This window comes from Microbacterium sp. bgisy203, from assembly GCF_057706945.1.
Genome location: NZ_JBYIPF010000009.1, coordinates 1 through 56,252, shown reverse-complemented (window position 1 = coordinate 56,252; position 56,252 = coordinate 1). Strand labels below are relative to the sequence as shown.

At 69.6% G+C, this 56,252-nt stretch carries 52 protein-coding genes, 1 tRNA gene and 1 pseudogene (1 of these 54 running past the window's edge); 37 read left to right on the top strand and 17 right to left on the bottom strand.

What is annotated here, in order from left to right; genetic code table 11:
• The 4 genes from glgA to AC3ENQ_RS12415 form a co-directional block, all read left to right on the top strand.
• Positions 1 to 950, top strand: partial view of a glycogen synthase gene (gene glgA, locus AC3ENQ_RS12430; RefSeq protein ID WP_431805042.1) — the 3' portion only. The gene continues 244 nt to the left of window position 1, outside the view; 950 of the gene's 1,194 nt are visible here — the last part of the coding sequence; the start codon falls outside the window, past its left edge; it ends in the stop codon at positions 948 to 950.
• A gap of 9 nt (positions 951 to 959) precedes the next feature.
• Entirely contained in the window at positions 960 to 1,745 is a 786-nt protein-coding gene (locus tag AC3ENQ_RS12425) for an ABC transporter ATP-binding protein (protein WP_431805040.1), read from the top strand.
• A 95-nt stretch (positions 1,746 to 1,840) separates the two neighbouring features.
• Positions 1,841 to 2,092 carry a type B 50S ribosomal protein L31 gene (locus AC3ENQ_RS12420; protein ID WP_431805038.1) on the top strand — a complete coding sequence of 84 codons (252 nt, stop codon included), beginning with the start codon at positions 1,841 to 1,843 and terminating at the stop codon, positions 2,090 to 2,092.
• Between the two features lie 226 nt (positions 2,093 to 2,318).
• Complete coding sequence (locus tag AC3ENQ_RS12415; protein WP_431805036.1) at positions 2,319 to 3,074, top strand: hypothetical protein; 756 nt, start codon at positions 2,319 to 2,321, stop codon at positions 3,072 to 3,074.
• 33 nt (positions 3,075 to 3,107) lie between these two features.
• On the opposite strand, the gene AC3ENQ_RS12410 is transcribed toward AC3ENQ_RS12415, so the two are convergent.
• Positions 3,108 to 3,878 carry an exonuclease domain-containing protein gene (locus AC3ENQ_RS12410; protein ID WP_431805034.1) on the bottom strand — a complete coding sequence of 257 codons (771 nt, stop codon included), beginning with the start codon at positions 3,876 to 3,878 and terminating at the stop codon, positions 3,108 to 3,110.
• Between the two features lie 180 nt (positions 3,879 to 4,058).
• Between AC3ENQ_RS12410 and AC3ENQ_RS12405 the strand changes: the two genes are divergently transcribed.
• Complete coding sequence (locus AC3ENQ_RS12405; protein ID WP_431805032.1) at positions 4,059 to 4,973, top strand: alpha/beta fold hydrolase; 915 nt, start codon at positions 4,059 to 4,061, stop codon at positions 4,971 to 4,973.
• On the opposite strand, the gene AC3ENQ_RS12400 is transcribed toward AC3ENQ_RS12405, so the two are convergent.
• A complete protein-coding gene (locus AC3ENQ_RS12400; protein ID WP_431805030.1) occupies positions 4,933 to 5,493 on the bottom strand; it encodes a CGNR zinc finger domain-containing protein in 561 nt (186 codons plus the stop codon). The two genes, AC3ENQ_RS12405 and AC3ENQ_RS12400, sit on opposite strands and share 41 nt — an antisense overlap.
• Positions 5,494 to 5,548: 55 nt before the next feature.
• Here AC3ENQ_RS12400 and AC3ENQ_RS12395 point away from each other — a divergent pair, with 55 nt between their 5' ends.
• Complete coding sequence (locus tag AC3ENQ_RS12395; protein WP_431805028.1) at positions 5,549 to 6,607, top strand: DMT family transporter; 1,059 nt, start codon at positions 5,549 to 5,551, stop codon at positions 6,605 to 6,607.
• Here AC3ENQ_RS12395 and AC3ENQ_RS12390 read toward each other — a convergent pair.
• On the bottom strand, positions 6,555 to 7,043 hold the full coding sequence (locus AC3ENQ_RS12390) for an Lrp/AsnC family transcriptional regulator (protein ID WP_431805026.1): 489 nt from the start codon (positions 7,041 to 7,043) through the stop codon (positions 6,555 to 6,557). The genes AC3ENQ_RS12395 and AC3ENQ_RS12390 overlap by 53 nt on opposite strands.
• 165 nt (positions 7,044 to 7,208) lie before the next feature.
• On the opposite strand from AC3ENQ_RS12390, the gene AC3ENQ_RS12385 reads away from it, so the two are divergent.
• The 3 genes from AC3ENQ_RS12385 to AC3ENQ_RS12375 are packed head-to-tail and all read left to right on the top strand — an operon-like array spanning position 7,209 to position 10,890.
• A complete protein-coding gene (locus tag AC3ENQ_RS12385; protein ID WP_431805112.1) occupies positions 7,209 to 8,351 on the top strand; it encodes a thiamine pyrophosphate-dependent enzyme in 1,143 nt (380 codons plus the stop codon).
• Positions 8,348 to 9,400: an alpha-ketoacid dehydrogenase subunit beta gene (locus AC3ENQ_RS12380; protein ID WP_431805024.1), complete on the top strand. Its 1,053-nt coding sequence runs from the start codon at positions 8,348 to 8,350 to the stop codon at positions 9,398 to 9,400. The genes AC3ENQ_RS12385 and AC3ENQ_RS12380 overlap by 4 nt, the downstream gene beginning before the upstream one ends.
• Positions 9,397 to 10,890, top strand: coding sequence for a dihydrolipoamide acetyltransferase family protein (locus AC3ENQ_RS12375; RefSeq protein WP_431805022.1), 1,494 nt, complete (start codon positions 9,397 to 9,399; stop codon positions 10,888 to 10,890). Before AC3ENQ_RS12380 ends, AC3ENQ_RS12375 begins: the two co-directional genes overlap by 4 nt.
• A 12-nt stretch (positions 10,891 to 10,902) precedes the next feature.
• Here AC3ENQ_RS12375 and AC3ENQ_RS12370 read toward each other — a convergent pair whose 3' ends face one another.
• Positions 10,903 to 11,526: a TetR/AcrR family transcriptional regulator gene (locus AC3ENQ_RS12370; protein ID WP_431805020.1), complete on the bottom strand. Its 624-nt coding sequence runs from the start codon at positions 11,524 to 11,526 to the stop codon at positions 10,903 to 10,905.
• 138 nt (positions 11,527 to 11,664) lie between these two features.
• On the opposite strand from AC3ENQ_RS12370, the gene AC3ENQ_RS12365 reads away from it, so the two are divergent.
• Positions 11,665 to 12,861: an acyl-CoA dehydrogenase family protein gene (locus tag AC3ENQ_RS12365; protein WP_431805018.1), complete on the top strand. Its 1,197-nt coding sequence runs from the start codon at positions 11,665 to 11,667 to the stop codon at positions 12,859 to 12,861.
• Positions 12,858 to 13,691, top strand: coding sequence for an HpcH/HpaI aldolase/citrate lyase family protein (locus AC3ENQ_RS12360; protein ID WP_431805016.1), 834 nt, complete (start codon positions 12,858 to 12,860; stop codon positions 13,689 to 13,691). Before AC3ENQ_RS12365 ends, AC3ENQ_RS12360 begins: the two co-directional genes overlap by 4 nt.
• Before the next feature lie 25 nt (positions 13,692 to 13,716).
• Here the strand turns inward: AC3ENQ_RS12360 and AC3ENQ_RS12355 are convergent, their stop codons facing one another.
• Both AC3ENQ_RS12355 and AC3ENQ_RS12350 read right to left on the bottom strand, forming a co-directional pair.
• Complete coding sequence (locus AC3ENQ_RS12355) at positions 13,717 to 14,322, bottom strand: histidine phosphatase family protein (protein WP_431805014.1); 606 nt, start codon at positions 14,320 to 14,322, stop codon at positions 13,717 to 13,719.
• A 126-nt stretch (positions 14,323 to 14,448) separates the two neighbouring features.
• Positions 14,449 to 15,300 (bottom strand): Sir2 family NAD-dependent protein deacetylase, encoded by an 852-nt coding sequence (locus AC3ENQ_RS12350; protein ID WP_431805012.1) that lies wholly within the window; start codon positions 15,298 to 15,300, stop codon positions 14,449 to 14,451.
• Positions 15,301 to 15,398: 98 nt separating this feature from the next.
• On the opposite strand from AC3ENQ_RS12350, the pseudogene AC3ENQ_RS12345 reads away from it, so the two are divergent.
• Positions 15,399 to 16,232: pseudogene (locus tag AC3ENQ_RS12345) on the top strand (TrmH family RNA methyltransferase).
• A gap of 126 nt (positions 16,233 to 16,358) precedes the next feature.
• Here AC3ENQ_RS12345 and AC3ENQ_RS12340 read toward each other — a convergent pair.
• Positions 16,359 to 17,282 carry an SGNH/GDSL hydrolase family protein gene (locus tag AC3ENQ_RS12340; protein ID WP_431805010.1) on the bottom strand — a complete coding sequence of 308 codons (924 nt, stop codon included), beginning with the start codon at positions 17,280 to 17,282 and terminating at the stop codon, positions 16,359 to 16,361.
• A 119-nt stretch (positions 17,283 to 17,401) separates the two neighbouring features.
• On the opposite strand from AC3ENQ_RS12340, the gene AC3ENQ_RS12335 reads away from it, so the two are divergent.
• The 4 genes from AC3ENQ_RS12335 (at position 17,402) to AC3ENQ_RS12320 (ending at position 21,265) form a co-directional block, all read left to right on the top strand.
• Positions 17,402 to 19,243, top strand: coding sequence for a DEAD/DEAH box helicase (locus AC3ENQ_RS12335; RefSeq protein ID WP_431805008.1), 1,842 nt, complete (start codon positions 17,402 to 17,404; stop codon positions 19,241 to 19,243).
• Between the two features lie 31 nt (positions 19,244 to 19,274).
• A complete protein-coding gene (locus AC3ENQ_RS12330) occupies positions 19,275 to 19,790 on the top strand; it encodes an SRPBCC family protein (RefSeq protein WP_431805006.1) in 516 nt (171 codons plus the stop codon).
• Positions 19,791 to 19,966: 176 nt separating this feature from the next.
• On the top strand, positions 19,967 to 21,076 hold the full coding sequence (locus AC3ENQ_RS12325; protein ID WP_431805111.1) for a VIT1/CCC1 transporter family protein: 1,110 nt from the start codon (positions 19,967 to 19,969) through the stop codon (positions 21,074 to 21,076).
• Between the two features lie 104 nt (positions 21,077 to 21,180).
• A tRNA-Leu gene (locus tag AC3ENQ_RS12320) sits at positions 21,181 to 21,265 on the top strand.
• Positions 21,266 to 21,344: 79 nt separating this feature from the next.
• On the opposite strand, the gene AC3ENQ_RS12315 is transcribed toward AC3ENQ_RS12320, so the two are convergent.
• Both AC3ENQ_RS12315 and AC3ENQ_RS12310 read right to left on the bottom strand, forming a co-directional pair.
• Positions 21,345 to 22,574, bottom strand: coding sequence for a tyrosine-type recombinase/integrase (locus tag AC3ENQ_RS12315; RefSeq protein ID WP_431805004.1), 1,230 nt, complete (start codon positions 22,572 to 22,574; stop codon positions 21,345 to 21,347).
• 88 nt (positions 22,575 to 22,662) lie between these two features.
• Positions 22,663 to 23,223 (bottom strand): helix-turn-helix domain-containing protein, encoded by a 561-nt coding sequence (locus AC3ENQ_RS12310; protein ID WP_431805002.1) that lies wholly within the window; start codon positions 23,221 to 23,223, stop codon positions 22,663 to 22,665.
• A 95-nt stretch (positions 23,224 to 23,318) separates the two neighbouring features.
• On the opposite strand from AC3ENQ_RS12310, the gene AC3ENQ_RS12305 reads away from it, so the two are divergent.
• The 3 genes from AC3ENQ_RS12305 (at position 23,319) to AC3ENQ_RS12295 (ending at position 24,676) form a co-directional block, all read left to right on the top strand.
• Positions 23,319 to 23,558, top strand: a complete 240-nt coding sequence (locus AC3ENQ_RS12305; protein WP_096145901.1) for a helix-turn-helix domain-containing protein — start codon at positions 23,319 to 23,321, stop codon at positions 23,556 to 23,558.
• A 109-nt stretch (positions 23,559 to 23,667) separates the two neighbouring features.
• Positions 23,668 to 23,874 (top strand): hypothetical protein, encoded by a 207-nt coding sequence (locus tag AC3ENQ_RS12300; RefSeq protein WP_096145902.1) that lies wholly within the window; start codon positions 23,668 to 23,670, stop codon positions 23,872 to 23,874.
• 16 nt (positions 23,875 to 23,890) lie between these two features.
• Positions 23,891 to 24,676 (top strand): Fic/DOC family protein, encoded by a 786-nt coding sequence (locus tag AC3ENQ_RS12295; RefSeq protein WP_124894434.1) that lies wholly within the window; start codon positions 23,891 to 23,893, stop codon positions 24,674 to 24,676.
• Here AC3ENQ_RS12295 and mobF read toward each other — a convergent pair.
• Positions 24,671 to 28,129, bottom strand: coding sequence for a MobF family relaxase (mobF, locus tag AC3ENQ_RS12290; RefSeq protein WP_431805110.1), 3,459 nt, complete (start codon positions 28,127 to 28,129; stop codon positions 24,671 to 24,673). The genes AC3ENQ_RS12295 and mobF overlap by 6 nt on opposite strands.
• A 217-nt stretch (positions 28,130 to 28,346) precedes the next feature.
• Here mobF and chrA point away from each other — a divergent pair, with 217 nt between their 5' ends.
• The 6 genes from chrA (at position 28,347) to AC3ENQ_RS12260 (ending at position 36,249) form a co-directional block, all read left to right on the top strand.
• Positions 28,347 to 29,561, top strand: coding sequence for a chromate efflux transporter (chrA, locus tag AC3ENQ_RS12285; protein WP_431804999.1), 1,215 nt, complete (start codon positions 28,347 to 28,349; stop codon positions 29,559 to 29,561).
• 72 nt (positions 29,562 to 29,633) lie between these two features.
• Entirely contained in the window at positions 29,634 to 31,616 is a 1,983-nt protein-coding gene (locus tag AC3ENQ_RS12280) for a heavy metal translocating P-type ATPase (protein ID WP_431804997.1), read from the top strand.
• Positions 31,617 to 31,645: 29 nt separating this feature from the next.
• Positions 31,646 to 32,835 (top strand): IS3 family transposase gene (locus AC3ENQ_RS12275; RefSeq protein ID WP_431805109.1). Its coding sequence is split into 2 segments (ribosomal slippage): positions 31,646 to 31,924 and positions 31,927 to 32,835, totalling 1,188 coding nucleotides; the frame shifts between segments, so codons are not numbered across the junction.
• Positions 32,836 to 32,898: 63 nt separating this feature from the next.
• Entirely contained in the window at positions 32,899 to 33,627 is a 729-nt protein-coding gene (locus AC3ENQ_RS12270; protein ID WP_431804995.1) for a VIT1/CCC1 transporter family protein, read from the top strand.
• Positions 33,628 to 34,032: 405 nt separating this feature from the next.
• A complete protein-coding gene (locus AC3ENQ_RS12265) occupies positions 34,033 to 35,373 on the top strand; it encodes a M20/M25/M40 family metallo-hydrolase (protein ID WP_431804993.1) in 1,341 nt (446 codons plus the stop codon).
• A gap of 48 nt (positions 35,374 to 35,421) precedes the next feature.
• Entirely contained in the window at positions 35,422 to 36,249 is an 828-nt protein-coding gene (locus AC3ENQ_RS12260; RefSeq protein ID WP_431804991.1) for an undecaprenyl-diphosphate phosphatase, read from the top strand.
• 30 nt (positions 36,250 to 36,279) lie between these two features.
• On the opposite strand, the gene AC3ENQ_RS12255 is transcribed toward AC3ENQ_RS12260, so the two are convergent.
• Positions 36,280 to 37,176 (bottom strand): PAC2 family protein, encoded by an 897-nt coding sequence (locus AC3ENQ_RS12255; protein WP_431804989.1) that lies wholly within the window; start codon positions 37,174 to 37,176, stop codon positions 36,280 to 36,282.
• Positions 37,177 to 37,346: 170 nt separating this feature from the next.
• Here AC3ENQ_RS12255 and AC3ENQ_RS12250 point away from each other — a divergent pair, with 170 nt between their 5' ends.
• From AC3ENQ_RS12250 to lnt, 9 genes are all read left to right on the top strand, one after another.
• A complete protein-coding gene (locus AC3ENQ_RS12250) occupies positions 37,347 to 38,039 on the top strand; it encodes an HAD family hydrolase (protein WP_431805108.1) in 693 nt (230 codons plus the stop codon).
• Positions 38,036 to 39,091, top strand: a complete 1,056-nt coding sequence (locus tag AC3ENQ_RS12245; RefSeq protein WP_431804987.1) for a tRNA (adenine-N1)-methyltransferase — start codon at positions 38,036 to 38,038, stop codon at positions 39,089 to 39,091. Before AC3ENQ_RS12250 ends, AC3ENQ_RS12245 begins: the two co-directional genes overlap by 4 nt.
• A 4-nt stretch (positions 39,092 to 39,095) precedes the next feature.
• On the top strand, positions 39,096 to 40,034 hold the full coding sequence (locus AC3ENQ_RS12240) for an FKBP-type peptidyl-prolyl cis-trans isomerase (RefSeq protein WP_431804985.1): 939 nt from the start codon (positions 39,096 to 39,098) through the stop codon (positions 40,032 to 40,034).
• A gap of 86 nt (positions 40,035 to 40,120) precedes the next feature.
• Entirely contained in the window at positions 40,121 to 41,125 is a 1,005-nt protein-coding gene (locus tag AC3ENQ_RS12235) for a helix-turn-helix transcriptional regulator (protein WP_431804983.1), read from the top strand.
• A complete protein-coding gene (locus tag AC3ENQ_RS12230; RefSeq protein ID WP_431804981.1) occupies positions 41,122 to 42,087 on the top strand; it encodes a helix-turn-helix transcriptional regulator in 966 nt (321 codons plus the stop codon). The genes AC3ENQ_RS12235 and AC3ENQ_RS12230 overlap by 4 nt, the downstream gene beginning before the upstream one ends.
• An 86-nt stretch (positions 42,088 to 42,173) precedes the next feature.
• On the top strand, positions 42,174 to 42,431 hold the full coding sequence (gene tatA, locus AC3ENQ_RS12225) for a Sec-independent protein translocase subunit TatA (protein WP_431804978.1): 258 nt from the start codon (positions 42,174 to 42,176) through the stop codon (positions 42,429 to 42,431).
• Positions 42,432 to 42,499: 68 nt separating this feature from the next.
• Positions 42,500 to 43,255, top strand: coding sequence for a twin-arginine translocase subunit TatC (tatC, locus tag AC3ENQ_RS12220; RefSeq protein WP_431805107.1), 756 nt, complete (start codon positions 42,500 to 42,502; stop codon positions 43,253 to 43,255).
• Positions 43,252 to 45,732 (top strand): DEAD/DEAH box helicase, encoded by a 2,481-nt coding sequence (locus AC3ENQ_RS12215; RefSeq protein ID WP_431804976.1) that lies wholly within the window; start codon positions 43,252 to 43,254, stop codon positions 45,730 to 45,732. The genes tatC and AC3ENQ_RS12215 overlap by 4 nt, the downstream gene beginning before the upstream one ends.
• A 23-nt stretch (positions 45,733 to 45,755) precedes the next feature.
• Entirely contained in the window at positions 45,756 to 47,390 is a 1,635-nt protein-coding gene (gene lnt / locus AC3ENQ_RS12210) for an apolipoprotein N-acyltransferase (protein WP_431804974.1), read from the top strand.
• Positions 47,391 to 47,454: 64 nt separating this feature from the next.
• Here lnt and AC3ENQ_RS12205 read toward each other — a convergent pair whose 3' ends face one another.
• Positions 47,455 to 47,838, bottom strand: coding sequence for an RNA polymerase-binding protein RbpA (locus tag AC3ENQ_RS12205; protein ID WP_431804972.1), 384 nt, complete (start codon positions 47,836 to 47,838; stop codon positions 47,455 to 47,457).
• Between the two features lie 697 nt (positions 47,839 to 48,535).
• Here AC3ENQ_RS12205 and AC3ENQ_RS12200 point away from each other — a divergent pair.
• A complete protein-coding gene (locus AC3ENQ_RS12200) occupies positions 48,536 to 49,072 on the top strand; it encodes a hypothetical protein (protein ID WP_431804970.1) in 537 nt (178 codons plus the stop codon).
• Here AC3ENQ_RS12200 and AC3ENQ_RS12195 read toward each other — a convergent pair.
• From AC3ENQ_RS12195 to AC3ENQ_RS12180, 4 genes are all read right to left on the bottom strand, one after another.
• Positions 49,069 to 49,999 (bottom strand): IS5 family transposase gene (locus AC3ENQ_RS12195; RefSeq protein WP_431804968.1). Its coding sequence is split into 2 segments (ribosomal slippage): positions 49,069 to 49,623 and positions 49,625 to 49,999, totalling 930 coding nucleotides; the frame shifts between segments, so codons are not numbered across the junction. The two genes, AC3ENQ_RS12200 and AC3ENQ_RS12195, sit on opposite strands and share 4 nt — an antisense overlap.
• 54 nt (positions 50,000 to 50,053) lie before the next feature.
• A complete protein-coding gene (locus AC3ENQ_RS12190) occupies positions 50,054 to 50,836 on the bottom strand; it encodes a glycerophosphodiester phosphodiesterase family protein (RefSeq protein WP_431804966.1) in 783 nt (260 codons plus the stop codon).
• Between the two features lie 11 nt (positions 50,837 to 50,847).
• Positions 50,848 to 51,915, bottom strand: a complete 1,068-nt coding sequence (locus AC3ENQ_RS12185; protein WP_431804964.1) for an SPFH domain-containing protein — start codon at positions 51,913 to 51,915, stop codon at positions 50,848 to 50,850.
• Positions 51,915 to 52,424, bottom strand: coding sequence for an NfeD family protein (locus tag AC3ENQ_RS12180; protein WP_431804962.1), 510 nt, complete (start codon positions 52,422 to 52,424; stop codon positions 51,915 to 51,917). Before AC3ENQ_RS12180 ends, AC3ENQ_RS12185 begins: the two co-directional genes overlap by 1 nt.
• Positions 52,425 to 52,591: 167 nt before the next feature.
• Between AC3ENQ_RS12180 and AC3ENQ_RS12175 the strand changes: the two genes are divergently transcribed.
• Both AC3ENQ_RS12175 and AC3ENQ_RS12170 read left to right on the top strand, forming a co-directional pair.
• A complete protein-coding gene (locus AC3ENQ_RS12175) occupies positions 52,592 to 53,371 on the top strand; it encodes an SDR family oxidoreductase (protein WP_431804960.1) in 780 nt (259 codons plus the stop codon).
• Positions 53,372 to 53,373: 2 nt separating this feature from the next.
• On the top strand, positions 53,374 to 55,365 hold the full coding sequence (locus AC3ENQ_RS12170; protein ID WP_431804958.1) for a S9 family peptidase: 1,992 nt from the start codon (positions 53,374 to 53,376) through the stop codon (positions 55,363 to 55,365).
• 75 nt (positions 55,366 to 55,440) lie between these two features.
• On the opposite strand, the gene AC3ENQ_RS12165 is transcribed toward AC3ENQ_RS12170, so the two are convergent.
• Positions 55,441 to 55,989: an HdeD family acid-resistance protein gene (locus AC3ENQ_RS12165; protein WP_431804956.1), complete on the bottom strand. Its 549-nt coding sequence runs from the start codon at positions 55,987 to 55,989 to the stop codon at positions 55,441 to 55,443.
• Positions 55,990 to 56,252: the final 263 nt, after the last annotated feature.

Genomic DNA, 56,252 nt, shown 5'->3' with positions numbered 1-56,252 from the left:
ACGTCGTCCACTCGCACACCTGGTATGCGAACTTCGCCGGCCACCTGGCGTCGCTCCTCCACGGCATCCCGCACATCGTCACCGCGCACTCCCTCGAGCCGCTCCGCCCGTGGAAGGCCGAGCAGCTGGGCGGCGGGTACGCGGTGTCGAGCTACATCGAGAAGACGGCGTATGAGGGTGCCGCGGCCGTCGTCGCGGTGAGCAACGGCATGCGTCGCGACATCCTCCGCAGCTACCCCGGCCTCGACCCCGAGAAGGTCCGGGTCATCTACAACGGCATCGATGTGGATGCCTGGCACCCGCAGAGCGACCCGGAGCTTCTGGAGCGTTACGGCATCGACCCCGAGCGGCCGTCGGTCGTTTTCGTCGGGCGCATCACGCGCCAGAAGGGCCTGCCGTATTTCCTCCGCGCTGCGGCTCTCCTGCCCCAGGACGTCCAGGTCGTCCTCTGCGCCGGGGCCCCCGACACGCCCCAGATCATGGCGGAGGTCGAGGGACTCGTCCGCGACCTCCAGGCGCAGCGGTCGGGCGTCGTCTGGATCGACGAATTCCTGCAACGCGACCAGCTGTGCGCGATCCTCACCGCCGCGACGACGTTCGTCTGCCCGAGCATCTACGAGCCTCTCGGCATCGTGAACCTCGAGGCGATGGCGTGCGGTGCGGCGGTCGTCGGGACGGCGACCGGAGGCATCCCCGAGGTCGTCGTCGACGGGGTGACCGGCCGGCTCGTGCCGATCGACCAGGTGCAGGACGGCACCGGCACACCCACCGACCCCGACCGCTTCGTCGCCGATCTCGCGGCGACCCTCACCGAGGTCGTCACCGACCCCGAGCGCGCGCAGACGTACGGCGAGGCCGGGCGCGAGCGGGCCGCGACGGAGTTCAGCTGGCAGGCGGTCGCCGACGCCACGGAGGCGCTCTACCGCGAGGTGTCGCGATCCACTCGATAGGCTGAGTGCATGTCCCAGGCCCTCGATTTCACCGACGTCGTCGTCCGTCGCAACGCTCGCAACATCGTCGATCACGTGGACTGGAGCGTCGGCGACGATCAGCGCTGGGTGATCCTCGGCCCCAACGGTGCCGGCAAGACCACGATCCTGCAGCTTGCGGCGACGCTCCTGCACCCGACGTCGGGGACCGTGACCGTGCTCGGTGAGGAGCTGGGGCGGACGGATGTCTTCGAGCTGCGTCCTCGCATCGGGTTCGCCTCGTCGGCGATGGCCCGGCGCGTGCCGCCCGAGGAGACCGTGCTCGATGTCGTGCTGACCGCGGCGTTCTCCGTCCTCGGCCGCTGGAACGAGGAGTACGAGCAGATCGACGAGCGTCGCGCGCGGCGCGTGCTCGCCGAGTGGAAGCTCGACCACCTCGCCGACCGGGCCTTCGGCACGCTGTCGGACGGGGAGCAGAAGCGCGTGCAGATCGCGCGCGCCGTCATGACCGACCCCGAGCTGCTGCTGCTCGACGAGCCGAGCGCGAGCCTGGACCTCGGCGCGCGTGAGGAGCTGCTCGGGCTGCTCAGCGGATACGCACAGGCGCCGACGACGCCGGCGATGGTGATGGTGACGCACCACGTCGAGGAGATCCCCGTCGGGTTCACGCACGTCCTGCTGCTGCGCGAGGGCGCCGTCGTCGCGGCGGGGCCGCTCGAGGAGACGCTCACCGCAGAGAACCTGTCGGAGACGTTCGGAATGCCGATCGCGCTCACCGCCGACGACGGCCGGTTCGCCGCGCGCGCCACGGCCTGATAGAATCGCTCTTTGGTGCACTCGGCCACCCGAGTCCCACGCACCGCAGACTTCCCTCGCCCTGGCAAAATCCAGGGCACCACGTAAGGAATCCCATGAAGACTGACATCCACCCCGAGTACCAGGCTGTCGTGTTCCGCGACCTCGGTTCCGGCGACACCTTCCTCACCCGTTCGACGGTCACGAGCGACAAGACGATCGAGCTGGACGGCGTGACCTACCCGGTCATCGACGTCGAGATCTCGTCCTCGTCGCACCCGTTCTACACGGGCAAGCAGCGCATCATGGACTCGGCCGGTCGCGTCGAGAAGTTCAACCAGCGCTTCAAGAACTTCGGCTCGAAGTAATCTTCGCGTCCCCGAAAGCCCCGCTTCGGCGGGGCTTTTGTCGTTTCCGGGTGAGCGTTTCCCGGTGAGGCGGAGGGGCGAGATGCATGCAGGTGCCGAGTTCTGTCGCCATGACGCCGGCATACCGACAAATCCCGGCACGCGGGTGTCGGCACGCGCGAGTCGACGCGACGCGGCGTGAGGCGCTCGGCGCTGTGCGGTCGTATGCGCGTGGCATGCTGAACGCGTGACGTCACCCGCCGACCGAGCGATCGCCGACGACGAGCTCGCCGCGCTGCGCGCCCGTGCGTACGGGCGCTCGCCAGACGGCGCCTTGACGGATGCCGAGGCTGCGCGCCTCAGCGAACTGGAGCAGCGTGAGCGCAGGGCCTCTCCGCTGGGCGCGGGCTCCCCGCACTCCGAGTCCGAGGCGTCGGAGGAGCCGGTCGCAGACGGCATCCCCTCGTCCACCCGGGGCGACGACGGAGCGGAGGCCGACGCCGAGCCCCGTCGCGCCTCGGCGAGGTGGGGTCGGCGGCTCGTGTGGATCGCCGCCGGCGTGGTCGTCGTCGTGATCGCGGCGATCGGCGCCTACGCCGCGGGGGTCGCCTCAGCGGGTCCGCGCAGCACTGCGCCGTTCGTCGACGACTCGGTGACCGCTCAGACGGTGGCGGAGGCGCGAGCGCGCGTTGAGAAGCAGAACACGTGGGACGCCGGCGGGGTCTCTCTCCTCGCCGCGGTCGAGGGCATGACCGTGTGGTGGGGCACCCAGCAGGGCGGAGAGGTGACTTGCATCTCGAGCGACGGCTTCGGTACGGCATCCCTCGCATGCGACGACACGGCGGTCGCGAAGTCCGAGGGACTCCAGCTGATGTGGGGGTTCACGCAGATGCACGTCGATGACGGCGGTGGGGCGGGAACCGAGAGCGAGATCACGGTGACCGTCCACGCGCGTCCCTACTCGGGCTCCGTCGTCGTCACGCGCGAGGTCACGGCTCGCTGACCACTCCGCGGCGATCCGCCGGAGCCGACGGCTTCAGCGGATCGGCCAGCTGCCGTCGAGCTTCTCTTCGGGGTCGATCCTGCCGACGCGGATGAAGTACTCGGTAAGGCTCTCGGCCTGTGCCCGGGCCCAGCCGATCTGCTGCGTGTGGAGCTCGCCGACGGGACCGGTGAGCTCGAAGCGGCGTGCGAGTGCCTGAGCCACCCGCCCCGCGGCGATCGCGTCCGCGGCGGCGTCGTGGGCGCCCACGAGCGGCACGGCGTAGTGGGCCGCCACGACCTCGAGGGTCCGCTTGCCCTTGCGGTAGCGGTCGTGGGCCTTGTCGAGCACGAGCGGATCGATGACCGGCGACGGATCGTCGATGGGTGCGACGCCATGGCGGAGCGCCTCGTACTTGAGCAGCGAGAAATCGTACGGGGCATTGTAGGCGACGACCGGGATGCCTGCGGCGAACAGGGCCCTCAGCTCCGCCACGACCTCGGCGATGACCTCCGCAGCAGGCCGCCCGTGGGTGCGAGCGTGCTCCGTCGTGATGCCGTGGACCGCGGTCGCGCCCGCGGGGATCTCGACGCCCGGGTCGGCGAGCCACGACCGCGACATGCGCGCCGAGCCGTCGGGTCCGAGAAGTCCCACGTGCGCCGTGACGACGCGATCGGTCGTGACGTCGACGCCGGTCGTCTCGAGGTCGAAGACGCCGACGGCATCCGCCCACGACGGGGGAGCGGCTGACGACGTGCTCGGCTCCGCCGCGGAGGGGGCGAGGGGTTCGTCCTCCCACAGCGGGAGCGGCTGCCAGTGGTCCATGCCACCGACGGTATGCGCACCGTCCGACATCGCCGCCCCGCCACGCGCATGTGGCGGAGAGCGCGTACACAACTCAGGCAGAACCGCGCACCGCGCGCCTCCCGGGCTCGAGACGCGTCGTTCTGCCTGAGTTGTGTCGGCCCCGCCGGCGCGGGCGACCGACGCTCGTAGACTCGAACGGTGACCGCGCCCTCTCCGTACGCCGCCCGTCTCGCCGAGATCCCGGTCGAACGGCGGACGGCGGATCTTCCGGGCGGCCCGACGGCGTACTGGGTCTACGGAGACGCCGAGGCGCCCGAGACGCTGCTCATGGTCCACGGCTACCGGGGCGACCACCACGGGCTCGAGCCCGTCGTCGCGCACCTCGACGGCATCCGCGTCATCTCGCCCGATCTTCCCGGCTTCGGCGAGACCCCGCCGCTCCGCGCCGCGGGTGGCGCCTACGCGGAGCACACCCTCGACGCCTACGCGGCGTGGCTCTCGGACTTCGCCGCGGCCGTCGCGCCCGGCGCTCCGGTGCTCGGGCATTCGTTCGGCTCGATCGTCGTGTCGGCCGCCGTTGCGGGCGGCCTCCAGACGCCGCAGGTGATCCTCGTGAACCCGATCGGAGCGCCGGCGCTCGAAGGGCCCCGCGGCATCCTGACCCGCCTCGCCGTCTTCTACTACTGGGCGGGCGCGCGCCTGCCGAAGCCCCTCGGCGACGCGCTGCTGCGCAACCCCCTCATCGTGCGGGTGATGAGCGCGTCGATGGCGAAGACGCGCGACAAGGCGCTCCGGGCGTTCATCCACGACCAGCACGATCGCTACTTCTCCCTGTTCGGCGACCGCGACGTGCTGCACGAGGGCTTCGTCACGTCGGTGTCGAACGACGTCCGCCGCTTCGCCCCCGACATCGCGCAGCCGACGCTCCTGATCGCGGCGGAGAAGGACGACATCACCCCGATCGAGGCCGAGCGGCACCTACAGACGCTCTTCCCCGAAGCGGAGCTCGTCGAGATCCCGGCGGTGGGTCACCTCATCCATTACGAGACGCCCGCGCGCGCGGCATCCGAGATCAGGCGCTTTCTTCGGCCTTCCGGCGCCGATACGCGATGACGTTCATGCGGTTGCCGCAGTTGCCGGTATCGCAATAGCGCTTCGATCCGTTCTTCGAGAAGTCGACGTACACCGACTCGCAGTCGTCGGCCTCGCAGATACGCACGCGGTCCCACTGGTCGGAGCGGATGACGTCGACGAACGCCATCGCCGATTCGACGAGCATGCGCACCGACAGCGGCGCGTCGGGCTCGGTGGCGTGGATGTGCCAGTCGAACTCGTCGTGGATCACGAGCTGGGGGAGGGCGTGGCCGTCACGGAGCATCGCGTTCACGAGCGGCACCGCCCCGTCGCGGTCGACGTCCCACAGCTCCCGCAGCCGCGGGCGGTTGGCGCGGACGGCGGCGAGCTCGTCGTCGTCGCGATGGAACGTGCCGGTGTAGGCGTACTCGTCGAGATAGGCGTCGAAATCCTCCTGCGTGACGAGGCGGTCGACGCCCTCCGTGTCGGTCTCGGGGAGGGTGTTGACGAGAGCGGCCGCAGCGCGCAGCGACATCTCGGTGTCATGGATGAAGACCATGTTGACTCCTGACGTGGGGCGGCGCTACTGTCACCAGTGTAGGCATCGTTCACTCATGACAGGACCGCCGGTGACGAACACCGCTTCTCTTCCGATCATCGCATCCGCACCGATGCCGGCGATCGCGCGACCCGCTCCATCCGCGGCAGCATCCGGCCTCGTGACGGCCGTCGTCTCGGCACTCGCCTTCTCGTCGAGCGGTCCGCTGGTGAAGCCCCTCCTCGAGGCGGGCTGGTCCCTCTCGGCCGCCCTCATTGTCCGCATGGGACTCGCGGGCCTCATCCTCTCTCCTGCGCTCGTGCGCGCCGTCCGCCGCGAGCGCGCGTTCCTCCGCCGCCATTGGCGGGCGCTGCTCGCATTCGGCCTCATCCCCGTCGCGGGGTGCCAGCTGCTCTTCTTCTCGGCCATGCAGCGGATGCCGGTTGCCGTCGCCCTCCTCATCCAGTACCTCGCCCCCGTGCTCCTCGTCGGCTTCGTGTGGCTGCGCACGCGCCGCGCACCCTCGCGCCTCGTCATCGTCGGATCCGTCGTCGCGATCGTCGGACTCGTGCTCGTCGTCGACGTCTCCGGCGCGCGGTTCGACCTGCTCGGCACGCTCCTCGCGCTCGGCGCCGCCGTCACGGTGTGCGTCTACTTCGTGATGAGCGAGCGCACCGGCGACGACCTCCCTCCCCTCGCGCTCGCGGCCGGGGGCCTCCTCGTCGGCGCGGCGTTCATGGGTCTCGTCGCCGCGGCGGGCGTGATCCCGTTCTCGGCACCGGTCGTGACCGTCGCGTTCCGCGGCGTGGAGGTGCCCGGCATCCTCGCGCTTCTGTGGGTCGGCGCGGTCGGGACGACCCTCGGCTACGCGCTCGGGGTCATGGCGGTGCCGCGCATCGGCTCGCGGCTCGCGTCGTTCGTCGGGCTGAGCGAAGTGCTCTTCGCCCTCGGGTTCGCGTGGCTGCTGCTCGCCGAGACGCCGGGGCCGGTCCAGTTCGTCGGAGGTGCGGTGCTCCTTGCCGGTGTCATGCTGGTGCGACTCGATGCGACGGAAGCACGGGACGACCTCGCCGCGGCGGCGGTCACTCTTCCGATCGAGCCGATTCCCGGTGAGCTCCCTCGAGAATCTGCTTGACGCGGTACCCGATCACCTCGCCCATGACGAGGGAGGTCTCGGTGCGCTCGACGCCCTCGATCGAGAGGATGCGCGCGTCGACGTCGAAGAGGTGCTGCGTGTCACGGGCGGCGACGCGCACGAGCAGGTCGATCTGACCGCTCAGCCCGTGCGCCTGGATGACCTCGGGGATCTCCGCGATCGCCGCCGTGATGCGCGGGATGTCTGCCTGCCGGACGACGACGCTCACCATCGCCTCGATCGGAAGCCCGAGCGCCGCCGGCGACATGGCGCGCTCGAACGACTGGAAGACGCCGGCCCGCTCGAGACGAAGCATGCGCGCCTGCACCGTGTTGCGCGAAAGTCCGAGCCGGTCGGCGAGAGCGACGACGGTCGCGCGGTGATCGTCGGCCAAGGCGCTGAGCAGTTCGAGGTCGACACGGTCCAGAGGTCCCATAGTGCGAGATGTTAGCAGGCAGTGGGGCGCCATGTTGCGCAACATGCTCAACGCCGAGCCGAATGCTTGAGCGACGTGCGATCCCGCCGTAGCCTCGGGGGACCGGCGACGAGGCCGGTGACCGGACGCGGCGGTGTCCACAAGACGCCGCGGCCCCCCGAAGGGATGACGACGATGCACACCCTGACCACCCCCCACGAGACGGGCACCGAGATGCCCGCGCAGCTGCTCACGCCGGCCGGCGAGCGCGTGTCGGACGACAGGCTGGATGCCTGGGCCGACGGCCTCGACGCGGCCGCCCTCCGACCGGTCTACCGCGACATGGCGCTGACGCGGCGGGCGGATGCCGAGGGCGTCGCTCTCCAGCGTCAGGGGCACCTGGGGCTCTGGGCGCCCGCGCAGGGCCAGGAGGCGATCCAGGTCGCGAGCGCCCGCGCCTGCAGCCTGGGCGACTTCCTCTTCCCGAGCTACCGGGAGCTCGGCATCCTGATCGTGCGCGGCGCGAACGCCGCCGACCTCGTCCTCGGCTGGCGCGGCGAAGTGCACGCGACCTTCGATCCGCACGCACTGCGGGTCGCCTCACCCCAGATCATCATCGGCGCCCAGACTCTTCACGCGGTCGGGTATGCCATGGGCATCCAGCGCGACGGCGGCGACGAGGTCTCGGTCGCGTACTTCGGCGACGGGGCGACGAGTCAGGGCGACGTGAACGAGGCGATGGTGTTCGCGTCGTCGTTCTCGGCGCCGGTCGTCTTCGTCTGCTCCAACAACCAGTGGGCGATCTCCGAGCCGGTGACGGTGCAGTCGCGGTTCCCCATCGCGGGCCGGGCGCCGGGCTTCGGCATCCCGAGTCTCCGCGTCGACGGCAACGACGCGCTCGCGTGCACCGCGGCGATGCGCTGGGCGCTCGCTCGTGCCCGGTCGGGCGAGGGACCGGCGTTCATCGAGGCCGTGACCTACCGGATGGGTCCGCACACGACATCCGACGATCCCTCCCGCTACCGCGACGCGGCGGAGGTCGAGGCGTGGCGCGCCCGCGACCCGCTGACGCGTCTCGAGGCGTATCTCCGCCGGGCGGGGCAGTTCGACGATGCCTTCGCCGCGGAGGTGGCCGCCGACGGCGACCGACTCGCGGCGGCGATGCGCGCGGCGGCCATCACGGCGCAGAGCCGCCCGCCGATCGAGGTGTTCGACGACGTCTACGCCGGGCAGCACAGCGGCATCGACCGGCAACGCGAGAGGTTCGCCGCGTACCTCCACGGTTTCGCAGACGACAATGCCGCCGCCGGCGAGGGGGTCGCACGATGACCGCCACGACCGGGACGACCGGGACGACGCGCCTGTCGATGGGCAAAGCGCTGACCGCCGGGCTCCGCTCCGCGATGGCGCGCGATGACCGCGTCGTCGTCATGGGGGAGGATGTCGGGCGCCTCGGCGGCGTCTTCCGCATCACCGACGGGCTCCTCGACGAGTTCGGCGCAGGGCGCGTCATCGACACGCCGCTGGCCGAATCGGGCATCGTCGGCACCGCCGTCGGGCTCGCGTACCGCGGCTTCCGTCCCGTCGTCGAGATCCAGTTCGACGGGTTCGTCTACCCGGCGTTCGACCAGATCGTCTGCCAGGTCGCGAAGCTCCACTACCGCACGCGCGGACAGGTGAGAATGCCGATCACGATCCGGATCCCGTGGGCGGGCGGCGTCGGCGCCGCCGAGCACCACTCCGAATCGCCCGAGGCGTACTTCGTCCACACGGCCGGGCTCCGCGTGGTCGCCGTGTCGAACCCGCGGGATGCCTACACGGTGCTGCAGCAGGCGATCGCGAGCGACGACCCGGTCGTCTTCTTCGAGCCGAAGCGGCTCTACCACCACCGCTTCACGGGTGCGGAAGGCGAGATCGACCTCGGCGCGGACCTCGCCGACGCGCCCCCGATGGGGCTCGCCCGCGTCGTCCGCGAGGGCACCGACGTGACCCTCGTCACCTACGGCGCACAGGTCGTCACCGCTCTCGACGCCGCGACCGCCGCCGAGGACGACGGCATCTCGATCGAGGTGATCGACCTCCGGTCGCTCTCGCCGGTCGACTACCGCACCGTGTCGGCATCCGTCCGCAAGACCGGCCGCGTCGTCGTCACGCACGAGGCCGGAGGTGAGGCGGGTGTGGGCGCGGAGGTGATCGCGAGCATCACCGAGCAGTGCTTCCACCACCTGGAGGCGCCGCCCGTGCGCGTCACGGGCCACGACATCCCCTATCCGCCCGCGAAGCTCGAGCGTCACCACGTGCCCGACCTCGACCGGATCCTCGACGCCGTCGACCGCGTCCTCGACCGTCCGAACAGCCTGTCGGAGGTGGCCCTGTGATCGCCGAGTTCCGCTTGCCCGACCTCGGCGAGGGACTTCCCGACGCCGAGATCGTCCAGTGGCTGGTCGCCGAGGGCGACCCGGTCACGCTCAACCAGCCGATCGCCGAGGTCGAGACCGCGAAGGCCATCGTCGAACTGCCCTCCCCGTTCGCCGGGGTGGTCCGCCGACTCCACGCCGATGCCGGCGACGTCGTCGACGTGGGCGGTTCGCTCATCGACATCGACGTGCCCTCGGGTGACGGCGATGCCGGGCCGGCCGACGACGTCGACGCGCCCGGTGGGGTCGGGTCGGCCGAGGGGGTCGAGGGGGTCGGGTCGGCCGCGAGCGAGGAGGACGATGCCGAGGGAGCGGCACCGGCCTCGACCGAGGAGGATGCCGACGTCGCGCTCCCGAACCTCGTCGGCTATGGCGCGGCGCCCCGCGGCACGGGGCGGCCGCAGCGACGCGCACGCATCGCGGGCAGACGGCCCCTCGTCGCGGCCGATGCGGCGGTGCGCGAAGCGGCGCCGCACGACGTGCTGGCCGAGGGCGGCGCTGCCGACGGCGGTGAGGATGCCGGTGACGCGCGCCGCGAGCGCCCGCGTTCGACCCCGCCCGTCCGCCTGTATGCGAAGCAGCGCGGGATCGACCTCGCCCTCGTCGACGCATCGGGCGCGACCGGGATCATCCGCCGCGAGGACGTCGATCGGTTCGCCGAGCGGCTGACCGCGGCATCCGCAGGGGCGCCCGCGGACGCGTCAGCCGGTGCGTCTACCCTGCCGCCGGTCTCACGCCCCCACGCGGGGCCTCGCGAGACGCGGATGCCCATCCGGGGGGTGCGCAAAGCGACCGCCGCCGCGATGGTGCGAAGCGCCTTCACCGCCCCGCACGTCACGTGCTTCCTCGAGGTCGACGTCACCGAGACGACGGCGCTCGTCGCGCGACTGCGGAGCGACCCGCGCCTCGCGGAGCACCGCATCGGCATCCTCGCGGTCGTCGCGAAGGCGGTGTGCCTCGCGCTTCACGCCGAGCCGTCGCTCAACTCGCGGTGGGACGAGGAGGCCGGGGAGATCGTCCAGCACCACTACGTGAACCTCGGCATCGCAGCGGCGACCGACCGCGGACTCGTCGTGCCGCACATCGACGACGCCGACCGGCTCGGACTCGCCGCGCTCGCCGACGCGATCCGCGACCTCACCGACACGGCACGGGCGGGGCGCGCGACGCCGGCCGCGCTCACGGGCGGGACGTTCTCGATCACCAACTTCGGCACGTTCGGGATCGATGCGGGCACGCCGATCCTCAATCCGCCCGAGGCCGGAATCCTCGGCGTCGGAGCCGTCCGCCGGCGCCCGTGGGAGCACGCCGGCGAGATCGCCCTGCGCGACGTGATGACCCTCGGCCTGTCGTTCGACCACCGGCTCGTCGACGGGGAGCAGGGCGCGCGCTTCCTCGCGGCGGTCGGCGACATCCTGCGCGACCCCGGACGCGCTCTTCTGCTCGTGTGACGGGGGCGCCGGTCAGTGCGCGGCGAGCGCTGCGAAGGCCATGTCGGCGAGGATGTCGTGCACGTGGGCATCCGTCTCGTCTCCCGCGTCGCGCACCGAGTGGGGCGTGGAGTTGATGAGGCCGAAACCGGCGTGCGCGCGCACTCGCAGGTCGGTGGCCGATCGGTCGGGGTGCAGGCGCGCGAGGGTCGCGGTCCACAGGTCGACGTACTCGCGCTGGAGGCGCCGCACGCGGTGCCGGTCGTCCTCGGAGAGGTGGCGGAGCTCACGATCGTGCACGCGGATGACATCGGCGTCGGAGAGGGCGAACTCGACGTGGAAGTCGATGAGCTCGCGCAGCTGCTGCGCCGGATCGTCCTCGGTCGCGACGACGCGGCGCCCTCCGTCGAGGAGGTCCTCGCTCGCGGCGCTCAGGATCTCGCCGAGCAGGGTCCGCTTGCTTGCGAAGTGCCGGTAGACCGCCGGTCCCGTGATGCCGACGGACGCCCCGATGTCCTCGAGGCTCACGCCGTCGAAGCCATCCGCCGCGAACAGCCGGGCCGCTTCGCGCAGCAGCGCGTCGTGGCGTTCGGCCTTGGCGCGTTCGCGCTCGGTGCCGAACGAGCGGGAGGACTCGTCGCGACCGTTCGTTGTCATTCCAGTTAATCCTCGCTAACCTGGGAGCATCCGGTGACGGAACACTAACCCGACGTCGCGGCGTGCGAGATCCTGGCGATCGCACCTGTGATCGGATCGTGACTGCGGCACATCGAAGGACACATCGAAGGAGATGTGATGAGCGTGATCGACCTGTCGACGTACGAGCTCGACGACGACCATCTCGAGCTCGCGAACCTCGTGCGCGCGTTCGCCGACGAGCAGGTCGCACCGCAGGCGTACGAGGCGGACCGCACCAAGACGCTGTCGATCCCGCTGGTCCACGCGATGGGGGAGCTGGGCCTGTTCGGCCTGCCGTTCCCCGAGGAAATCGGGGGCCAGGGCGGCGACTACGTCGCGCTCGGCCTCGCGATCGAAGCGCTCGGGCGCGTCGATCAGTCGATCGCGATCACCCTCGAGGCCGGCGTCAGCCTCGGCGCCATGCCGGTCTTCCGCTTCGGCACCGAGGCCCAGAAGGGCGAACTCCTCCCCGACCTCCTCGCCGGGCGCGCCCTCGCCGGCTTCGGTCTCACCGAGCCCGAGGCGGGGTCGGATGCCGGAGCCACTCGCACCACCGCCCGCCTCGACGACGGGGAATGGGTCGTCGATGGCGCGAAGCAGTTCATCACGAACTCGGGCACGTCGATCACCCGCTTCGTGACGGTGACCGCCGTCACCGGATCGCGCACCGGCATGGACGGCGCCGAGCGCCCCGAGATCTCCACGATCATCGTCCCGAACGGCACCACGGGGTTCGAGGTCGGACCCGCCTACGACAAGGTCGGCTGGCACGCGTCCGACACGCACCCCCTCACCTTCACCGGCGCGCGCGTGCCCGAGGCGAACCTCCTCGGCGAGCGCGGCCGCGGGTTCGCGAACTTCCTCGGCATCCTCGACGAAGGTCGCATCGCGATCGCGGCGCTCTCCACCGGCGCGGCGGAAGGATGCCTGGAGGCCGCCGTCGACTACGCGCAGACGCGCCAGGTGTTCGGCGAGCGGCTCGGCTCGCGGCAGGCGATCCAGTTCATGCTCGCGCGCATGCAGCTGCGCGTCCACACTGCGAGACTGGCCTGGCTGCACGCGGCGCGCCTGCGCGACGCCGGTCGCCCGTTCGGCACCGAGGCGGCGCTCGCGAAGCTCACGGCATCCGACGCCGCGATGGACAACGCGCGCGACGCGACGCAGATCTTCGGAGGGAACGGCTTCATGAACGAGTACCCCGTGGCGCGGCACTACCGCGATTCCAAGATCCTCGAGGTCGGTGAGGGCACGACCGAGGTGCAGCTGCTCCTCATCGCCCGGGCGCTCGGGCTCGCGGATGGAGGCGCGCGGTGACCGGCGGCGCGTTCGACCTCGGACCGGCGCTCCTCTTTTGCCCCGCCGACCGGCCGGACCGGTACGCGAAGGCCGCGGAGCGGGCGGATGCCGTCATCCTCGACCTCGAGGACGCCGTCGCGCCCCGCGACAAGCCGACCGCCCGCGGTGCGCTCATCGACGCGGCGCTCGACGTGCCCTCGCTCGACCCGTCCCGCGTGATCGTGCGGGTGAACGCGCTCGGCACGCCCGACTTCGATGCCGACATGGCGACGCTGTCGCAGACCGACTACCGCCTCATCATGTTGCCGAAGGCCGAGTCGCCCAAGAAGGTCCTCCGCATCGACACGCGCTTCGAGGTCATCGCCCTGTGCGAGACGGCTCGGGGAATCGTCGCCGCCGAGAAACTCGCCGCCGCGTCCAACGTCGTGGGGCTCATGTGGGGCGCAGAGGATCTCGTCGCCTCGCTCGGGGGCACCTCCAGCCGGAAGCCGAACGGACGCTACCGCGAGGTCGCGCGCGCCGCGCGGTCGCGGGTGCTCCTCGCGGCGGGAGCGGCGGGCGTCGCCGCGATCGATGCGGTCCACGTCGACATCGCCGACGACCGGGGTCTGCGGGCGGAGGCGGAGGATGCCGCGGCGAGCGGGTTCTCGGCATCCGCCTGCATCCACCCCGGTCAGGTCGCGACGATCCGCGCCGCATACCGTCCCGCCGACGACACTCTCGCGTGGGCGCGCGGGGTGCTCAACGCGGCGCAGGGGGAACGGGGCGTCTTCCGGTACGAGGGACGCATGATCGACGAGCCGGTGCTGCGCCATGCGCGCTCGGTCCTCGCCCGCTCGGGCGGGTAGCGAGGGCGGGGAGACGCGCCCCGCGTCAGGCGATGGGCACGGCGGCGTAGGCGCGGACCGTCAGGCGGTCGCGTTCGAGGTGGAACTCGTGCGTCGACGCGTTCGCCAGCCGCTCGCCGGGAAGGGGGAGCGTGTCGCCGCTCGCGTGCCGGATGAGCTGCCCGATGAAGGCGCCGTGCGCGACCGCGATGACGGGGACGTCCAGCGGGGCGTGGGTGCGGCGCGCGTCGCGGACGACCCGGCGGATGCCGGCGACGGCGCGATCCCGAAGCTCCCCGGTCGTCTCGGCCCCGGGCACGTTCTCGCGGTCGAACGTCCCGTACTGCGCGAGGTACTCCTCGATCGAGAGCCCCTCGGCGACGCCGTACGCGCGCTCCCGCAGCTGCGGGTAGGTGCGCGGCCCCTCGACGCCGAGCGCCTCGGCGATGATCTCGGCGGTCTCGCTCGCGCGCGACAGGTCGCTCGAGACGACGACCGGTGCGAGCCCGGCGAACCGCACGCGCAGGATCTCGGCGGTCTCGCGCGCCTGGGCGCGGCCGGTCTCGTTGAGGGGGATGTCGGTCGAGCCCTGGATGCGCCGCGCGGCGTTCCAGTCGGTCTCGCCGTGGCGCACGAGGAGGAGGGTCGTCACTCTTCGAGGGTAGCCGGGCGTCCTGAGAGGAAGATCACCGCGCTGCGAGCAGGAAGGTCACCGCGCTGCGGGCAGAGAAGTCACCGCGCTGCGGGCAGGGAAGTCACCGCGCTGCGGGCAGGGAAGTCACCGCGCTGCGGGCAGGGCCGTTGCGAACGCCTGCAGCACCTCGGTCGTCCCGGCGTCGATCTTGACGGTCGCACGCGCGTCGCCGCGCGTCTCGCCGCGGTTGACGATGACGATGGGGAGCTTGCGCTTGCGCGCACGATCGAGCAGGCGGATGCCGGAGTTCACGACGAGCGACGAACCCGCGACGAGCAGGGCGTCGCTCGCGGCCAGCAGCTGCTCCGCCTCCTGGAACTTCGTGACCGGGATGTACTCGCCGAAGAAGACGACGTCGGGCTTCAGCACCCCGCCGCACACGCTGCACGCGGGGATCACGAAGCCCTCGCTCGAGGCGGGCAGCACGTCGCCGTCGGGTCCGAGCTCGACGGCATCCGGAACCGTGATCCACGGATTGTCGTGCTCGACGCGCTCCGCGAGGTCGCGGCGGTCGAACACCTGCCCGCAGTGGGTGCACAGCACGCGGCGCATCGTGCCGTGGAGCTCGACGACGCGGTTGCTTCCTGCCCGCAGGTGCAGACCGTCGACGTTCTGCGTGATGACGCCCGTCGCGATGCCGTCGCGCTCGAGGAGGGCGAGCGCCTCGTGGCCGGCGTTGGGGCGGGATGCCGCGAAGGCCCGCCAGCCGAGGTGGCTGCCGACCCAGTAGCGCCGCCGCGCGGACTCGCTCGTGAAGAACTGCTGCACCGTCATCGGCGTCCGGGTGGGTGCGCCCTTGCCGCGGTAGTCGGGGATGCCCGAGTCGGTCGAGACGCCGGCGCCGGTGAGCACCGCGACGCGGCGGCCGGCGAGGGCGTCGATCGCCCGCCCCACGGAGGCGGCGGTCTGCGCATCGAACTCGAGCACGGTCGTCATGACACCCCCTCCGCACCGGTCGGCTGTCTCGAGCCTACGCCCGTCGCTTTTCGGGGATGTTACGCAGCGTCCGCGCAGCGACATGCGAGCATGGAGGGATGCCGGTGACCACGATCGACGACCCCGCCGATCCGCGGCTGTCCGACTACCGCGACCTCACCGACGTCGCCCTGCGCCGGCGCACCGAACCCGCCGAGGGCCTCTACATCGCCGAGTCCGCCAAGGTCATCGCCCGTGCCCTCGCGGCGGGCCACGAGCCCCGGTCGGTGCTCGTCCAGGAGAAATGACTCGACGGCATCCTGCCCCTCGTGTCGACGGAATCAGCGGACGGCGATGCGCCGGTGTACGTCGTGACGGATGCCGTCGCCGAAGCCCTCACCGGCTATGCCGTGCACCGGGGAGCGCTCGCCGCGATGCATCGGCCCGTGCTGCCGCCGGTGTCCGAGGTCGTCGCCGGCGCCCGGCTCGTGCTGGTCCTCGAGGACATCGTCGACCACACGAACGTCGGCGCGGCCTTCCGGGCCGCCGCGGGCCTCGGCGCGGATGCCGTGCTCGTGACGCCTCGGTGCGCCGACCCGCTCTACCGCCGGAGCGTCCGCGTGAGCATGGGCACCGTGTTCCAGGTGCCGTGGACGCGGCTGCCGGAGGATACGCCCGACGGCACCGGCGGCTGGGCCGCGAGCCGGGCGCTGCTACACGACGCGGGCCTCCACATCGCCGCGCTCGCACTCGCCGACGGCGCGGTGCCGCTCGACGCGTTCGCCGCGGCGCGGCCCGGCCCCGTCGCGCTCGTGATGGGATCCGAGGGCGACGGGCTGTCGCCGCACGCGCTCGCCTCAGCCGACACGATCGTCACGATCCCGATGGCGGGCGGCGTCGACTCGCTGAACGTGGCGTCCGCCGCAGCGGTTGCCCTCTGGGCACTGCGCTGACGCGTGGGCCCTGCGCTGACGCGGGAGCACTGCGCTGACACGCGGCGCCGGCCGAGCAGGGGCGTTTCGACTCCTCGCTGCGCTCGTCGCTCAACGATCGGGGGTGACGCGGCGGTGAGGCGGGGATCAGACGGGCTGACCGGGCCCCGCCAGGCGATCCTTCGCGGGTGCCTCGGTCGTCACGGGTAGTCCGGATGCCGTGGTCTCGGCGGCGCCGCTGTTCTCGGAAGGAATCATTGGGAGGGCGTCGGGGCGCTTCGCGGTGATGTTGTCGCCGGATGACTGATGCCGCACGCGCCGCAGCACCCACGGGACGAGGTGCGTCCGCGCCCAGACGAGGTCGTTCGCCCGCGCGGCGCGCCACGTCAGGGTCGGGAGCGGGTCGGGCTGCATCGGCTGAAGGTCGTTCGGCACGTTGAGGGTCCGCAGCACCATCCGGGCGACCTCGTGGTGGCCGAGTGCGTTGTAGTGCAGGCGGTCGTCGTCGAAGAAGCGCATGTCCTGCGCCTCCTTCAGCGCCCACTGGTCGGCGACGATCGCGTCGTACCGGTCGGCGATGCCGCGGATGTTCTCGTTGTAGATCGCGACCCGCCCGCGGATGCCTCGGAACACGGGCGTGAAGTTGGTGTCGATGCCGGTGAACACGACGACCGTCGCGCCCTGGGAGCTCAGGCGCGCCACGGCATCCTCGAACTGCGCCGCGACGACGTCGGGGTCTCCTCCGGGACGGATGACGTCGTTGCCGCCGGCGGAGAAGGTCACGAGGTCCGGATTGAGCGCGAGCGCCGGTTCGATCTGGTCGGCGACGATCTGTCCGATGAGCTTGCCGCGGACGGCGAGGTTCGCGTAGGCGAAGTCGTCGACCTGCGAGCCGAGCACCTCCGCGACGCGATCGGCCCAGCCGCGGTGCCCGTCGGTACCGGGAATCGGATCGCCGATGCCCTCGGTGAACGAGTCGCCGATCGCGACCATGCGGCGCCACGGGTGGGCCGACTCGTTCGGCACGTACGGCGAGCGGTGCTCGTCGGGGGTGGGGTCGTTCTTGCGCATCGCATCTCCTGACGTGTGTCCCTTCGAGGCTACCGGTGGTCGGGACGTCGCAGCCGGGGGCGGGGCGACGACGTCGGAGCCCGGGGTTAGGGTGGTCAGTCGTGACGGAAGAGGGGGCAGTGGACGCAGAGCAGGAGAACCACACCCAGTTCGGGTCGTTCGCCGCCGAGCACCTGTCGCCGTCCTTCCCCCAGCGCGCCCCGTGGGGTACCGCCCAGAACCTCCGGGCCTGGCAGGCCGAGGCGCTCGAGGCGTATTTCGGCGCGGACGGCCCCGACGGCGTCGGGAAGGGCCCGCGCGACTTCCTCGCCGCCGCGACCCCGGGAGCCGGAAAGACGACCTTCGCGCTGCGCCTCGCGTCGGAGCTCCTCCGCCGCGGCGTCGTCGAGCGGATCGTCGTCGTCGCGCCCACCGAGCATCTGAAGACCCAGTGGGCCGATGCCGCGGCACGCGTCGGCATCCGGCTCGATCCGCGCTTCAGCAACCGTCACCGTACGCACTCCCGGCAGTTCCACGGCGTCGCCGTCACCTACGCGCAGGTCGCCGTGAAGGCGTCGGTGCACCGCTTCCTCACCGACGAGCGGCGCACGCTCGTGATCCTCGACGAGGTGCACCACGGCGGCGACGCGCTGAGCTGGGGCGACGCGCTCCGTGAGGCGTACGGACGGGCGACGCGGCGCCTGCTGCTGTCGGGAACCCCGTTCCGCAGCGACACCGCCCCGATCCCGTTCGTCGAGTACCACCCGAACGACAAGGGCATCCGCCTCTCGCGCACCGATTACAACTACGGCTACGGCAGGGCGCTCGCCGACGGGGTCGTCCGGCCCGTCCTGTTCCTTGTCTACGCCGGCAAGATGCGGTGGCGCACTAAGGCGGGCGACGAGCTCGAGGCGCACCTCGGGCAGGACAACACGAAGGACGTCACGGCGCAGGCGTGGCGGACGGCGCTCGATCCCGAGGGCGACTGGATCCCCGCCGTCCTCCGCAGCGCCGACCGGCGTCTCGGCGAGGTACGGCAGGACGTGCCGGATGCCGGGGGACTCGTCATCGCGACCGATCAGACGGCGGCGCGCGCGTATGCCGCGATCCTCCGCGAGATCACCGGCGAGGCGCCGACCGTCGTCCTCTCCGACGACAAGGCCGCCTCGGGCCGGATCGAAGAGTTCGCTCACGCGACGACGCGCTGGATGGTCGCCGTCCGTATGGTGTCCGAGGGCGTCGACGTGCCGCGTCTCGCGGTCGGGGTCTATGCGACGAGCGCCTCGACGCCGCTCTTCTTCGCGCAGGCGATCGGGCGCTTCGTGCGAGCCCGGCGGCGCGGCGAGGCGGCATCCGTCTTCCTTCCGAACGTGCCGGTCCTCCTCACCCTCGCGGGCGAGATGGAGCGCGAGCGCGACCACGCCCTCGACCGCGAGTCGGGCGACGACGACGGCCTGGAAGACACGCTGCTCGCCGAGGCCGAGCGCGAGGACAAGGCCTCGGACGATCTCGAACAGGAGTTCTCGTACCAGGCGCTCGGCTCGGTCGCCCACTTCGACCGGGTGCTGTACGACGGGCGCGAGTTCGGTCAGCTGGCCGTTCCCGGCACCCCCGAGGAGGAGGAGTTCCTGGGGCTCCCGGGACTTCTCGAACCCGAGCACGTGCACGAGCTCCTCATGCAGCGCCAGGCGCGGCAGACCCGCCACCGCAAGGCGCGCGAGGCCCACGAAGGAGCCGCACCCGAGGTGGCGGATGCCGGGGGAGTGGATGCCGCGCTGCCGCCTGCCCTGCACCGCTCGCTCCGCGAGCAGCGACAGCTTCTCAACAGCCTCGTGGGCCTCTACGCCCGCCAGAGCGGCGAACCGCACGGATCGGTGCACGCGGAGCTCCGCCGCATCTGCGGCGGTCCCGAAGTCGCCCGCGCCACGGTGGCGCAGCTGCAGGCGCGCATCGAGGTGCTGCGCTCGCGCGTGCGGTCCTGAGGCGGTCCGCGGGCGCGCGTACACTCGCGCCATGCCCGCCGACGTCTTCCGCTTCGTCTCCCGCTGGGAGGTCGCGGCGTCGCCGGAGCGGTGCTGGCAGATGCTCGAGGACGCGCTCCGACGAGGGCGCCTGCCCTGGTGGCCCGCCGTCCGCGTCGACCCTCTCGGTGTCAGAAGTCCCGCTGTCGGCGACGACCTCGCCCTCGAGGTGCGAAGCCCGCTCGGCTATCGCCTCCGGGTCCGGCTTACGCTCACCGAGGTGGCGCCGCCGCACGTGATCGCCGCGACGAGCGACGGCGACCTCGCGGGGCGCGGGCGCTTGGAGATCGCGCGAACACCGGCACCCAGGGTATCGGCAGCCACGGCACCGGCATCCGGGGCGCCGGCCTCCGACCTCGTCTGGACGTGGGAGGTGGCCGTGCGGCGGCCGTGGATGCGCGCGCTGAGCCCCGTGCTGCGCCCGCTCTACGTCCTCGCCCACCGGGAGGTCATGCGCCGCGGCGAGCGCGGGTTCGCGCGTGCCCTCGCCGCCGCTGTGGAGGGCTGAGTCGCACGGATGTCGCGTCGGTTCGGAACCCCGAAATGCTGGCAATCCCGGCGTTCCGGGCGTCGCGGCCGCACCCGCTGGATACGGTTGCTCTCGACGCGTCGGCGCTCCTGCACCAGGACGCCGGCCCCCGACATCCCGACATCCCGACATCCCGACACTACGAATGGAGCGCCGTGACCGAGGCCCCGCCCCGCACGCCGATCGCCGCCGACCGGCGCCGCTGGGCGCGCTACCTCGCCGAGGAGCGCTCGGAGGCGCAGGTGTACCGCGACCTCGCCGAGCGGCGCGAGGGAGAGGAGCGCGAGATCCTCCTCGCGCTGGCGGATGCCGAGGGCCGGCACGCCGACCACTGGATCGCCCTCCTCGGCGGGGAGCCCGCGCGGCTCCCCGCGCCGAGCCTGCGCAGCCGCATGCTCGGGGTCCTCGCGCGCCGATTCGGGTCGATCTTCGTGCTCGCCCTCGCGCAGAGCGCCGAGACGCGCTCGCCGTACGACACCGAACCGTTCGCGACGCCGCGCATGGCCGCCGACGAGAAGATCCACAGCGAGGTCGTCCGGGGCCTCGCCGCGCGCGGCCGGCGCCGACTGTCCGGCACGTTCCGGGCCGCCGTGTTCGGCGCGAACGACGGACTCGTCTCGAATCTCGCCCTCGTCCTCGGCATCGGCGCAACGGGCGTCGCGAGCCAGTTCGTGCTCTTCAGCGGCATCGCAGGGCTCCTCGCGGGCGCCCTGTCGATGGGAGCGGGCGAGTACGTGTCGGTGCGCTCGCAGCGGGAACTGCTCGATGCCACGGAGCCGAACAGCTACGGCGACGAGATCCTCCCCGACCTCGACCTCGATGCGAACGAGCTCGCCCTCGTGTACCGCACCCGCGGCATCCCCTCGGACGAAGCCCAGGCTCGCGCTCGCCGCGTCCTCGAGGGCGCCCGCGCGGCGCAGGCCGGGCAGGCGCCGTCGGCGTCGGCGGCCGCCCATCCCGCTCCCGCGCACCGCGACCATGACGTCGTCGGCAGTGCGCTGGGCGCGGCGGCATCCAGCTTCCTGTTCTTCGCATCGGGCGCGATCATCCCCGTCCTGCCCTGGATCTTCGGCATGAGCGGCGCGCCCGCGATCATCGTCGCGCTCGTGCTCGTGGGGGCCGCGCTCATGCTCACCGGCGCGACCGTCGGACTGCTCTCGGGCACGTCGCCGCTCAAGCGGGGTCTTCGCCAGCTCGCGATCGGCTACGGCGCCGCCGCGGTCACCTACCTCCTCGGGCTGCTGTTCGGCGTCTCGATGGGGTGACCGCGTCGGGCGACGCTGGAGATCTGTCGATCGCGCCGATTGGTCGATCGCCGCCGTGACGTGGTAATGTCGATCCTCGGTTGCGAAACCGAAAAACACCACCTGCGCGGGTGGCGGAATAGGTAGACGCGCTAGCTTGAGGTGCTAGTGCCCGTATAGGGCGTGGGGGTTCAAGTCCCCCCTCGCGCACGAACAGAAAATGGCCTCTGACCTGGGGTTTAGATCACCGGGTTGGGGGTCATTTTCGTGCCATGTGCTGAGATATGTGCTAAGCCCCACCGAGATGGGCCGCGAAGCGGTCTGCTGCGGCTTTCTGCATCGTCGGGGTGACATGGCTGTAGATGTTCATCGTGGTTGTGATGGTGGAGTGCCCCAGGCGCTCCTGTACTACCTTGGGATGCTCGCCAAGCTCCAGCAGGAGTGTGGCGTGCGTGTGGCGCAGCCCCTTGATCGTCACGCGGGGCAGCGTCGGGTGTGCCTTGGCGAGCCCGTTCATGCGGCGATCCCAGCGGCTCGTCATGGCGTCGGGTGAGCGCAGCTTGCCCTCGTCGTCACCGAACACATACGCATCGGCTTTCGCCAAATCGAACGACACTTCGGCGCGGGCGACCTTGTAGGAGGCGAGCACTTTGAGGGTCGCGGCGTCCACGTCGATCACGCGGGCGGTGCCCGTTTTCGTGGTCTTGGTGGTCGTCCAGTCCTCGGTGTTCACCGCTCGCCGGATGCTGATGCGCCCGGTCTTGGTGTTGATGTCGTTCCATCTGAGCGCGAGAGCTTCGGAGCGTCGCATCCCGGTGTAGGCGATCAGTCGCCACAGTGGGAACAGTTCGTCTTGCAGTTCCTTCTCGTTCCAAGTGAGGAATGTCTGTAGCTGCTCGCCCGTCCAGGTCACGATTTCCGGTTTCTGCGCTCGAACCTGTGACGACTTCGGGGCGTTCACGGTGCGCTTCTTCTTTGCCGGGTTGACTTGGATCAGCCCATCGTCGATTGCGGCGTCGAGGATCGCGCCGAGGACGACGTGCACCTTGTGGATGCTGTTGGCCGAGAGTGGTTTGCCTTTGCCGTACTCGTCCTTGCGCCCGCTCTTTTCCAACTCCCGGTAGTGGGAGCCGATGCGGGTGGCGGTGAGCTTGTCGATCCTGATGCGACCCAGGTCGGGGGTGATGTGGTTACGGATGATCTTCCGATACCCCTTGATCGTGGAATCGGCCAGCCGCAAGCTCGACATCCAATGCTCGGCGTACACACCGACCGTGGGGGTCTTGCCCTGGAACTTCTCGTTCCTCGCTTTCTTTCGTAGCGCCTCGGTGAGCGCGGCCTGTGCTTCTTCGAGGTCGGTGAACCCGCCACGGGTGAGCCGCTTCTCGCCCAGCTCGGGCTTCTCCGGGTCGATCAGCACATAGATTTGGAACTTCCACCGTCGCCCCTTGCGGGTCTGGTAGTCGCCCAGCGATCCCTGATGCCGCGACCGGGAACGTCGCTGCTGCTTCTGCTTCACCCCCTCAACGCTGCTCGGTGCCGCCTCGTCCGGCGGCGGGTGACTGGCTGGTGCCATAGACCTTGCTCCTTTCTCTCGTGGTGGTTCGTTACTCGAACGCGAGTGAGGCGTTCGGGTCGAGTTGCAACAGCCTGCCGGTGGCGTGTTCCTCGCGGGCGGTCTGCACGTCGTAGCGTTCCTGGTACACCTCGCGCGGAGTGATACCAACCTGGCCGCGGTCGTACTTGGCGAGTATTTCCTCGGCCCAGTGCGCCGAGTTGATCGCTTGGAAGCGTTGCTCTTTCCAGTAGCGCACCAAGTCCTCGGTGGTGAGCTTCACGGCGCCTGCGACCCATGCCTGTATCTCTTCGGGTAGGAACGACTCGGGCACCCCGGTCAGCGTGACCGCCTCAGCAAGCGGGGTAAGAAGAGCTGCGGGTGTGGTGCGGAGGATGTAGGCGAGGGCGGTGAGGTCGTCCACGTCCACGCGCCGGTCGCCGTTCTCGATCTTGCTGATCCCCGACGGGGAGAGCTTTCGGCCCGCCTCGGTCATCAGCCGGGCGGCGGTGCGCACGTCCATGCCGATGGCCTGGCGTGCGGTGCGGAGGTTCTGGGCGACGTGCTCGTGCGTGATCCCGGCGGGGTTTCCCCGCACTCGTTCTGTTTCCATACTAGGAACGTACATGCCCGCTCTTGACTCGTCAAGCACCATACTGTACTTTATTGGGAACTCAGGACTCTTGATTAGGGACGGCAGGCAGGGCGATGAGAGACATATCGGTGACATTGGACGACTTACGGGCCTCCCGTAACGCGGTCATTACACGGGCGGAGGCTGCGGCGGCGCTCGGGGTCGATCCCCGCACGATCACGGCGAGCATCGAGAACGGGTCGATCCCGTCCGTGAAGCTCGGCAGGCGGGTCGTGATTCCACGAGAGAAGTTCCTGCGCATCTTCGACGGCGACGACGCACACTCCACGGTTCCCGGCACCCCCGCGCGGTGAACAGGGCTGGTGGTGCCGATTCGGCACTCCCGTGCTGGTCGTCGGGCGCTTTGTCGGACGTGCCGCGTAGACTGAACTCACGAAGCCGACCACAAGGAGGCACCCCATTATGGCGACGAAGACTCGCGTATCCGAGGCGCACGTTCAGCGCGTGCTCACTGAGGTGCAGGCCGGGCAGCAGACCGCCGGTGAGCAGATGACCCCCGAGGGGCTGGAGCTTCTGGCCCGCCAGGTGCGCGGCGAGATCACCGTGGACGAGGCTGTCGAAGTGATCGCCGCCCGTACCCGCGCACGCCTGGCCGCTCGCACCGCCTGAACCGCTCGGCGTCGCGATGCCTGATCGGTACACCTATCCGGGCAGCGATGTTCTGGTCAACACGTTCGGCATCACCGACTACGACGACTGGAAAGATGCTGAGGCCGACTTCATCGGTGCCCGCATGGGTGCGCTACGCGAGCACCCCGTCGCTGGTGGCTACGATCTGCCGCACTTGCAAGCGATCCACGCCTACCTGACGCAAGATATGTACTCCTGGGGTGGCGAGATTCGCGCCACCGACACCCATCCCGGCGGCACCGGCATTGCGCATTGCCGCCCGCAGTTCATCGTTCCCGAGACGGAGCGCGTGTTTGGTGCGCTCGCCCAGCGCGACTACCTGCGCGACCTGGACGTGGATGCGTTCTCGGATGGGCTGGCGTGGGTGTGGGGTGAGACGACGGCGATCCATCCGTTCCGTGACGTGAACACGCGCAGTCAGCATGTCTTCTTCAACCAGCTCGCCCGCGATGCCGGGTGGGTGATCGACTGGTCGCAGATCCCCGGCGACGTGTTCGCCCATGCCCGCACCCTCGCCATCGTGGAAGATCACTCCGGGCTTGACGCGCTGATCCGCCCGAACCTCGTCACCGTCGAAGACGCCGCACGCTCCGACCGGCTCACGGCGAGCCTGGACGGGCACGCACAGGGCTTCACCACTCGCCGGTCGGTGCGCGACCCGGAGACGTTGGATCGCGCGCTCGACGCCGCCCGGCAGCGCCGCTGGAACCTCCAGCCGCCTGAGGCGTTCGGTGGCGCGTCGCCCTGTGATCCGCGCAGCGGCCCCTCGCTCGGCCTATAAGCCCAGGCTCGGGCCTTCACGCCGTGGCTCTGTGCTCGGGTGGTGCTGCTCTACCGTGCCGCGCAGTCGCCGCGCGCGGTCAGCGGCAAGCTGCCGGACCTGCTCTGCCGCTGCACGCTTCACTTCGACCAGTGCGGCGGCTTGCTCGGGCGGCAGGGCGCGCAATTCCTCGGCATCGCGCCGCGCCACCGCCGCCTGTGCGTGCACGTTGCGGGCTTCGCGGTCGGGGCGGATGAACCGTGCTCGTATCGGGTCACGACGCACCCGTTCGACCCCCAACTCTCGCGCGAGCAGCGTGAGGCGTTCGCGGTTGTGCTGGTCTTTGAGCGCCGCCCGCCCAGACTGCGCATCCGCGAGGCGGCGGTCAGCGTCGATCACTCGCGGGTCGTTCTCGGCACGCCGCTCGGCAGCGGTGGTGGCCCACTCGGTGAGGCCGTCACCGTGGCGCGGTAGTACACCCCAGGCGTCGCGCACCTGCTCGCGTGCCGTGTGGGTGCGCTCGGTCGCGGCCTGGTACTCCTGTCGCGCTCGGCGTCGTCCGAACCTGCCCGACGTGGCGAGCCGTTCCGATGTGGTGCTCTCGGCGGTGACGGCTGTGAGGTAGGTTTCGCCGTCCTCGACGGCCTGCGGCACCAACTCCGCGACGACCTCGGCGCGGGCTTGGGCTGTGTGAGTCTCGGCGGCGCGGATCATCTCGGCGCTTTGCTCGTCCTCCGCCTGGTGGTTGGCCTGCTGCTGGTCGAGCCGCTCCGCGATCTGCTCCCACTTCTCGGCCGTTCGCTCGGCGCGCTCAGCGTCACGCAGGAGTCGGACAACCTCGTCGTTGACGAGCTTCACCGGGCCGTCAGCGACGAGGCCGCGCACCGCTTCGGCCGCGCGTTCGGTCGCGTCGGCGAGTCCTCGGTCTGCGCGGTCGCGTTCGATCGCCTCGATGAACTGCGCTCGGGCGTCGGCCATGCTTTCCGCGACGACGTGCAGGGTGTTCTCGTTTCGGCCGCGGGTCATGCCAACATAGACGGTCGCGCCGCCCATCTGCTCGGTGAGGACGGTGTGCGAGGCGGGCACGGTAACGCCCTGCACCCCATAGGCGGTCGCGGCATAGGAGAGGTGGGTGTGCTCGCGCACATACTCGGCGGGCAGGCGGATTGAGTGTTCGCGTTTGCGGTCGCTGTGCGCGTCACGCACCCAGAGCGACCCATCCTGCTCGACTCGTTGGACGATCCACGGTTGCCGGTTCGCCACGCCCAGGTCGGCGCGGTTCTGCCGGGTCTGGATCAGATCACCGCGCCCGATGCTGAGGCTGTCGCTGCCGGTGGTCGTGGTGGTGTCGTCGACGATGCCCGCGCGGGTGCGTTCGTCTCGGATGCGATCATTCAGCCGGGCCGCCTCGTCATTCGATGCGACGGTGACGGCGTCGCCGTCGTGTCTGCTGGTGGCGAGGTCTTCGCGCAGTTCGTCGGCATCGGTGTGGAGCCGGATCAGCCCGAGCTTGCGCAGCCGGTCGAACACCTCGCCGGGGTTGCGACGGTCGCGCATCTGCACGGTCACCTCGGCGTAGGCGGGGTTGGTGAAGCGGTGTACCTCATCCATGTCGAACGTGCGGCCCCTGAGTTGTGCGGCCATGTCGAGCACGCCGCCCCTGCCGACTGCGGGCAGTTGCGCGCGGTCGCCGACGAGCGCGAGGGTTGCGCCCGTCTCGGCTGTGACGGTGAACAGGGCGAGTGCGGTGTCTTGGTCGAGCATCCCGGCCTCGTCCACGACGATCCGCTCGCCACGGCGCACCTGCGCGTCTCGGGGTGGGCCGGTGTAGGTTCCGCCAGTCATCGGATCGGTGTCGCCTGGGGCGAGGCGTGTCCATACGCCGTCCTGGTTCCAGCGCCATCCGTACGCGTAGACGAGGGCGGCGACGCTTTCGGCGGGCACGCCAAGTTCTTGGTGCGCGACCTCGGCGGCACGCTTGGTCGGCGCAACCACCCGCACCCTGCCGCCGCGCTGCTCAGCGGCGCGGATCGCGGTGGCGAGCATCGTGGTCTTGCCCGCGCCTGCGGCGCCCTCCACGATCACCAACGGATCAGTCGAGGCGACCGCTGCGGCCGCGACGAGCTGGCCAGGGTCAAGCTGCTGCCCGAGTGCGGCCGCGTGCTCGCGCACGTCGCCGTGTTTCGGCTCGCGGTCGGGTGTTCGGGCGGTGATGAGGTCGCGCAGTTCCGTCTCTACCTGCACCACCCGCAAACTCGTGAGGTGCGCGACATGCTCCGGGGTAGCGGTGTCAGGCGGCAGGATCGAGAAGCAATCCTCGAGCGCGAGCGTCGTTGCAACGGTCACCAGTTCGCGCAACTCCTGCGGGGTGGCACGCACGCCCGCCTCGGTGATGATGCGGGTGGCGTGTTCCTGCACGGTGTGGCGAGTCCATGCCGACTCTGCTACGGCGCAACGATCCAGCGCACGCGATGCGATCCGCTGCACCGAGACCTCATCCGGTGATACCGGCACACGCGCCGGCATGCCGGCCAGGTGTTCGGGGTCGTAGCCGACCTCGCGGAGCTCGGTCAGCCAGGCTTCCTCTTCCCGCAAGGTCGTGGGCTTCTTCGCGGGGCGCTCATACGCCCACGCCTGCGCTGTCAGCCGAGATGAGACGACCGGCCCCATCGTCTCGCCCGGATGCGCCGTCTCCCACTCGGCTTCGAGCCGTTCCAGGTTCTTCCGCACCTGCTCGCCGCGCTTCGACATGAGCGCGTTGAACGGTTCGAGTTCGGTGACTTCGCCAGTCACCGGGTCGAGGAGGAGGCCGTGACGGTCGAGCACTTCCGCGAGTTCGGGGCTGGCGGCGATCACGGCAGTACCGAGGGCGCGGATCGCGCCTTGCTGCCGGAACGTCGCCGCCGTGTCGAGCGCCCGCCACTTGCCCGCCGCCCAGACACGGGCGCCGATCTGCATGTGGATATGCCGGTGAGGATCACCGGCCCGGCTCGTCCGGTGCGTGATGCCGACCACCTGCATGTGCTCAATAGGTACGACCTCCTGCTTGCCGCGCGGGCCGACACGAGTCACGGAGTACTGGGCGAGCCACCGCAGAATCTCCGCCAGGGCGTCCTGCTGTGCTGCGTCCAGCGCCTTGGATACCTCGGGATGCAAGGCGGCAGCGACGGACAGGCTCTTGGGGGTGTTGATGACCATTTCCGCGAACCGGGGCGACCCCTGCCGATCCAACCCCGCGAGGCGAGGCCTTCCCATCTGCTCGCCGGTATCGGGATTGAGCCAGTCCACCCATCCCGCATACTCGTCAGCGGTCAGCACCCGACTACTCACGGCCTCGCCCGAAGCGTCGAGCACCGCGTACTGAACCCCGGTGCTGTCAGACAGGTAGTAGTCGTCAGCACGCGAGCGGTCGGCCTCGACATAGCGCAGCGCATCAGCCCCGGTGCCCCGGAGCAAGATCACGCCGCCCTGCATCGCTCTCACCACCAATGTTTCTAAACTAGAAACTCTATCTATCTACCACGGTAGCATACGTTCATTCAGAAGTCAGCAGAGCGATCTTAGAATCGCACTGTGCGACACGGAAGGTTCGCGTAAGTCGGTGACGGCTTCTGAGCCGCGAGTGAACACTGCGTGAATGCAGCGCGGCGAGTAGCGCCAGTCCCGGATGGTGCCCCATTCTGAGTAAGAAATGTTATCCGCAGAAGTTGGCCGTCGAACCGACTTTGGCGCGCCATTGCTGGTCCTTCTGGTGTTCTTGAGGTTAGGGTGCACGTCGTTCGGTGGCCCGGTCGCTCATCTTGGGTATTTTCGAGCAGAGTTCGTCGAGCGACGCAGATGGCTGGGTGATCGCGCGTATGCGGATCTTGTCGCATTGTGCCAGTTTCTTCCCGGCCCGGCATCGAGCCAGGTCGGCATGGCGATCGGTTTGCAGAGAGCTGGAATACTCGGTCTTGTCGCGGCATGGCTCGGGTTCACACTGCCATCTGCGGTATTGCTGTTCGGGTTCGCGCTCGGCGTATCGACCCTTGGCGACGTATCGCAGGCTGGATGGGTGCTGGGCCTGAAGGCTGCGGCGGTCGCGGTCGTGGGTCATGCTGTGCTCGGGATGGCAAAGTCACTCACGCCTGATGCGCGACGAGCGACGATTGCTGTCGGGGTGCTCACTGTCGTGCTGCTCGTACCCGGCCCGCTGACGATGTTCGGCGCGATGGCCTTGGCCGGGATCGCGGGGTTCTTCGTCTGTCGATCCCCGAGCACGACCGAGAACGATGAACCGCGTTTCCGGGTGCGCCTGCGGCCCGCAGTCGGATGGTTGAGCCTGGCTTTGTTCGTCATGCTGCTCGCAGGGTTGCCGATTTTTGCTGTGTTCACCGGCAACGCCACGGTAGGCCTGATTGACACCTTCTATCGTGCGGGGTCGTTCGTGTTCGGCGGCGGGCATGTCGTGCTCCCGCTTTTGCAGGCTGAGACAGTGCAGACTGGACTGGTGGAGCCGGGTGCGTTCCTCGCGGGGTATGGTGCCGCGCAGGCGGTGCCAGGGCCGCTGTTCACCTTCGCCGCGTTTCTCGGAGCGGTCACCACGGGCGGCCCGAGTGGGCTGCTCGGCGCATCCATTGCGCTGCTCGCGATCTTTCTGCCGTCTGCGCTGCTCGTGATGGGGGTGCTGCCCTTCTGGGAGCGGTTGCGTCGTGCGCCGAGAGTGCAGCGTGTGCTGACGGGCGTGAACTCCGGAGTCGTCGGGCTGCTCGCCGCCGCGCTGTACGACCCCGTATTCACCGCGGGTGTCACGAACGCCGCATCACTCGTCGTCGCGGCACTCGCGTTTGTCGCACTCACGTCCTGGAAAACACCGGCATGGGCGGTAGTGCTCGGGGCCGCAGGAGCCGGGGCATTGCTGCTCTGAACGCGCTACGCGGATACTCAGGCGAGGCTGGCCTACAATGCGAGAAGCGTGCCCGCCTGGGAGGATTGAAGCATGAGCCGTTTTTCATCTCTGGTCAGGGCATATCCACTCGTGATCGCAACACTGTTGGTGGCTATGATCGGGTTGGTTCTTTTAGCGACTCCGGCCATTGAGTCGGCCAGCTGGATTGTGGGTGCGTATGCGCTCGTGATTGCCGGGTGGGAGGCGGTCGGGATGATCCGGCAGCTCATCCGAGGGCACGCCGGGCTCGACATTCTTGCGGTGACGGCAATCACCGCTGCAGTGCTCGTTGGGGAGCCGTGGGCGGCGCTCGTGGTGGTGCTGATGCTCACCGGCGGGGCGGCCCTCGAAGATTACGCTGAGAACCGTTCGAAGCGGGAACTGACCGCGCTGCTGCGTAAGGCACCCCAGCAGGCCACGCGCATCCTCGCCCCAAGCGCACCCGGCGCGGACATGCACGGGCATACTGCCGAGGTCACGACCGAGGACATACCGGTCGAAGAAGTCGAGGTGGGTGATCTGTTGTTGGTGCGGCCGGGTGCACTCGTGCCTGTGGACTCGATCCTCGTCTCCGAGCACGCCGTGTTCGATGAGTCGTCATTGACCGGTGAAAGCCTGCCCGTTGAGCGTGACGCGGGAGAGAAAGTGTCGAGCGGTGCGGTAAATGGACAAGCCGCAGTCACCATGCGGGCTGCGGCTCCGGCCGCCGAGAGCGAGTATCAGCAGATTGTTCGGCTCGTCGAACAAGCCGCGGGGAGCAAAGCCAAAGTCGTGCGGCTCGCAGATCGGTACGCGGTGCCGTTCACAGTGCTCGCGCTCGTGATCGCCGGGATCGCGTGGGCGGTCAGTGGAGAGGCTGTCCGGTTTGCCGAGGTGCTGGTGGTGGCGACCCCATGCCCGCTGCTGATCGCCGCGCCGGTCGCGTTTCTCGGTGGCATGAGCCGTGCCGCGAGGTTCGGGCTGATCGTCAAGGGCGGCGGCACCCTCGAACAGCTTTCACGAGCCCGCTCGGCGGCATTCGATAAGACCGGCACCATCACTACCGGCAAGCCAGTGCTCGAACGCCTTCTGCCCGCCGACCGCGCCAGCGAAGACGAGCTGCTGCGTTTCGCAGCCTCAGCGGAGGTGTACTCCTCTCACGTGCTTGCGGACTCCGTCGTGCAGGCCGCGAAACAGCACGGCCTGTCGCTCGTCGAAGCCGAACATGCCGAGGAGATCGCGACAAACGGAGTCGCGGCTGTGTTCCGCACTCCTGACGCACCTGAGGCAGTGACGGTTCGTGTCGGCAAGCCCTCCTGGGTGCGCCACTCCGCGCCGGACCTCGTGCTGGCAGACCTTGCTCCAGGGGAACTCGCAATCTACGTCTCAGTCGATGGCCGTTTCGCCGGAGCCATCGTCATGCGCGACCAAGTGCGCGAAGAAGCAGCCCAGGCTCTCCGTCAGCTGAGCGCACTCGGTATCGAGCGTACGCTCATGGTCACCGGAGACGTTGCAGCCACCGCCGAACCCATCGCGCGGCGCCTTGGAATCAGCGAGGTGCACGCGGAGTGCCGCCCCGGCGACAAAGTTCGCATTGTCAGTAGCGTGCAGCCCCGCCCGCTCATCATGGTCGGTGACGGCCTCAACGATGCCCCGGTGCTCGCTGCTGCGGATATTGGCTTCGCAATGGGGGCGCGCGGTGCGACCGCAGCATCGGAGTCTGCGGACATCGTGAACCGCTACGACACGCTCTCGGCCCTGCCGCGCGCGGTGAGCATCGGCAAGGACACCGTGCGGATCGCACTGCAAAGCATCTGGCTCGGCATCATCATCAGCGTCGGCCTCATGCTCATCGCAGCCTTCGGGTTCCTCCCAGCACTCCTCGGCGCGTGGCTGCAAGAAGTCGTTGACCTGGTGGCCATCCTCGGCGCACTCCGTGCAGTCGGCCCACGATCTGAGCGAATCACACGATCATCACCAGTCGCATCGACGGAACAACTTCACTTCAGCACGACCCAGGGTCTGCCCCGAGTTTGGTTGACATCTGAACTGTGAGGATTCGTCCTCGCTGGAAGGATGTTTCTGTGGCAAAGCCCTATCCCCGAGAGTTCCGCGATGATGTCGTGGCCGTGGCCCGGAAGGGTCAAGCGCCGTTGGCGCAGATCGCGAAAGACTTCGGTATCTCCGAAGGCTCGCTGTCGAACTGGTTGAAGCAGGCCGACGTCGAGGACGGCAAACGCGCCGGCCTAACCGACGACGAGCGCAAGCAGCTGCGTGAAGCGAACAAGCGAATCCGGCTGCTGGAGCAGGAGAACGAGGTGTTGCGGCGGGCTGCGGCGTATCTGTCGCAGGCGAACCTGCCGGGAAAATAGTCTTCCCGCTCGTCCACGAGATGGCTGCGGCCGGCGCTCCCGTGAGGGTGCCGGTCGCGGTGGCGTTGCGGGTCCTCGGCCTGTCCCGGCAGGGGTACTACCAGTGGCTCAAAGCCCTGGTCTCCCAGCGGGACTGGGACGACGCGCACCTGATCGACGTGCTCTACGACCTCCATGCCGACGACGTGACCCTCGGGTACCGGTTCCTCACCGACGAGCTCGAGACCGAGCACGAGATCACCGCGAGCGAGAACCGAGTGCATCGACTCTGCCGGATCGCGGGGATTCACGCGTCCCACCATCGCAAACACAGCAAGCCCGGCAGCACGGGACCTGCGCCGCACGACGACCTCCTCGCGGTCGTCGACGAGCACGGTGTCGTCCGGCACGAGTTCGTCGCCGACGGGCCGAACAAGGTCTGGCTGTGGGACATCTCGGAACACCCGACCAGAGAAGGCAAGCTCTACATCTGCGCGATCAAAGACGTCTGGTCGAACAAGATCGTCGGCTACTCCATCGACACCCGCATGAAGTCGTCCCTGGCGCGGGCGGCGATGCGCAACGCGATCGCGCTGCGCTCACCTCACGGCACGATCTGCCACTCCGACAGAGGAGGCCAGTTCCGCGCGAAACGCACCCAGAACCTCCTGAAGAACAACGGCCTCGTCGGCTCCATGGGCCGGTCTTACGGAGCCGGAGACAACGCGAGCATGGAGAGCTTTTTCAGCCTGCTCCAGAAGAACGTGCTCAACACCAGGCGCTGGGACACCCGCGCCGACCTCCGCCTCGCGATGGTCACCTGGATCGAAACGAAGTACAACCGCCGACGCCGCCAACGCGGCCTCGGCAAACTCACCCCCATCGAATTTGAGATGATCTACAAGGACGCAGAAGCGGCCTGATCACCCCAAACCCCGACTGTCAACAAGACTCGGGGCAGACCCCCAAGACAGGAAATGAACAATATGGCATCCGACTCAAGCACCACGCCGCATCCCGGCGAAGCCCACCTGCAGAACGTGGGCCAACGCTTGAACTGGCTACGTGCAGGGGTGCTCGGCGCAAACGACGGCATCATCTCTACCGCGGGTGTCGTCGTCGGTGTCGCTGCCGCTACACCAAACAACGTACTGGCAATCGCGACGGCCGGTATCGCCGCCGTAGTTGCCGGGGCGTTCTCAATGGCTGGCGGAGAGTATGTTTCGGTGAGCACCCAGCGCGACACAGAGAAAGCGCTCATCGCAAAAGAACGGTGGGAGCTCGAAACCATGCCCGAGGAGGAGCTTGAAGAACTCACCGAGCTCTATCGACAGCGGGGCCTCTCAGATGACCTCGCGCATCAGGTCGCGGTGCAGCTTACCGAGACGGACGCTCTCGCCGCTCACGCAGAGGTCGAACTCGGAATCGACCATGAAGAGTTCACAAGCCCGTGGGCAGCCGCCGTGTCATCGTTCATTGCGTTCGCCGTTGGAGCGCTGATCCCACTCATCATGATCTTGCTCCCCGTCGGCGGACACCGAGTTTGGATCGCAGCCATCGCAGTTGTGATCGGCCTCTTCCTCACCGGTTGGATCAGCGCTGCGCTCGGTGGCGCGCCGCGCGGTCGCGCAATTCTCCGGAACGTGGTCATGGGCTCAGCGACCATGATCGCCACATACGCCATTGGGGCACTCTTTGGCGTGGCCATCGGATAGGCCGCTTCTCGTGATCCGGCCCGATTTCATGTGCTAACTCATGTGCTACCGACGCTGCTAGGTTGTGAATCGCGGTGCAGTTATCCACAGGTGGGCCTCGCAGGAACCGCGGAATCATGCGGCAGAACGTCGATACGGGGTTGCGGGCGCGAGGGGGAACGGATCAGTTCAAGTCCCCCCTCGCGCACAGTGTGAAGGCCCCCGGTCCGACAGGATCCGGGGGCCTTTCCCGTTCGCGCGACGCCCGCGACCCCTGCGTACTTCGGAGATCGCGGCTTCTTCGGAGGGTTCGCGCCGAATCCGTCCGAAGAAGCCCGGATCTCCGAAGAAGCCCGGCTCCCCGCGGACGTCGCACGACCCGGCATCCGACGTCGACATGCACGCGCCCCCGGTAGCGTGGAGGGCATGACCGACGACCTGCCCGAGGTGGCGCGCATCGCGCGCGACCTCATCCGCTTCGACACCACCAACTACGGCGAGGGTCGGGCCCATGGCGAGCGGGAGGCGGCGGAGTACGTCGGGGCGTACCTCGAATCCCTCGGCCTCGAGGTCGAGTACTACGAGCCGATTCCGCGGCGCACGAACGTCATGGCGCGGGTGGCGGGGCGCAGCCCCGACAAGCCGGCGCTCGTCCTGCACGGCCACCTCGACGTCGTCCCCGCCGTCGCCGCGGACTGGAGCGTCGACCCGTTCGCGGGCGAGGTGGCGGACGGCCTCCTCTGGGGGCGCGGCGCGGTGGACATGAAGAACATGGATGCCATGATCCTCAGCGCCGTCGCAGAGCTCCTGCGGGCCGGCGAGCAGCCCGAGCGGGACCTCGTCCTCGTCTTCTTCGCCGACGAGGAGAACGGCGGCGTCGAGGGTTCGCAGCTGGTCGTGCGCGATCGGCCCGAGTGGTTCGCGGGCGCGACCGAGGCCATCAGCGAGGTCGGCGGCTACTCGATCGGCGTGGGTCGACCCGGCGACGACGGCGAGCCGGGCCGCGCCTACCTCCTGCAGGTGGGGGAGAAGGCCCTCGTCTGGCTGCGCCTGCGCGCAATGGGCCGCGCAGGCCACGGCAGCCGCTTCCACCCCGACAACGCCGTGACGCGCCTCGCCGAGGCGGTCGCCGCCCTCGGCCGGACGACCTGGCCGATCGACCTCACACAGACGACGCGGCAGACCGTCGAGGGACTCGCGGCCCTCTGTCTGCCGAACGAGGCGTGTCTGCCGAACGAGGCGCAGACTCCCGACCCGGATGCCGTGGCCGACGCGACCGGCCCGGCATCCGGATTCCTCCGTTCGACGTTCCGGACGACGACGAACCCGACGGGGCTGACGGCCGGCTACAAGCACAACGTCATCCCCGACGCGGCGACGGCGGCGATCGACGTGCGCACCCTTCCCGGGCAGGAGGACGAGGTCCTCGCCGAGATCCAGCGCATCGTGGGCGACGACATCGTCATCGAGATCGTCCACCGCGACATCGGGCTCGAGGTGCCGTTCGCCGGCCCGCTCGTCGAGGCGATGGTGGGCGCTCTCGACCGGCACGACCCGGGCGTCCCGGTCGTCCCGTACCTGATGGGCGGCGGCACCGACAACAAGGCGCTCGCCGAACTCGGCATCGCCGGGTACGGCTTCGCGCCGTTGCGCCTTCCGGCCGACTTCGACTTCACGGGTATGTTCCATGGTGTGGACGAGAGGGTCCCCATCGACGCCCTCGTCTTCGGTCAGCGGGTGCTGGTCGACCTTCTCCGCTCGTATTGAGCCGCACCACCGCGACACGCCCCGCCAGGAAACCCGGAAGGCCCTCAGATGTTCGACGCGATCATCCTCGGCATCGTGCAGGGACTCACCGAGTTCCTGCCGATCTCGTCGAGCGCACACCTGCGCATCATCGGTGAGTTCCTGCCGTCGGCGCAGGACCCCGGTGCCACCTTCACCGCGATCACCCAGCTCGGCACCGAGCTCGCGGTCCTCGTCTACTTCTGGAAGCGGATCGTCCGGATCGTCGGCCGCTGGTTCCGCTCACTCACCGGCGCCGTGCCGCGCAACGACCCCGACGCGCGGATGGGCTGGATCGTCATCATCGGCACGATCCCGATCGGCGTCATCGGCTTCCTCTTCCAGGACGTCATCCGCGACACGTTCCGAAACCTCTGGCTCGTCGCGATCGTCCTCATCGTCTTCGGTCTGCTGCTCGGCGCCGCCGATGCGCTCGGGCGACGCACGCGCAACGAGGAGGACATCACCCTGAAAGACGGCCTCGCCCTCGGCCTCGCGCAGTCGCTCGCGCTGATCCCCGGCGTCTCGCGCTCGGGCGCGACGACGACGATGGGTCTCGCGTTGGGGTTCACCCGCCCCGCCGCGGCGGAGGTCGCCTTCCTTCTCGCCGTGCCCGCCGTCTTCGGCAGCGGCCTCTACGAGCTGTACCACGCGATCAAAGAGCCGGGTTCGGCAGTGTTCACGATGGGGGAGACGGTCGTCGCGACCATCATCGCCTTCGTCGTCGGCCTCGCGGTCATCGCCTTCCTCATGCAGTACCTCAAGCGCGGCAGCTTCCTGCCGTTCGTGATCTACCGCGTGGTCCTCGGCATCGTGCTCATCATCCTGCTGAGCCTCGGGGTGCTGTCGGCCTACTGAGCGTTCCGCGCGACCGAGCCGCCGCGCTCACTAGCGCCGCGGCCCGTCAGGCCCCTGCCCCGGTCCGCTTTGACCGGGACCGCCCGGGCCCTTCTGCCCGTCACCGCCGCCGCGGCGGAGGTAGCGCTCGAACTCCTGCGCGATCGCGTCGCCCGACGCCTCCGGCGAGTCCCACGTGTCGCGCGTCTGCTCGAGCTGGTGGATGTACTCGGTCATCTCCTCGTCGTCCGACGCCGCCGCATCGATGGATGCCTCCCACGCGAGCGACTGGGCGGGAAGCTCGCCGCGGGGGATGACGGCACCCGTCAGGTCGGAGAGGCGGTCGAGGAGCGCGAGCGTCGCCTTCGGCGACGGGCTGTGCCCGGCGACGTAGTGCGGGATGCTGGCCCAGAGAGCGGCGCAGGGGATGCCGGCATCCTCCGCGGCCGTCGACAGCACGGTGAGGATTCCGGCCGGACCCTCGTACGTCGGCTTCTCGAGTCCGAGCGCCGCACGCAGCGCCTCGTTCTCACTGCCCGCGAAGACCGAGATGGGGCGCGTGTGCGGCACGTCGGACATCATCGAGCCGAGTGCGACGATGCCCGTGATGTCTTCGCGCAGGGCCGCGTCGATGAGCTCGGCGACGAACGCCTGCCACGCGCGCGCCGGCTCGAAGCCGGACAGGAGCCACAGGCGCGTGCCGTCGGAGGGGTGCAGCGGCCGCCACACCGTGGCATCGGGCCAGACGAGGCTGCGGGCACCGTCGGCATCCATCCGCACCTGCGGCCGCGTGTACTGGTAGTCGAAGTAGAGCTCGGGATCGACGGAGAACACCTCGCGGTAGGCGCCGGACTCGCGCAGGTGCGCAACGGCCGCGGAGGCCGCCTCGCCCGCGTCGTTCCATCCGTCGAAGGCGACCACGAGCACCCGCTGACCCAGTTCGTCCACACCACTCCTCGTCCTGGCGAATCGTTGCCCCCACGATACGCGCCGGCCGCCGCGCATGGGGCGCAGAGGGCCGCCGGATGCGCACGTCGTACGATGGAGGGATGTCCTCCACGCCCCACGACGGCCTCTCCGAGCCTTCATCCGGCGCGTCGGCCGAGGCATCCGCCGATATGACCTCCGCGTATCCGGACGCCGTGCTCTGGGACCTCGACGGCACCCTCGTCGACACCGAGAAGTTCTGGATGGCGGCCGAGACCGCGCTCGTCGAGAGCTTCGGCGGCTCGTGGACGCACGAGCAGGCGCTCGGCCTCGTCGGCAAGGGTCTCGAGACCTCCGCCGCGATCCTGCAGGAGGCGGGCGTCCGCATGGCGACGCAGGAGATCGTCGACCACCTCACCGCCCAGGTCATGACGCGCCTCAGCGAAGGCGACCTCCCGTGGCGGCCCGGGGCGCTCGAGCTGCTCGGAGAGCTCCGCGCCGCAGGCGTGCGCTGCGCGCTCGTGACGATGTCGATGCGCCGCATGGCGGAGCTCGTCGTCGCGGCACTGCCGCCCGCTCAGGCGGGCGTGTTCGAGCTGATCGTCTCGGGCGACGAGGCGACGCGGCCCAAGCCCTTCCCGGATGCCTACCTGCAGGCCTGCGCCGCCCTCGGCGTCGATCCCGCCCGTGCGCTGGCGATCGAAGACTCCGCGACGGGTGTCCGCGCCGCCGTCGCCGCGGGCGTGACGACCGTCGGCGTCCCGCTCATGGTGTCGCTCGTCGGCACCGGCGCCCACGCCATCTGGCCGACCCTCGACGGCCGCACCCTCGGCGACCTCGCCGACCTCCACTCGGCCCGCGCCGCGAAAGGCTCCGCACGATGACCGATCTCTCCGCCGCCCCGGCGTCCGACCTGCGCCCGAGCGGCCCCTTCCGCCTGGGCGACCGAGTGCAGCTGACCGGACCGAAGGGCCGCATGCACACCGTCACCCTCCGCGAGGGCGGCGAGTTGCACACTCACCACGGTGTGCTGAAGCACGAGGCGATCGTGGGTCAGCCCGACGGGTCTGTGCTCGTGAACTCCGGGGGACACGAGTACCTCGCCCTCCGGCCGCTGCTGCGCGACTTCGTCATGTCGATGCCGCGGGGGGCGGCGATCGTGTATCCGAAGGATGCCGCGCAGATCCTCGCCCAGGCCGACATCTTCCCCGGCGCCACCGTGGTCGAGGCGGGCGTCGGGTCGGGAGCGCTGTCGCTGTGGCTCCTGCGCGCGATCGGGCCGGCTGGCCGTCTCTGGTCGTTCGAGCGTCGTGACGAGTTCGCCGAGGTCGCCCAGGCGAACGTCGAGACGTTCTTCGGCGCCTATCCGGAGAGCTGGAAGGTCGTGGTCGGCGACCTCGTCGAGGAGCTTCCCGCTGCGGTCGAGCCGGGCACCGTCGACCGCGTGGTCCTCGACATGCTCGCCCCGTGGGAGTGCATCGACGTCGTCGCCGACGCCCTCACGCCCGGCGGCGTGGTGATCTGCTACGTCGCGACCGCGACCCAGCTGAGCCGTGTCGCGGAGTACCTGCGCGGCACCGGCCTGTTCACCGAACCTGAGTCGAGCGAGACGATGGTGCGCGGCTGGCACGTCGAGGGTCTTGCGGTGCGCCCCGACCATCGCATGGTGGCGCACACCGGTTTCCTCATCACCGCCCGCAGGCTCGCGCCGGGCGCGGTGCCCCCGGATGTCCGCAAGCGCGCGCTCAAGAAGCCGAGCTACGCCGACGCGGACGTCGAGGTCTGGACCCCCGGCGCCGTCGGCGACCGGGAGATCACCGACAAGAACCTCCGCAAGCGCGTCCGCGAGGCCCAGCGCGCGCTCGACGGCGCCCGCATCGCATCCGCGGGCGCGGCCGCGGCGGACGAGGACGCCGACGGGGGAGCCGTAGACTGATCCGGTGCTTCGGATCCCTGCCGCTCTCGCCGTCCTCGGGCTCACCGCGGTGACCCTCGTCGCGTGCTCGTCCGCACCGGCGTCCTCGTCCGCCTCGTCGTCGTGCGAGCGCGTCGATTCGGACACCACGGTCCTCGACCTCATCGAGACCGACGGCGAATTCGGCAAGCCCTCGATGACCGTCCAACCGCCTCTCTACGTGGACGAGACGGTTCACGCCGATGAGAAGGTGGGGACGGGCACCCGAGTCACGAGCGAGCAGCAGGATGTCGCCTTCACGGTGACCGTCGCGCGCGGCGCGACCGGCGAGACCATCACGACCGAGACGCTGGCGCCGCAGACGATCGCGAAGTGGCGGAACAACCTGCCCGGTTTCGCCGACATGATGATGTGCGCCACAGAGGGGTCGCGCATCGTCGGGGCCGTTCCCGCGTCCACCGGCATGTCGCCGAATCAGGCGCAGAACCTCGGCATCGGCGACGGCGAGGCGCTCGCGGTGACGCTCGACCTCACGAAGGTGTACCTCCCTGCCGCCGACGGCGCGCCGCAGTACAACGACCGGCGCGGCATGCCGTCGGTCGTCCTGGCCCCCGGCGGCCGACCCGGCCTTGTGATCCCGTCGGGTTCGGCGCCCGACCAGCGTGTCGTCGAGACGCTGAAGAAAGGCGACGGCGCGGTCGTCGACGATATCGCTGCGGCGCGCGTGCACGTGCTGGCCGTCGAGTGGGACAGCAAGACCGTCACCGAGTCGACGTGGGAGGACGGGGCGAGCCGCACCGTGACCTCCGGCGACGTCTTCGCCGACGCGGTGCAGGGCGCGACGGTCGGATCGCAGCTGATGGTCGTCGACCCCGGAGCCGCCGCCGACGGTCAGCGCGCGACGGTCTACGTCGTCGACATCCTGGGAATCGACGACCCCGCGCCCGCAGCCGCGACACGCTGAGCGCACGCGTGCGAAGCCCGGCCGCATCTCCGACACAGGGCGGGGTGGGCCGCGTCGCGCCGCTCGACGCCGCCTAGGATGGGCGGGTGGCATCCTCGTCGACCCGCACCGCGCCCGAAGAGCGCTTGGTGAATCTCGTCGTCGCCCTCATGGCGACCGAGCCGGGACTGACGAAGGAGACGATCCTCGCCTCCGTCGCGGGCTATCGCGAACAGGCGACCTCGGGGGCGTCGAAGGACGCCCTGGAGAAGATGTTCGAGCGCGACAAGCAGACGCTCCGCTCCCTCGGCATCCAGGTGGAGACGATCGGCGACTACGCCGATCCCGACGACCTCCGGGAGGCGCGCTACCGTATTCCCACGACGGAGTACGAGCTGCCCGCCGACCTCACCTTCACGCCCGCCGAGCTCGCGGTGCTGAACCTTGCGAGCGGCGTCTGGAGCGAGAGCTCGATGTCCGCCGACGCGCGCAGCGGCCTGCGCAAGATCCGCGCCCTCGGCATCGATGTCGACGCGCCCATCATCGGGTACTCGCCGCGCATCAGCCTGCGCGAAAGCTCCTTCGATCCCCTGCAGCAGGCGATCGAGCTCGGCCGCGTCGTGCGATTCTCGTACGCGAAGCCGGGGGAGGATGCCGCGCGGCTGCGCCGCATCCGGCCTCTCGCTCTCGTCGAGTACGAGGGGCGGTGGCATGTCTACGGGTTCGATCTCGATCAGGACGACGTGCGCACCTTCCTCCTCGCGCGGATCGTCTCCGACGTCGAGATCACGAAGACCCGGTTCGACCTCGGCGAGCGCGAGGGTGCGGGGGAGCGCGCGCTCGCGGGCCTCGCCGACGTCGCCGCACGGCAGCAGGCCCTGCTGGAGGTGACGCCGGGCACCGAGGCCGCCCTGCGGCTCAGCCGCCGGTCGCGGCCCGCGGAACAGGGCATCCACGTGCCCTACGTCGACGTGCACATCTTCGCCGACGAGCTCGCCTCGTACGGCCCTGAGGTGCGCGTCGTCGAGCCGGCCGACCTCCGCGCCGCCGTCATCGCCCGGCTCGAGCGCGTCGCCCGCCGCCACGTCCACGACGGGGGAGGTGCGGCATGAGCGCGCGCCCGCTCGTCGCCACCGACCGCGCGGCCCTCATCCTCCAGCTCGTGCCGTATCTCATCGCGAAGGGCGAGGTCACCCTCGCCGAGGCGGCGGCGGACTTCGACGTCGAGCCCGAGCAGATGCGTGCGATGGTCGAGAAGCTCACCGTCATCGGCCTGCCCGGCGACGGCGGCTTCTGGCAGATGGCGAACGACCTCTTCGACATCGACTGGGACCTGCTCGACGAGCAGGACATCATCCTCATCACGAACTCGGTCGGCCTCGAGCGAACGCCGCGGCTGAGCGCACGCGAGGCGGCGGCACTGCTCGCCGGGCTGCAGCTCGCGGCCTCGCTCCCCGGCGTCGGCGACGCGGGCGGGTCGAAGATCGTCCAGGGACTGCTCGCCAAGCTCGCGCGCGGCGCGTCGAGCGCCCCCGCCGACGTGATCGTCGCCCCGCAGGAGGTCGACGACGTCCGCATCGCGGTCGCCGACGCGCTCCAGCGCGGCGTCGCGGTGTCGTTCGACTACCGCGCTCCGGACGCGCCGCCCACGACCCGCACGGTGGATGCCGTGAAGGTCCACATCGCCGACGGGCAGTGGTACCTGCAGGGGTGGTGCCACCTGCGCGAGGCGATGCGGACGTTCCACCTCGACCGCGTCTCGGACGTCCGGCTCACCGACATCGCGGCGACGCACGCCGCCGACGCCGTCCCCGACCTCTTCGAGCCGGGCGAGACCGATGTCGAGGTCGAGGTCCGCTACCCGATCGGGGCGGAGGCGCTCCTCGGCGACTACGTCATCGAGCGGCGGAGCGACGCGGGGGGCCTCCGCACCGCCGGCATCCGCCTCGGCGACGCCCGCAGCGTCAAGCGCCTCGCCGCCCGCTTCGGCGGGGCCCTCGAAGTCCTCTCGCCCCCCGACGTCCGCGACGCCGCGCGGGAGTGGGCCCGCGCCGGGCTCGAGCTCTACCGCTGAGCGCGGCGAGTCGGCGCCGTCCCATAGGACTCTCATCACCGCCATGGGTAGACTGGGGTTCTCCCGCCCTCATCGGAAGGATCATCATGGGACCTCATGGTTGGCAGTGGCTGCTGATCCTCGCCGTCATCCTCTTGCTGTTCGGCGCGGCGAAGCTCCCGGCACTCGCGAAAAGCCTCGGGCAGTCCGCGCGCGTGTTCAAGGGCGAGATGAAGGCGATGAAGGAGGAGGATGCCCCGGCATCCTCCACCGCCGGAACGGCCGAGAACACCGCCGCGCCCGCTGCACAGACGCCGGCCGCGGCCGACCCGGCCACGCCCGGCAAGCCGGACTCCACCTCCTGACGACGTCCGTGGCCACGGCCGAACACCCGCCGATCGGAACCGAGGACGGCCCGCGGCGCGACAAGCGGATGTCTCTTGCCGCGCACTTGCGGGAGCTGCGCAAGCGATTGGTGATCGCCGCGATCGCCCTCGTCGTCGCCATGGTGGTCGCCTACTTCCTCACCGATCCGTTCATGGCTCTGATCACGCAGCCCGTGCACGAGCTCGCCCAGCAGCGCGGTGAGACGGCGAAGATCGAAGTGATGTACACGACGGTGACGGGTGCTTTCGACCTGAAGCTGCGGATGTCGTTCGCGATCGCGTTGCTCCTGTCGGCACCGATCTGGCTGTGGCAGCTGTGGGCGTTCATCATGCCCGGGCTCACCCGCAAGGAGATCCGATACACGGTGGGTTTCGTGGCGGCGGCCGTGCCGCTGTTCTTCGCCGGGGTCACGACCGGCATGCTCGTCATGCCGAACATCGTGCGGCTCATGGCGGAGTTCCTGCCCGAGGGCACGTCGGCGCTGTACGACGCCAAGTACTACTACGACTTCGTGCTGAAGCTCCTGCTCATCGTCGGCATCGCCTTCGTCCTGCCCGTCTTCCTCGTCGCGCTCAACGTCGCCGGGGTCATGTCGGGCAAGGCGATCATGAAGAGCTGGCGCGTGGCGGTCGTGATCGCGATCGTCGTCGCCTCGATCGCGACGCCCCCGGCCGACATCGTCTCGACGTTCCTGCTCGCCGGCATCCTCATCGTGTTGTTCTTCGCTGCGGCCGGACTGTCGATGCTCTTCGACCGGCGCCGCGCGAAGCGCACGGCCGCCGAGCTCGGATCGCTCGCGTGAGCGATCCCGCCGCGCGCTACGCGCAGGCGCAGGCGGCGCGCGCCCACCCGCTGACGGCGGCGTTCGCCGCGATGCAGCGGTTCGACCTCGACCCGTTCCAGATCGCGGGGTGCCAGGCGCTCGAAGACGGCTGGAGCGTCCTCGTCGCCGCCCCCACCGGCGCAGGAAAGACGATCGTCGGCGAGTTCGCCATCCATCTCGCGATGCTCAGCGCGGGCGAGAAGGCGTTCTACACGACGCCCATGAAGGCGCTGTCGAACCAGAAGTTCCGAGAGCTCCAGGAGGTCTATGGCGAGAGCGAGGTGGGCCTGCTCACCGGCGACACCAACATCAACGGCAGCGCCCGCGTCGTCGTGATGACCACCGAGGTGCTCCGCAACATGCTCTACGCCGACTCGCCAGCGCTGCGGGGCCTGCGCTACGTCGTGATGGACGAGGTGCACTACCTCGCCGACCGTTTCCGCGGCGCCGTGTGGGAAGAGGTCATCATCCACCTCCCGCAGGACGTGAAGCTCGTCTCGCTGTCGGCGACGGTCTCCAACGCGGAGGAGTTCGGCGACTGGCTCGGAACCGTCCGCGGCGACACCGAGGTGATCGTCTCCGAGACGCGCCCCGTTCCCCTCGAGCAGCACGTGCTCGTGCGCGGCGACCTGCTGCCCCTCTTCGACGACCGCGCGGGCATCGCGACCGCGCAGGTCAACCAGGAGCTCATGCGCATCCGCGGCGGCAGCGGCGCACGGTACGAGAACAATCGGCAGGCGCAGCAGCATCGTTCGTCCGACCACCGCAGCCACGGCTACCCGAGCAGACGGCCCCGCAAGGGCGGCACGCGGCCCGTCCGCTCGGCCAACGTGCAGCGCATCGAGCGGCTCGATCGCCCCGATGTGGTGCGCCTCCTCGAGCGGGCGAACCTCCTCCCCGCGATCTTCTTCATCTTCAGCAGAGCCGGCTGCGACGGCGCCGTCCAGCAGGTGCGCCGCTCCGGGCTCCGCCTCACGACCCGCGAGGAGCGCGACGAGATCCGCCGCGTCATCGATGAGCGCACCCGCACGCTCGGCGAGGACGACCTCCAGGTGCTCGGCTACTGGGAGTGGCGCGACAACCTCGAGCGCGGCGTCGCTGCTCACCACGCGGGACTCCTTCCCGCCTTCAAAGAGGTCGTCGAGGAGCTCTTCCGACGCAAGCTCGTGAAGGTCGTCTTCGCGACCGAGACCCTGGCGCTCGGCATCAACATGCCCGCGCGGACGGTCGTGCTCGAGAAGCTCGAGAAGTTCAACGGCGAAGCGCGCGTCGCGATCACCTCGGGGGAGTACACGCAGCTCACCGGACGCGCGGGACGGCGCGGCATCGACGTCGAGGGCCACGCCGTCATCCAGTGGACCGAGGCGCTCGACCCCCAGGCGGTCGCGGCCCTCGCCTCCCGCCGCACGTACCCGCTGAACTCCAGCTTCCGACCGACTTACAACATGGCGGTGAACCTCATCGACCAGTTCGGGCGCGACGAGGCCCGCGAGATCCTCGAGTCGTCCTTCGCCCAGTTCCAAGCCGATCGAGCGGTCGTCGGGCTCGCGCGGGAGGTGAAGGATGCCGAGCAGTCGCTCGCCGGCTACGCCGAGGCGATGACCTGCGATCGCGGCGACTTCCTCGAGTACGCAGGGATCCGGCGCGACCTGAGCGAGCTCGAGAAGCTGAACCGCGCCGATCGGACGGCGCCCGCGCGCATCCGCGAGAAGCGGCAGCAGGAGATCGCCTCGCTCCGGCGCCGGATGCAGCGGCATCCCTGCCACTCCTGCCCCGACCGCGAGGCGCACGCCCGCTGGGGCGAGCGGTACGCGAAGCTCGAACGGCGGGTCGAGAAGATCCGGCGCCAGATCTCCGCGCGCACCGGCACCGTCGCGCGCGTCTTCGACCGTGTCGTCGACGTGCTGGTCGCCCTCGACTATGTGCGCGTCGCCGACGACGGCACGGCCACGCTGACCTCGGCCGGCGCGACGATGAAACGGATCTACGGCGAGCGAGATCTGCTCGTCGCCGAAGCGCTGCGGCAGGGGCTGTGGACCTCGCTCGATGCGCCAGGGCTCGCCGCGCTCGCGTGCTGCCTCGTCTACGAGCCGCGACGCGACGAGGCGGGACCCGGCGAGCACGGGCTGCCGCGCGGCCCCTTCCGACGGGCGCTGTCGGAGACCCAGGACCTCTGGGCGCGGCTCGACGACCTCGAACAGGACCACCACCTCCCCGGCACCGAGCCGATCGCCGCAGGGCTCGCGACCGCGATGCACTCCTGGGCGCGCGGCGCGACGCTCGACCGGGTGCTCGATGAGGCCGACCTCGCCGCAGGCGATTTCGTCCGCTGGACGAAGCAGACGATCGACCTCCTCGATCAGCTCTCGATCGTCGCCGAGCCCCCCGTGGCCGTGACCGCGCGGAAGGCGCTCGAAGCCGTGCGCCGGGGCATCGTCGTCTACGGCTCGCTCTGAACAACGACGCCTAGGCTCGAGACGTGCCCGACCGTTCCCCCCGCCGTCGATCGATCTCCGACCAGCCCGCACTGCTGCCACTCTGGGCGGCCCTCATCGTCGCGGCGCTCGGCGGGTTCGTGCTCGACCTGGCCTTCCCGGCGGTCGGCTGGTGGCCGCTCGCCTTCGTGGGCGTCGCGATGGCGCTCGTCCCGATGATCGGCCGCTCGGCGTGGGGCGCGTGGGCGGTCGGCACGGTGTTCCTGGCATCCTTCTACCTCATCCACATAGCGTGGATCACGCGATACCTCGGTCTCGTTCCCTGGTTCGCCCTCGCCGGCATCGAGACGCTGCTGGGTGGGGTGACCGGCATCGCGCTGACCCTCGCCTACCGCTGGATGCCGCGGATCGCGCCCGGGCGGTGGGGGAGACTCCTCGCGCTTCCGGCGCTCATCGCGGGCATCTGGACGGCGCGCGAGCTCTTTCTCGGGTCGTGGCCCTACACCGGGTTCCCGTGGGCGCGCATCGGCATGAGCCAGTCGGAGAGCCCGCTCGCGCACGTCGCGTCGTGGACGGGGGTCACGGGCCTGACCTTCCTCATGGTGTTCTTCGTCGCGGCGGTCATCGAGTGGGTGCGCGCGGGTGCCTGGCGCTCCCTGCGAGCGGGCGGCCGGCGTTCGGCGACGACGGTGCTGCCCGCGCTCGTCGTCGCGGTGGTACTGCTCGTCACGCCACAGTTTCCGACCACCGCGGCCGGTACCTGGACCGTCGGCTCGGTGCAGGGGAACGGTCCCGCCGGCTATTTCGACGAGCGCGAGCCGTATGCGATCCTCCAGTCGCAGCTCGACGCGACCGAGCCGATCGTGGGCGAGCCGATGGACGTCCTCCTCTGGCCCGAGGGCGGCATCGATGCCGACCCCACTCACAACGAGTCCGTCGCTCGGGTGCTCGACCGCCTCGCGAAGGCCGTCGACGCCCCTCTCGTCGTCAACGCCGCGACCCAGCGCGGGGAGGACACCTTCAACACCTCGATGCTCTGGGAGGCGGGGGCGGAGAACCCCCTCGCGATCCACGACAAGTCCCACCCCGTGCCGATGGGGGAGTATGTCCCCGATCGGTGGTTCTACGAGATGCTCGCGCCCGACCTGATCGGCCTCATCCAGCGCGAGTACACGCCGGGGACGAATCCGCCGTTCTTCGATGTGAACGGCGTCGGCGTCGGCCTCGCCATCTGCTTCGACGTGATCTACGACGACGTCATCTGGTCGGGCGCGCGCGACGGCGCGGAGATCTATCTGCTGCAGACGAACAACGCCGACTTCCGCGACACCGACGAGAACCTGCAGCAGCTCGCCTTCGCGCGCATGCGCGCGATCGAGACGGGGCGAACGGTCGTGAACCTCTCGACCGTCGGGACGAGTCAGGTGATCGCGCCCGACGGCACCGAGATCGACAGCCTTCCCGAGGCGCAGCCGGGCGCGATGCTCACCGAGGTGCCGCTGCGCACGGGACTCACGGGAGCCGTCGTCGTCGGCCCCGCGGTGCAGCTCGTACTGGGTTGGGGGAGCGTCGTCGCGTTTCTCGGCATCGGCCTGCTCGCGCGCCGGGCGCGGCGCCGCGCCGAGTCGGGCGACGAGAGCGTCGCTCCGGGCACGACGAAGACGTCGGCCTCCGAGTGATCCGGAGGCCGACGTCAGGGGGATCGTCGACGCAGTGTGTTCGCGGTGTCGCGGTGGTGCGGACTCAGGCCGTGAGGCGAGCCGCGTCGTCGCCGGCACCGGCGCCGCGACGGGCGCGCAGGAGGGCGAGACGCTCTTCGAGGAGCTCCTCGAGCTCGGGGATGGTACGACGCTCCATGAGCATGTCCCAGTGGGTGCGGGCGACTTTGTCGCCCGAGTGATCGATCTCGGCGACGCCGTCGCCGACCCGCAGAACGGCCTCGGCGCCGCACGTGCGGCACTCCCAAGCCTCGGGTACCTCGGCGTCTGACGCGAAGGTCATGGTCGTCTCGCGCCCGCACTGGGTGCAGACGTACGTGTGGTTGGCGCGCTCGTGGAACACGACGCCTTCCTCGCTCTGTAGGCTGGAAGCGCCGAGTCGAATGCCGCGCAGGCTGCGATCTGCCATTGTGTGGTCCTCTCGTCTCGCTCAGGTATAACGCGTCCACCTGTGCGCATCATCCGAACGGATGCCTCTGCATGCGCTTTCACAGCCGATGCTCAGGCCGACCCGGCCCGACGGACAGGCCCGTGGACTAGGGCGTGTCTCCCAATACGCGCTGCCAGGTGAAAATGCAGCAGTCCCACTCGTGTAAGAGCCCCCCTATCGGCACAGGCGCTACCAACCTAAGCTCGCAATCGAGCGGCAAACCTTGGTCGCGGGATGAGAGATGACATGAAAACCAGAATCGCCTCCGGACTGGTCGGCCTCACGATGGTCGCAGTCGCAGTCTTCAGTGCGTACCCCGCGCAAGCATCCACGAACTTAAACGTCGTTGGTGGAGTGTCGAGCGCATCGCAAGTGACCGTTGCTCCCTTCCGCGAACCGACACCGGCATGTGGCGACCAGGTGCAGCTCGTGCGCAACGGAAGCCAGATTCGTGCGGTTGGCGTTGGCGTCACTGTCTTTCCACCTAGCTATCCGTATGGACTGATTAACGTGTACGGACCGAACGGATCGCTGTTGGCCCAGGGGAACGCCTCAAATAGTGGCGGTGCTAACGTCCCGTTCACTGCCGTCTCAACGGGCAAGGCGACGTACCGAGTTGTTCTCAGCAACTCGGCCAATACGTACAGCTACTGTGCGGGCTACTACTCCAAGTAACATGAAGGGCTACCACCCGCCAACGTATCCGCTCCTTGAGGCGCGATTTCATCGTTCCGAGAACGACACTGTTCGGTGGCTGTATGGCTGGAATGGACCGGTCACTGAGGCCGCCCGAGATGTCACCCTGGCAGCCTCAGCCCCCGCGGGACGTGCGTTGGTCACATCAGGTATATGGGTAGATGAGCGAGACGTTCGGTTATCCGCACTCCTGGTTGCGAATTCGCTGGAGCAGGCGCGGTTGTTTCCAAGTGCCGGTATCGATACGGCTATCGACGACATGCTCTGGTTACCGGCGCCGCTCACGATCAACGGCGAATCTACGCAGGTCCTGATGGGTCAAATCGGCGAATGCACAGTCGCATATGCAATTGATGCTCCGGAACAGTTTGCCGCCGCGTGGGCAAAAGGCAGTGAGCTCGAATCGCTCAGCACGATCGACGCGACGGGTTACCTCATCAATCCGCTAGAAATGCACTCCTATCCGTCGCTCAACGAGCAGACAACCAGAGTGATGTCCGTCGTCGATTTCTATTAGGGTGTATCTTCCAGTAGCCGAACCCAGGTGAGGATGCTGCAGAACGTGACGCCGGCGCGGTAGGTGATCGCCAGCTTGTCGTATCGAGTGGCGATCCCGCGCCACTGCTTGGCAAGGGCGAAAAACCGCTCGATCACGTTCCGTCCGCGGTAGGCGGCCGCGTCGAGGCCATAGGGGCGTCCGCCGCGGCTGCCGCGACGCTTGCGCGCGGCGATCTGGTCCTTCTTGTCCGGGATGACGGCCTTGATCCCTCGACGGCGCAGCTCCTTGCGGATGACGCCGGTGGCGTAGGCGCGATCGGCGATCACAGCGTCGGGGCGGGTGCGCGCCCGACCTGGACCAACCCTGGGGACGTAGAGTTCCGCGAGCACCTCGGTGAGCATCGCGCCGTCGTTGCGCTGCCCGCCGGTGACGACCATCGCCAACGGTCTCCCGCGACCGTCGACGGCCTGGTGGATCTTCGTCGTCAACCCGCCACGGGAGCGGCCGATGCCGTGACCGGGCGGCTCAACCTCCTGCCAAGGCAGATTCTTGTGATTCGATCCCGCCCCCTGTGTCCTGCTCCGGACGGGTCGTATTCGTCGCGTGCTGATGCGCACGCACGATCGTCGCGTCCACCGACACCGACCAGTCGACCTTCCCAGCCGCATCCGCCTCCGCCAGGATCTGAGTCAACACGCGATCCCACGTCCCGTCGCCGGCATACCGGCGATGCCGCTTCCACACCGTCTGCCACGGCCCGAACTGCTCGCGAGGCAGATCACGCCACGGGATCCCGGTGCGGAACCGGTAGGCGATGCCCTCCACGACCCGCCGATGCTCGCCGAACGGGTGACCGCGCCGCCCAGAGTTCGAGGGCAGCAACGGTTCGATCCGCTCCCACTGCTCGTCCGTGAACACCCGATACCGCGAACCCGTCGACCTCACCTAGCCAGCATCCCGCGAGCCTCACCTAACATATGGGAGACACGCCCTAGGTCGTCAGGCCACGGAGCGTCGTCGGCGGGCGACCGCCTCGAGTGCGATGTCCGTCCGGTCCGTGACGAGCCCGTCGACACCGATGTCCAGCAGGCGCTCCATCGCGATCTCGTCGTTCACCGTCCAGACGTGGACCTCGACACCGGCCGCATGCGCCGCACGCACGAACCGGGGCGTCGCGATACGCAGCGCGCCGACCCGTTCGGGGACCTGCAGGGCGTCGATGCCGTGCAGCGCCCGTCGCACGAGAGCGCCCGAGCCCGTCGCCGCGGCGGCGACCGCGCGCCCGACGGTCGCCTGACCCCCCGAGGTCGCAGGCTTCCCGCCGGCGCGCTCCGCGGCATCCATCGCGGCGCGGCGGCGCGCATCGGAGAAGCTCGTGAGGAGCACGCGGTGGGCCTGGGGCGCGACGGCGCGACCGAGGGGGAGTGCGGCCCGCTCGGCCTTCACATCGAGGTTGAACCGCAGCGTCGGAAAGGCGTCGAGCGCCTCGCGCACCGAGAGGACTCCGCCGCGGTCGGCCATGATGCGCACGAGCTCCGCGTGCGTCACCGCGGCGATCTGTCGCGGGTCGCCTGTCACCCGCGACAGATCGCCGTCGTGGAAGAGGACGACGACGCCGTCGGCGGTGAGGTGGCAGTCGGACTCGACGTAGGCGGCGCCGGCGGCGTGCGCGGCGGCGAAGGCGGCGAGCGTGTTCTCGACGATCCCGTCGGCGTCGGGCGGCACGAAGCCGCGGTGCGCGAGGACGCGCGGGGCGGGCGCGTCGGCGAGGAACGGGTGCACGGGGTGCGTGCTCAGACGCCCGACGACGCGTCGGTGCTGTCGGCGACCGGCCGGGTGGTTCCGGCATCCCGCGCGGTCACGCCGGCCGCCTGCGCGCCTGTGCCTGTGCCTGCCGTGCCTGTGCCTGCCGTGCCCGTGCTGGCCGTCCCCGCGCCCGCCTGCGTCGCGGTCGCCGCGGCACCGGCGTCCGCGGCGAAGGCCGAGCCGAGGCCCTTCATCGCCTCGGTGAACTCGCTCGGGATGATCCACAGCTTGTTCGACGAGCCCTCGCTGATCTTCGGCAGCGTCTGCAGGTACTGGTAGGCGAGCAGCTTGTCGTCGGGGCGCCCGGCGTGGATCGCGTCGAAGACGTTCTGGATCGCCGCAGCCTCGCCCTCCGCTCGCAGGATCGCTGCCTGCTTGTCTCCCTCGGCACCGAGGATCGCCGCCTGGCGACGTCCCTCCGCCTCGAGGATCTGCGACTGCTTCGATCCCTCCGCGGTGAGGATCGCGGCGCGGCGGTCGCGCTCGGCGCGCATCTGCTTCTCCATCGAGTCCTGGATCGAGTGCGGCGGGTCGATCGCCTTCAGCTCGACGCGCGAGACGCGCAGACCCCACTTGCCGGTCGCCTCATCGAGGACGACGCGGAGCTGCCCGTTGATCTCGTCGCGGCTGGTGAGCGCCTCTTCGAGGTTCAGCCCGCCGACGACGTTGCGGAGCGTGGTGGTCGTCAGCTGCTCGACGGCGGAGAGGTAGTTGGCGATCTCATACGTCGCCGCCCGCGCATCGGTGACCTGGAAGTAGACGACTGTGTCGATCGAGACGACGAGGTTGTCCTCCGTGATCACCGGCTGAGGGGGGAACGACACGACCTGCTCGCGCATGTCGACGAGCGGACGGAGGCGGTCGATGAACGGGACGAGGATGTTCAGACCGGGGGAGAGGGTGCGCTGGTAGCGTCCGAGCCGCTCGACGACCCCCGAGTAGGCCTGCGGGATGATCCGGATCGATCGGAAGAGCACCACGACCACGAAGATCGCGATGACCACGAGAAGGACGATCACGAAGATCTGTCCGGCGAAGGCTCCGGGGTCGACCATCAGTCGGCGCTCCTGTCGGTGCTGTCGGTGGGGTGGGGGGATTCGGATGCCGTCGGCGCGGGCGCGACCTCGACCATCGCCCCGCGGACGGCCGTCACGACGACGCGGTCACCGCCGGAGAGGCCGAGGTCGGCGGAGGCGGGGGAGACCGTCCACAGTTCGCCGTTGTCGAGGCGGACCTCCGCCCGGTCGCCGACGAAGGAGGACGCCATCCGCCCACCCAGACCTGCGATCGCATCGACGTTGGTCGGCTGGAGGGCGCTCGATCTCCGGAGTGAGCGCAGAAGCAGCGGGCGGATGGTGAAGATGAGCAGCGCCGAGATGACGGCGGCCGCCGAGACCTGGAGCCACCACGGGCCGCCGAGCAGGTTGACGCCGAGGCCGCCGATGAGGGTTCCGGCCGCGAGCATGAGGAAGGTGAACTCGAGCGTCGTGAGCTCGATGATCACGAAGATGAGAGCGAGCACGATCCACGCGATCCACATGTACTCGGTGAGATCCGGCACCATCGCTCCGATTCGTCGTCTTGTCTGCACGCTACCATTCCGGCGCCGAGCCATAGCGGAACCCGCAGGACGCTTGACAGTGCCGCGCCTGTAGTGTCGGAGAGATGCCCGCGGCGCGAACGGATGCCGCGGCCATGCCCTTTCCGCGCCCCGATCCTGCAGGAGTCCCCATGTCGCAGCCCATCCCTTCCGGCACCCTGAGCGGCACGACCGCGCTCGTCACGGGCTCCTCCCGGGGGATCGGCGCCGACACCGCGGCCTACCTCGCGCAGGCCGGCGCGAACGTCGTCATCAACTTCCGGAACAAGGCGCCGCGGGCCGAGAAGCTCGCCGCGCAGCTGCGCGAGCTCGGCGTCGAGGTGCTCGTCGTCGGCGCCGACCTCACCGACGAGGCATCCGTCGCCGACATGATGGAGCAGATCCGAGAGCGCTTCGGCAAGCTCGACATCCTGGTGCTCAACGCGTCCGGCGGCATGGAGTCGGGCATGGGCGAGGACTACGCGCTCGTCCTCAACCGTGACGCGCAGCTGAACGTGCTGGATGCCGCGCTCCCGCTCCTCAAGGACAGCACCGTGCCGGGCGGCGCGCGCGTGGTCTTCGTCACGAGCCACCAGGCGCACTTCATCCGGACCACCCCGACGATGCCGGAATACGAAGCCGTCGCCCTCTCCAAGCGCGCCGGCGAAGACGCGCTCCGCGAGCGCATCCCGGCTCTCGCCGCCGAGGGCGTCGACTTCGTCGTCGTCTCCGGAGACATGATCGAGGGGACGATCACCGCGACGCTCCTCGAGCGCGCGAACCCCGGCGCGATCGCGACGCGCCGCGAGTCGGCGGGGCGCCTCTACAACGTGTCGGAGTTCGCGGCCGAGGTCGCCCTCGCCGCCGTCGAGCCGATCGCGGCGGACAACACGAGGCTCGTCGGAGACGTGAGCTCGTTCGGAGGGGAGTGAGCGTGCGCGCCGTCGACATCGACACGCTCGTCTCGGTCGGACGCCCGACGATCGCGCCGGACGGCGCGTTCGCGGTGTTCGCGACCTCACGCCCCGACATCGCGGCGAACCGCAACGTCGGGCAGCTCTGGCGCGTCGACCTGCCGGACGGGGCCCCGCGGCGTCTGACCCGCGGCGTCGCCGACCGGCGGCCGCGTCTGTCACCCGACGGATCGCGCGTCGCCTTCGTCCGGAGCGACGCGGACGGCACCGCGCAGATCTTCGTCGTGGATGCCGGAGGTGGCGAGCCGGTCCAGGCCACCGACACGGACTCGGGCGTCGGCGCCTTCGCCTGGTCGCCCGACGGTGCGTCCCTCGCGTACACGACCCGCATCGCCGAGCCCGGCCGCTATGGCACCGTCGACGGCCTTGACGCCGCGAGCGAGTCGCCGCGGCGGGTCACCGGCATCCGCTGGCACGCGAACGGTCTCGGCTACCTGGGCGACCGGCCCGCGCACGTCTTCGTCATCGACGCGCCCGATACCGGCGCCGAACCCTTCTACGACCCCGCGCCGGCCGTGCGCGCGGAGGGAGAGGCCGCACCGCAGAAGCGTGTCGTCGGCGCGACGCCGCGGCGGCTGACCGAGGGGAACACGTCGCACTTCGGCGTCGTCTTCACCGCCGACGGCACCGAGATCCTCACCGTGCCCGACGAGATCGAGACGCACCGTCGGGACATGCGCTCGTCGGTCGTCGCGCTGGCCGTGGACGGTTCCGGCGCCCGCGAGGTCCTCTCTCGCGACGCGCATCTCTCCGTAGGCGAGATCGCGGTCGCCGGTGACGGCGCGATCGCGTTCCTCGCGAACGACGTGGGTGCCGACGGCGTCGACTTCGTCGCGCCGGGCGTCACGCTCTTCCTGCTCGACGCTGACGGGCCGCGCGCGCTGACCGACCCGGAGTCGACCGATCTCGGCGAGGTGGGGTCGCACATCACCCCCCTCGCCGACGGATTCCTGGTCCAGCGCCGCGCCCGCGGACGGGTCGAACTGCTGCGCGTCGGCCGTGACGGCAGCATCCGCACGGTTCTCGGCGGCGACGTCGACGTCGCCGGCCACGCCGCATCCGTCGGAGAGGCGGGGGAGCGGGTCGTCGCCTCGGTGTCGACGGAGAGCTCTGCGGGAGAACTGGTTCTCGTCGGGGCCGGACCGCTCACGTCGTTCGGCGAGGCCGTCGCCGCGGCCGGCGTCGTCGTCCCCGAAGAGCGCGAGGTCGCCGGTCGCGACGGGTATCCCGTGCACGGCTGGGTCGCCGCACCGGCAGGGGAGGGGCCTTTCCCGGTCATCCTGCAGATCCACGGCGGACCGTATGCCGCTTACGGCATCCATCTGTTCGATGAGACGCAGGTGCTCGTCGACGCGGGTTACGCGGTCGTGTACGCGAATCCGCGGGGGAGTGCCGGGTACGGGCGTGCCCACGGTCGCAGCATCCGGCAGGCGATGGGCACGGTCGACTTCCACGACGTGATGGACTTCCTCGACGGCGTCCTCGCGGACGACGCCCGCCTCGACGCATCGCGCGTCGGGATCATGGGCGGCTCGTACGGCGGGTACCTCACGGCCTGGATCATCGCGCACGAGCACCGGTTCGCCGGCGCCATCGTCGAGCGCGGTTTCCTCGACCCGGTGAGCTTCCAGGGCACGAGCGACATCGGCTCGTTCTTCGGCGACGAGTACGTCGGCGTGGAACCCGCTCAGATCGCGGCGCAGAGCCCGATGGCCGCCGTCGGGAACGTTGTCACGCCGACACTCGTGCTGCACTCCGAACTCGACTTCCGCTGCCCGCTGGAACAGGCGACCCGCTATTACAGTGCGCTGAAGCGCCAGGGCACACCCGCCGAGATGCTCGTGTTCCCGGGGGAGGATCACGAATTGACCCGCTCCGGACGCCCGCGTCATCGTGTCGAGCGTTTCGACGCGGTGCTCGACTGGTGGCAGCGGCATCTGCCCGTGGGGTGAGCGGCAGGCATCCCTTCACGCAGAAGCGCCCCGGTGCATCCGATGGATGCCCGGGGCGCTTCTGCGTCGGTGCGGTTACTTGCCGAACGAGAACGCGCGGAAGATGTTCACGATGCCGATCACGATCAATGCGATTCCGAGGATCCACCACAGGGTCAGAGCGCCCAGGATTGGCGAGAACATGAGGTAGATCCCGGCAATGATCGAGACGATGGCGAAAAAGACCGTCCATCCCTTCGAAGCTGCAAGGCTCAGGGTCGACAGCGCGACAACGCCCTCGATCACCCACGCGATACCAACCATGATCGCGACGATTACGGCCAGCCACGCGGTCGTCGGCGCGGGGTTCGCGAAGGCGACGATACCAGCGGCGATGAAGACGAGTCCGAGAAGGATGTGCCCGATCCGAGCCCATCCGGTCTTGCCGGCAGCGAAGACGCCGAGTCCGATGTACACCAGTCCAGCGGCGATCGCGTAGACGGCCAGCACGAGGGTGACGAACTTCGCCGCTCCGACGGGCTGGAACACGATGACGAAGCCTGCGACGAGAGCCAGCAGGCCGCCGAGACCGAGGGCGGTCCGGATGCCGTTCGTCGCGCTCTTCTCGAATGAATCTGTGGTCATGACTGCCCCATTTCTGAAGGACTCCTGAGAAGGAGCTTGATATCAGGTTAGCGGGGGCCTGCAACGATTGACAGCAAGTCGGCCGCTCCCTGGTCGTTGACCGAGCGAAGCGAGTCGAAACGTGTGCTGCGGCGTCGCGTTTCGACTCGCCGCTGCGCGGCTCGCTCAACGACCGGGATGGCCGAGTCCGCCGGTCGTTGACCGAGCGCAGCGAGTGGAAACGTGTTCTGCGGCGTCGCGTTTCGACTCGCCGCTGCGCGGCT

What these genes read in the sequence shown, in the direction of transcription:
- AC3ENQ_RS12425 (WP_431805040.1), top strand. Translation starts at nt 960, where the DNA reads ATGTCCCAGGCCCTCGATTTCACCGACGTCGTCGTCCGTCGCAACGCT.
- AC3ENQ_RS12420 (WP_431805038.1), top strand. Translation starts at nt 1,841, where the DNA reads ATGAAGACTGACATCCACCCCGAGTACCAGGCTGTCGTGTTCCGCGAC.
- AC3ENQ_RS12410 (WP_431805034.1), bottom strand. Translation starts at nt 3,878, where the DNA reads ATGGACCACTGGCAGCCGCTCCCGCTGTGGGAGGACGAACCCCTCGCC.
- AC3ENQ_RS12400 (WP_431805030.1), bottom strand. Translation starts at nt 5,493, where the DNA reads ATGGTCTTCATCCATGACACCGAGATGTCGCTGCGCGCTGCGGCCGCT.
- AC3ENQ_RS12395 (WP_431805028.1), top strand. Translation starts at nt 5,549, where the DNA reads ATGACAGGACCGCCGGTGACGAACACCGCTTCTCTTCCGATCATCGCA.
- AC3ENQ_RS12390 (WP_431805026.1), bottom strand. Translation starts at nt 7,043, where the DNA reads ATGGGACCTCTGGACCGTGTCGACCTCGAACTGCTCAGCGCCTTGGCC.
- AC3ENQ_RS12385 (WP_431805112.1), top strand. Translation starts at nt 7,209, where the DNA reads ATGACGACGATGCACACCCTGACCACCCCCCACGAGACGGGCACCGAG.
- AC3ENQ_RS12380 (WP_431805024.1), top strand. Translation starts at nt 8,348, where the DNA reads ATGACCGCCACGACCGGGACGACCGGGACGACGCGCCTGTCGATGGGC.
- AC3ENQ_RS12370 (WP_431805020.1), bottom strand. Translation starts at nt 11,526, where the DNA reads ATGACAACGAACGGTCGCGACGAGTCCTCCCGCTCGTTCGGCACCGAG.
- AC3ENQ_RS12365 (WP_431805018.1), top strand. Translation starts at nt 11,665, where the DNA reads ATGAGCGTGATCGACCTGTCGACGTACGAGCTCGACGACGACCATCTC.
- AC3ENQ_RS12350 (WP_431805012.1), bottom strand. Translation starts at nt 15,300, where the DNA reads ATGACGACCGTGCTCGAGTTCGATGCGCAGACCGCCGCCTCCGTGGGG.
- AC3ENQ_RS12340 (WP_431805010.1), bottom strand. Translation starts at nt 17,282, where the DNA reads ATGCGCAAGAACGACCCCACCCCCGACGAGCACCGCTCGCCGTACGTG.
- AC3ENQ_RS12330 (WP_431805006.1), top strand. Translation starts at nt 19,275, where the DNA reads ATGCCCGCCGACGTCTTCCGCTTCGTCTCCCGCTGGGAGGTCGCGGCG.
- AC3ENQ_RS12310 (WP_431805002.1), bottom strand. Translation starts at nt 23,223, where the DNA reads ATGGAAACAGAACGAGTGCGGGGAAACCCCGCCGGGATCACGCACGAG.
- AC3ENQ_RS12305 (WP_096145901.1), top strand. Translation starts at nt 23,319, where the DNA reads ATGAGAGACATATCGGTGACATTGGACGACTTACGGGCCTCCCGTAAC.
- AC3ENQ_RS12300 (WP_096145902.1), top strand. Translation starts at nt 23,668, where the DNA reads ATGGCGACGAAGACTCGCGTATCCGAGGCGCACGTTCAGCGCGTGCTC.
- AC3ENQ_RS12295 (WP_124894434.1), top strand. Translation starts at nt 23,891, where the DNA reads ATGCCTGATCGGTACACCTATCCGGGCAGCGATGTTCTGGTCAACACG.
- mobF (WP_431805110.1), bottom strand. Translation starts at nt 28,129, where the DNA reads ATGCAGGGCGGCGTGATCTTGCTCCGGGGCACCGGGGCTGATGCGCTG.
- chrA (WP_431804999.1), top strand. Translation starts at nt 28,347, where the DNA reads ATGTTATCCGCAGAAGTTGGCCGTCGAACCGACTTTGGCGCGCCATTG.
- AC3ENQ_RS12280 (WP_431804997.1), top strand. Translation starts at nt 29,634, where the DNA reads ATGAGCCGTTTTTCATCTCTGGTCAGGGCATATCCACTCGTGATCGCA.
- AC3ENQ_RS12270 (WP_431804995.1), top strand. Translation starts at nt 32,899, where the DNA reads ATGGCATCCGACTCAAGCACCACGCCGCATCCCGGCGAAGCCCACCTG.
- AC3ENQ_RS12265 (WP_431804993.1), top strand. Translation starts at nt 34,033, where the DNA reads ATGACCGACGACCTGCCCGAGGTGGCGCGCATCGCGCGCGACCTCATC.
- AC3ENQ_RS12260 (WP_431804991.1), top strand. Translation starts at nt 35,422, where the DNA reads ATGTTCGACGCGATCATCCTCGGCATCGTGCAGGGACTCACCGAGTTC.
- AC3ENQ_RS12250 (WP_431805108.1), top strand. Translation starts at nt 37,347, where the DNA reads ATGACCTCCGCGTATCCGGACGCCGTGCTCTGGGACCTCGACGGCACC.
- AC3ENQ_RS12245 (WP_431804987.1), top strand. Translation starts at nt 38,036, where the DNA reads ATGACCGATCTCTCCGCCGCCCCGGCGTCCGACCTGCGCCCGAGCGGC.
- AC3ENQ_RS12230 (WP_431804981.1), top strand. Translation starts at nt 41,122, where the DNA reads ATGAGCGCGCGCCCGCTCGTCGCCACCGACCGCGCGGCCCTCATCCTC.
- tatA (WP_431804978.1), top strand. Translation starts at nt 42,174, where the DNA reads ATGGGACCTCATGGTTGGCAGTGGCTGCTGATCCTCGCCGTCATCCTC.
- tatC (WP_431805107.1), top strand. Translation starts at nt 42,500, where the DNA reads ATGTCTCTTGCCGCGCACTTGCGGGAGCTGCGCAAGCGATTGGTGATC.
- AC3ENQ_RS12205 (WP_431804972.1), bottom strand. Translation starts at nt 47,838, where the DNA reads ATGGCAGATCGCAGCCTGCGCGGCATTCGACTCGGCGCTTCCAGCCTA.
- AC3ENQ_RS12200 (WP_431804970.1), top strand. Translation starts at nt 48,536, where the DNA reads ATGAAGGGCTACCACCCGCCAACGTATCCGCTCCTTGAGGCGCGATTT.
- AC3ENQ_RS12185 (WP_431804964.1), bottom strand. Translation starts at nt 51,915, where the DNA reads ATGGTCGACCCCGGAGCCTTCGCCGGACAGATCTTCGTGATCGTCCTT.
- AC3ENQ_RS12180 (WP_431804962.1), bottom strand. Translation starts at nt 52,424, where the DNA reads ATGGTGCCGGATCTCACCGAGTACATGTGGATCGCGTGGATCGTGCTC.
- AC3ENQ_RS12175 (WP_431804960.1), top strand. Translation starts at nt 52,592, where the DNA reads ATGTCGCAGCCCATCCCTTCCGGCACCCTGAGCGGCACGACCGCGCTC.
- AC3ENQ_RS12165 (WP_431804956.1), bottom strand. Translation starts at nt 55,989, where the DNA reads ATGACCACAGATTCATTCGAGAAGAGCGCGACGAACGGCATCCGGACC.